Source organism: Enterobacter sp. E1 (assembly GCF_016809815.1).
Classification (GTDB): domain Bacteria; phylum Pseudomonadota; class Gammaproteobacteria; order Enterobacterales; family Enterobacteriaceae; genus Enterobacter; species Enterobacter adelaidei.
Genome location: NZ_JAFBJM010000008.1, coordinates 57,202 through 113,371 on the forward strand (window position 1 = coordinate 57,202; position 56,170 = coordinate 113,371).

The following is a 56,170-nucleotide window of genomic DNA, read 5'->3' on the forward strand; positions in this document are numbered from 1 at the left end:
CGGCCTGCTGCTTCATGCCCGTTTTCCCTACAGAAAAAATTACCGGGTTTCCAATGTAAAAAGCCCCGCAACTGGGTGCGGGGCTTTAATCCGTTACCGGACCGAGAAAACCTTACTCAGCAACGATGCTGATGTATTTACGGTTGTTCGGGCCTTTAACTTCAAATTTCACTTTACCGTCTGCTTTAGCAAACAGAGTGTGGTCACGACCGCAACCTACGTTGTTGCCAGCGTGGAATTTGGTACCACGTTGACGAACGATGATGCTACCCGCCAGAACGGATTCGCCACCGAAACGCTTAACGCCCAGGCGTTTAGCTTCTGAATCGCGACCGTTACGTGTGGAGCCGCCAGCCTTTTTATGTGCCATTTAAATCTCTCCTCAGGTCTTAGGCGCTGATGCCAGTAATTTTCACATCAGTGAACCACTGACGGTGGCCCTGCTGCTTACGGTAGTGCTTACGACGACGAAACTTAACGATTTTAACTTTCTCGCCACGACCGTGTGCAACAACTTCAGCTTTGATAACGCCGCCATCAACGAAAGGAACGCCGATTTTGACTTCTTCACCGTTTGCGATCATCAGCACTTCAGCGAATTCAACAGATTCGCCAGTTGCGATGTCCAGCTTTTCCAGGCGAACGGTCTGACCTTCGCTTACTCGGTGTTGTTTACCACCACTTTGGAAAACCGCGTACATATAAACTCCGCTTCCGCGCACGTCCTCGTATGAATCAGAGTGCGCTATAAATATTCACAATAGGGCGCGAATATTACGCAAAACGCGAGCCTTTGACAAGTGCTACCGTCAATACATGAAGAAAAAAAACACAACACGTACGGTAACGTTTATCTGAGCCGTTTTTTCAGTACAATCAGCACTACTATTGATAAACCGAAACCCTTCGTTACCCCATTGAAGATGGGATCAACAGGATAAAAAGCCCGGCTTTTGCGATGAATTTAGAAAAAATCAACGAGTTAACCGCGCAAGATATGGCGGGTGTGAATGCAGCAATCCTGGAGCAACTCAACTCTGATGTTCAACTGATCAATCAGTTGGGCTATTACATCGTCAGCGGCGGCGGTAAACGCATTCGCCCGATGATTGCTATTCTGGCTGCCAGAGCCGTTGGCTATCAGGGAAATGCCCACGTGACTATCGCAGCACTTATCGAATTTATTCACACGGCGACGCTTCTGCATGACGACGTTGTGGATGAATCGGATATGCGTCGTGGTAAAGCCACGGCAAACGCTGCTTTCGGGAACGCAGCCAGCGTTCTGGTGGGGGATTTTATCTATACCCGCGCCTTCCAGATGATGACCAGCCTGGGCTCTCTGAAAGTACTGGAAGTGATGTCTGAGGCCGTTAACGTGATCGCTGAAGGCGAAGTGCTGCAGCTGATGAACGTCAACGACCCTGACATCACCGAAGAAAACTACATGCGCGTGATTTACAGCAAAACCGCGCGCCTGTTTGAAGCAGCTGCCCAGTGCTCCGGTATTCTGGCGGACTGTACCGAAGCACAGGAAAAAGGCCTGCAGGATTACGGTCGTTATCTGGGGACCGCATTCCAGTTAATTGATGATTTGCTGGACTACAGTGCTGACGGCGAAACGCTCGGCAAAAACGTGGGTGATGACCTGAACGAAGGCAAACCAACCCTGCCACTGCTGCATGCTATGCGCAACGGTTCAGCCGAACAGGCGAAAATGATCCGTGAAGCGATTGAGCAGGGAAATGGCCGTCATCTGCTGGAACCTGTGTTGGAAACGATGGCAATCTGCGGATCGCTGGAGTGGACGCGTCAGCGTGCGGAAGAAGAAGCCGACAAAGCCATCGAAGCTCTTCAGGTCATTCCCGACAGCCCTTGGCGCGATGCACTGATTGCGCTTGCCCACATCGCCGTTCAGCGAGATCGTTAATCCTTCCAGCATCTCCCTGCGGCCATCGCGGGGAGATTCCAGCACACACCTGTAAATTCCGTGTTCATGTAAATTCATCGGTTTAAAGGCCGCATGAATAAAGCCATGCCTTATTCTGAATATCCCTTCCAGTAACGCGAACTTTTTAGAACAAGAGTTTGAAATGGGTATAGTAAGCCTGTCGTTTCAGAAGAAACGGCGTGAGTAAATCCGAACTTAAGGACAGCGTTATGGATACGAAATTTATCGACTGGCACACGGCTGATATCATTGCGGCACTGCGCAAAAAAGGCACTTCACTGGCAGCTGAATCTCGCCGCAATGGTCTGAGTTCTTCTACCCTGGCAAACGCCCTGACTCGTCCCTGGCCAAAGGGAGAATTAATTATCGCAACGGCGCTAGATACGCATCCGTGGGTGATCTGGCCCTCGCGTTACCACGATCCCATTACCCATGAATTTATCGACAGATCGCGCATGATTCGCCAGAAAAAAGCAAAGAAAAAACCGCAGGAATAATGCGATTTTTGACAGGAACAGCAACCCCCCGGTCATTGCTGGCAGGGGGCTGCCGGAACGATTACTCGCCCTTCACACGTTCGATATTGGCACCCAGCGCGCGCAGTTTATCTTCGATACGCTCATAGCCACGATCGATGTGGTAAATACGATCCACAACCGTCGTACCTTCCGCGATACACCCCGCCAGCACCAGGCTTGCGGACGCACGCAAATCGGTTGCCATCACCTGAGCACCGGACAGCTTCTCAACACCATGGCAAATCACGGTATTACTTTCGATCTCAGCACGTGCACCCATACGGATCAGCTCCGGTACGTGCATAAAGCGGTTCTCGAAAATGGTTTCAGTGATGAAGCCAGTACCTTCAGCCACCAGGTTTAGCAACGTGAACTGAGCCTGCATGTCCGTCGGGAACGCCGGATGTGGAGCAGTACGCACATTCACCGCTTTTGGACGCTGGCCGTGCATGTCGAGGCTGATCCAGTCTTCACCGATCTCAATATCAGCACCCGCATCGCGCAGCTTCGCCAGCACCGCATCCAGCGTATCCGGCTGAGCGTTACGACAAACAATCTTACCGCCAGAGATCGCCGCAGCGACCAGGAAGGTACCGGTTTCGATACGGTCCGGCAGAACGCGATAGACACCGCCACCCAGACGCTCAACGCCTTCGATGGTGATACGGTCGGTACCCTGACCGGAGATCTTCGCACCCAGCGCGACGAGGAAGTTTGCGGTATCCACAATTTCCGGTTCGCGCGCGGCATTTTCAATAATGGTGGTCCCTTCTGCCAGCGTTGCCGCAGACATAATGGTGACCGTTGCGCCTACGCTCACTTTGTCCATGACAATGTGCGCACCTTTCAGGCGACCATTAACGGACGCTTTAACGTAACCTTCTTCCAGTTTGATCTCTGCGCCCAGTTTCTCCAGACCAAAGATATGCAGGTCAACCGGACGCGCACCGATGGCGCAGCCGCCGGGCAGAGAGACCTGCCCCTGACCAAAACGCGCCACCAGCGGGCCAAGCGCCCAGATGGACGCACGCATGGTTTTCACCAGATCGTACGGCGCAGAGAAGTTGTTCACATTGCTGGCATCGATCCAGACGGAACCATTACGCTCAACTTTGGTTCCCAACTGGGTGAGCAGCTTCATGGTGGTGTCGATATCTTTCAGCTTTGGTACGTTCTGAATTTCTACCGGCTCTTCCGCGAGCAGCGCAGCAAAGAGGATTGGCAGCGCGGCGTTTTTCGCGCCAGAAATTGTGACTTCGCCCTGGAGACGCGTTGGCCCCTGTACACGAAATTTATCCATTGTGTGTTCTCTTATAAATTCAACCGTGCTGCGGGCCTGTCGCCCTCAGCTCAAAAACCGTTTAGTTTGCGATCGCGTGCCCACTCTTGCGGGGTGAACGCTTTAATCGACAGGGCGTGGATGCGGTTATCCGCAATATATTCCATCAGCGGCGCGTACACAGCCTGCTGCTTCTTCACACGGCTCATACCGTCGAACATCTCACCCACAGCAATAACCTGGAAGTGACTGCCATCGCCAGTGACGTGGGCTTCCTGAAGGGAGAGTGCATTCATCAGCACTGTCTGGATTTCATGATTTTCCATGGGCTCTTAATCATCTGATAGTGAAAACAAGCCCAACATCTTAGAGCAAAGTGACGTCGTCTTAAACAAGCAAAAAGCCCCGACGATGAAACTGTCAGGGCTTTCAGAAGTAACGCACTGAAAATACTAACGAGGCAGCACGTCGTGAGGGAGATTGTAGAGCTGCGCAAGGGTAACGACATTATCACTCGCGCCGTGAAGCTTGACGCTTTGCCCCTGCTTTTTCCCCACGGCAACCAGATGGGCGAGCAGCGCAATACCTGCTGTATCCACCCGTGTGACCTCGGTTAAGTCGATGAGCGTCACACCCTGCATCGCTTCATGACGTTTGTCCCACAATGGGTTCAGCAGATCCTGATCAAGTTCACCGGACAGCTTTAATGTCTCGCCTTCACGCGACCAGCTGAGTTGCTGAGACATTACTTCTTCTCATCCAGGGTAATTTTCTGACGAGAAATAGACTGCAGCTGCGCGGTAAGGCCATCAATACCTTTGGTACGCAGCAGGTCGCTCCACTCGTTCTGTTTGGTGGTGATCATGCTTACCCCTTCGGCAATCATGTCATACGCCTGCCAGTGCCCCGTCTGGCTGTTTTTACGCCACTGGAAATCCAGACGAACCGGCGGACGGCCGTTAGGATCGTTGATCGTCACGCGGATAGGTACGATGGTCGCATCACCCAGCGGCTGCTCAGGCGCAATCTGATAGGTCTGACCATGGTACATCGCCAGCGCCTGACCATAAGCCTGTTTCAGGTATTCACGGAACGCGGCAAAGTAAGCATCACGCTGCGCGGGGGTCGCGTCTTTGTAATAACGTCCCAGCACCAGCGCACCTGCATATTTGATCTGCACATACGGCAGCAGTTCCTGATCGACAACATCACGCAGATAATCAGGATTAGCACGAATTTTAGGTTGCTCGTTTTTAAGACGGTCGAAAGTCTTCTTGGCCGCTTCGTCCATCTGTTTGTACGGGTTACTCTGATCCGCAGCGTGGGCTGCGGTGAGAGGGGCAATGACCAGCATGGCAACCATTAACAGTCGTTTAAACATGAATGACTTCTCCTGAAATTAATTCGTCGCGCCAGATGTCGGTGCGACGTTGGTGTGATCTTCAGTCTGCGCAGGGGCAGCATCGGATTTTTTCTCATCCCCTTTACTGTTGTAAAGGAACTGACCAATCATATCCTCCAGCACCATTGCGGACTTCGTATCCTGGATAACACTGCCGTCTTTAAGGATAGTCGTTCCGAGCTCTGGGTCTTCAAAACCAACGTTAAGCGCCAGATATTGTTCACCCAGCAGGCCGGAAGTCCGGATCGAAAGAGAACTGGTGTCCGGAATATGGTTATAACGCTCTTCGATATCCATCGCGACGCGTGGGAGATAGGTTTTCTCATCAAGCGTAATGTCCGACACTCGGCCGATCACCACGCCACCAATACGTACCGGTGAACGCGCCTTCAACCCGCCGATATTATCGAAGGTGGCATAAATACGATATGTCGGCTCGGTGCGGACAGATGTGATATCCGCCGCTCGCAGGCAGATAAACAGCGCCGCCAGCAGTGCCAGTAACAGGAACACGCCGACCCAAATTTCATTTTTTCTCGTTTGCATGAACTCAATTCCCAAACATCAGTGCGGTGAGCACAAAATCCAGACCCAGTACGGCCAGCGACGAATGTACGACTGTACGCGTTGTTGCACGGCTAATGCCCGCCGACGTCGGGATGGCATCGTAACCATTGAACAATGCAATCCAGGTGACCGTAATAGCAAAGACCACGCTTTTAATCAGACAGTTGACCAGATCCATTCGCAGATCAATGGCGTCCTGCATGGCAGACCAGAAGAAACCGGCATCAATGCCTTTCCAGTGGACGCCAACCAGCGAGCCGCCCCAGATACCCACGGCGACAAACAGAATAGTCAGTAACGGTAACGAAATCACCCCAGCCCAGAAACGCGGCGAGATCACGCGACGCAGCGGATCAACCGCCATCATCTCCATGCTGGAAAGCTGCTCGGTCGCACGCATCAGGCCAATTTCAGCCGTTAATGCCGACCCCGCGCGCCCGGCGAACAACAGTGCCGCCACAACCGGCCCCAGTTCACGCAGCAGTGAGAGCGCCACCAGCATCCCGAGGCTGGTTTCTGCACTGTAGGTTGTCAGAACAAGGTAGCCCTGAAGCCCAAGCACCATACCGATAAACAGCCCGGAAACAATGATGATGAGCATCGACAGCACGCCGACATTATAGAGCTGACGCACCAGCAACGGTGCGTGCTTGCGGAATTCCGGCTTGCCGACCAGCGCGTTGAATAACATCAATCCGGCGCGCCCGAACGTCCTGATGGTTTTTATGCCACGGTGTCCGAGAGCGGCCAACGCATTTAACAGCATGAGTGGCTTAACTCCCTATTCCCAGTAAATCGTCACGATAGTCGCCCGCCGGGTAGCGGAACGGCACAGGGCCATCTGCAATACCGTCAAGGAACTGCCGCACGCGCGGATCGCAATTTTCCTGCAGCGCCTGAGCGCTACCGTGTGCGACGATCTTTTTGTCCGCCACGATATAGGCGTAATCGGCAATGCTCAATACTTCCGGTACATCGTGAGAAACCACGATACAGGTAACGCCGAGCGCGCTGTTCAGCTCAGAGATGAGCTTCACCAGCACACCCATCGTGATAGGATCCTGTCCGACAAACGGTTCGTCGAACATGATTAAATCAGGTTCTAGTGCAATGGCTCGCGCCAGTGCAGCGCGTCGCGCCATCCCACCGGACAGTTCCGAAGGCATCAGTTTTGCAGCCCCTCGCAGACCGACGGCTTCAAGCTTCATCATCACCGTGCTTTTCAGCAGCTCAGGCGGCAGGCTGGTATGCTCGCGCAGCGGATAGGCCACGTTATCAAAGACGTTCATGTCGGTGAACAGAGCCCCCGACTGAAAGAGCATGCTCATGCGTTTACGGACAGTATACAGGCGCGAGCGCGACATCTCCGGGATGTTTTCGCCATCAAAGAGGATTTCACCGCTATCCGGTGGGATCTGCCCACCAATGAGGCGCAGCAGGGTCGTTTTACCGATCCCGGACGGCCCCATGATGGCAGTGATCTTGCCACGCGGTACGGTCAACGAAATATCATCAAATATCAATCGGTTGGCGCGAGAAAAACTCACACCGCGAACATCGACTAAATTCGCCATCGTTTGGCTCATTTATTGTTCCTTTCTTACCCTGCTCACATTAAGGCATGCAGCCTGAATCAGCCCCAAACTCAGCATTTTTACAGAATAATAGCCGTTGAGGTTAGCGAAAGCTGGCATTTGTTTTACTTTTCCGGCGCATAAAGTCAAAATTAGGAATTCGTTACGCCTCAGACAGTATGCAGTCCAGCCATTCCCGCGCGATGGACCGACGAGTATACCTGAAGAAAGGACTTTTGATGCTTTTAGCAACAGCACTGTTAATAATTGGTTTACTTTTGGTGGTCTACAGTGCTGACCGTTTAGTGTTTGCTGCATCTATCCTGTGTCGTCTGACTGGCGTACCGCCTGTTGTCATCGGGATGACCGTTGTCAGTGTTGGAACGTCGCTTCCTGAAATCATCGTCTCTGTTTCAGCATCGCTGCATGGTCAGGTAGACCTGGCTATTGGCACCGCGATTGGCTCGAACATCGTCAATATATTACTGATTTTAGGCCTGGCGGCACTGCTCCACCCATTTCGCGTACATTCCGATGTTCTGCGCCGTGAATTGCCGCTAATGTTAATCGTAAGCCTGCTGGCAGGGTGCGTATTTTATGATGGCGTACTGAGCTACAGCGACGGCATTTTCTTGCTGGCGCTGGCCGTCATCTGGCTGCTGTATAGTGTTAAAATCGCCCGCCAGGCTGAAAAGCTGGGTCAGGATAGCCTGACTCGGGAGCAGGTTGCCGAACTCCCGCGGGAGGGCACGCTGCCTGTAGCACTACTTTGGCTTGGCGTCGCGCTGATCATCATGCCAATGGCAACGCGCATGGTCGTCGACAACGCGACAGTACTGGCGAACTATTTTGCCATCAGTGAACTGACCATTGGCCTGACGGTCATTGCCATCGGCACCAGCCTGCCGGAGCTGGCCACGGCCATTGCGGGAGCACGTAAAGGTGAAGATGACATTGCCATTGGCAATATCATCGGTTCCAACATTTTTAATATCGCGATTGTGATGGGCCTGCCGGCCCTGATAACGCCCGGGCCTTTTAACCCCCTGGCGTTTTCACGCGATTACGGTGTGATGTTGCTGGTCAGCGTGATATTTGCCCTGCTCTGCTGGCGGCGGCAACGCCAGATCGGCAAAGGCGCAGGCGCGCTGTTGACGGGTGGATTTATCGTATGGATGGCGATGCTGTACTGGCTCTCGCCTCTTCTCTCTGGGTAAACGGAAACGCATTATGTCGCAAATAGAATTGCAGCCGGGTTTTGACTTTCAGAAAGCAGGCAAAGACGTTCTGGAGATTGAACGTGAAGGTCTGGCGCAGTTAGATCAGTACATTAATCAGGATTTTAGTCTGGCATGTGAGAAGATATTCTACTGTGCCGGTAAAGTCGTGGTAATGGGGATGGGCAAGTCCGGTCATATTGGCCGCAAAATGGCCGCGACGTTTGCCAGCACCGGAACCTCTTCTTTCTTTGTACACCCAGGGGAAGCCGCACATGGCGACCTGGGGATGGTCACGCCGCAAGATATCGTCATCGCACTGTCAAATTCCGGTGAATCCAATGAGATCCTGGCGCTGATCCCGGTACTGAAGCGACTGCATGTCCCCCTCATTTGCATGACCAGTCGCCCGGAAAGTAGCATGGCGCGGGCGGCCGATATTCACCTGTGCGTTAAGGTTCCCAAAGAAGCCTGCCCGCTGGGCCTGGCTCCGACCTCCAGCACCACCGCTGCACTGGTCATGGGTGATGCGCTTGCCGTAGCGCTGCTGGAAGCCCGCGGTTTTACCCCTGAAGATTTCGCACTTTCTCATCCCGGCGGTGCGCTTGGGCGCAAGCTGCTTCTGCGGGTCAACGATATTATGCACACCGGGGATGAAATCCCTCACGTCAGTAAAGCGGCCTCCCTGCGCGATGCGCTGCTGGAAATCACCCGCAAGAATCTGGGTATGACAGTCGTGTGCGATGATCTGATGAAAATTCAGGGGATCTTCACCGATGGGGACCTGCGTCGCGTGTTTGATATGGGTGTAGATGTCCGCACGCTTGGCATTGCCGATGTGATGACACCTGGCGGCATCCGCGTTCGCCCGGGTACGCTGGCAGTGGATGTGCTGAACCTGATGCAGTCCCGTCATATCACCTCCGTTATGGTTGCCGATGGCGACCAGTTGCTGGGTGTGGTACATATGCATGATCTGCTACGCGCAGGCGTAGTGTAATGAAGGATAAGACAATGAGTAATGCGGGTGCATCCCTTGCAACCTGTTATGGTCCAGTCAGTACCCATATGATGGCGAAGGCAGAAAAGATTCGCCTGCTCATCCTGGATGTGGATGGGGTCCTCTCCGATGGCCTGATTTACATGGGCAATAATGGTGAAGAGCTGAAAGCGTTTAACGTTCGCGACGGTTACGGTATCCGCTGTGCCCTCACCTCGGGTATCGAGGTAGCGATAATCACCGGGCGAAAAGCTAAACTGGTAGAAGATCGCTGTGAAACGCTGGGCATTACCCATCTGTATCAGGGACAATCCGATAAGATGGCGGCGTTCAATGATTTAGTGGGTAAACTGGCAATTGCACCGGAAAACGTGGCTTATGTCGGGGATGACCTGATTGACTGGCCCGTGATGGCTGAAGTTGGGCTGAGCATCGCCGTTGCCGATGCGCATCCGCTGTTGCTCCCACGCGCTGACTACGTTACCCACATCAATGGCGGCCGCGGTGCCGTACGTGAAGTCTGCGATCTGCTTCTGCTGGCGCAAGGCAAGCTTGATGAGGCCAAAGGGCAATCAATATGAGTAAAACCAGACGTTGGGTTATCATTCTGCTTTCGCTTGTCGCACTGGTATTGATTGGCGTGAATATTGCCGATCGCGACGATACGCAAACGGAAGTGATCAACAATAACGATCCAACCTATAAAAGCGATCACAGCGACACCGTGGTCTACAGCCCGGAAGGGGCACTGAACTATCGCCTGATTGCCCAGCATGTTGAATACTTTTCAGATGACGGTATTTCGTGGTTTACCCAACCTGTCATGACGACGTTTGATAAGGACAAAGTCCCGACGTGGTCAATCAAGTCAGACCGGGCAAAACTGACAAATGACCGTATGCTTTATCTATATGGTCACGTTGAAGTCAACGCTCTGACGCCTGACTCGCAACTGCGAAAAATTACGACGGATAATGCCCAGATCAACCTGGTGACCCAGGATGTGACGTCGCAGGATCTGGTCACACTATATGGCACAACATTTAATTCCAGCGGTTTAAGAATGCGCGGGAACTTACGCAGCAAAAACGCCGAGCTGATTGAAAAGGTTAGAACCTCCTATGAAATTCAAAACAAACAAACTCAGCCTTAAAGTAATTATCGCCAGTGCGATGCTGGCGACCAGTCTCCCCGCGCTTGCTGTAACGGGCGATACCGACCAGCCGATCCATATCGAGTCAGACACGCAGTCTCTTGATATGCAGGGTAATGTCGTCACCTTTACGGGTAATGTCGTCATGACCCAGGGCACCATCAAAATCAACGCCGACAAAGTGGTCGTTACCCGTCCGGGTGGTGAGCAGGGCAAAGAGATTATTGATGGCTACGGCAACCCGGCAACCTTCTACCAGATGCAGGACAACGGCAAGCCGGTGAAGGGCCACGCCACGCACATGCACTATGAGCTGGCGAAGGATCTGGTCATCCTGACGGGTAATGCCTATCTGGAACAGCTGGACAGCAATATTACCGGCGACCAGATCACCTATCTGGTGAAAGAGCAAAAAATGCAGGCCTCCAGCGAGAAAGGCAAACGCGTAACCACCGTGCTGGTTCCGTCGCAGCTGCAGGACAAAGGTAAAGGCCAGGCCCCGGCACAGAAGAAGAGTAACTAATTCGTTATGGCAACATTAACTGCAAAAAATCTCGCGAAGGCCTATAAGGGCCGCCGTGTCGTAGAAGATGTCAGTCTGACCGTCAACTCCGGCGAAATTGTGGGCCTGCTTGGCCCTAACGGTGCGGGTAAAACCACAACCTTCTACATGGTCGTTGGCATTGTGCCACGCGATGCCGGCAACATTGTTATTGACGATGAAGACATCAGTCTTCTGCCGTTGCACGCTCGCGCGCGTCGCGGAATCGGCTATCTGCCGCAGGAAGCCTCTATTTTCCGTCGTCTTAGCGTTTACGATAACCTGATGGCGGTTCTACAAATTCGTAACGACCTGACCAGCGAACAGCGACAGGATCGTGCCAACGAGCTGATGGAAGAGTTCCACATTGAGCACCTGCGTGACAGCCTCGGTCAGGCGCTCTCCGGGGGGGAACGTCGCCGCGTTGAAATCGCGCGTGCGCTGGCCGCAAACCCGAAATTTATCCTTCTGGATGAACCGTTTGCGGGCGTTGACCCCATCTCCGTTATCGACATTAAACGTATCATTGAACACCTGCGCGACAGCGGGCTTGGTGTACTGATCACTGACCACAACGTGCGTGAAACGCTGGCCGTGTGTGAACGCGCCTATATTGTGAGCCAGGGCAATCTGATCGCCCACGGTACGCCGCAGCAGATCCTCGAAGATGATCATGTTAAGCGCGTCTATCTTGGGGAAGACTTCAGACTCTGATAGGGTAGAGGTAACGTAACGCCGAACCGGAGAAAAATGCTCTGAACATGAAGCAAGGTTTGCAATTAAGGCTCAGCCAACAACTGGCGATGACGCCGCAGCTACAGCAGGCAATTCGCCTGTTGCAACTGTCCACGTTAGAACTCCAGCAGGAGCTCCAGCAGGCGCTGGACAGCAATCCGCTGCTGGAACAAACCGATCTTCATGACGAGGTAGATACCCAGCAGTCGCAGGATACAGAAGCGCTCGATACCGCTGATGCACTCGAACAAAAAGAGATGCCGGACGAGCTTCCGCTGGATGCCAGCTGGGATGAAATCTACACCGCCGGAACCCCTTCCGGTACGCGTGCAGACTACCAGGATGATGAGCTACCGGTCTATCAGGGTGAAACCACCCAGTCGCTACAGGATTATCTGATGTGGCAGGTGGAACTGACCCCCTTCTCCGATACCGACCGCGCGATTGCCACGTCAATTGTCGATGCCGTTGACGACACGGGCTATTTGACCGTCACGCTGGACGATATTCTGGAAAGCATGGGCGACGAAGAGATTGAACTCGAAGAGATTGAAGCGGTTCTGAAGCGTATCCAGCGTTTCGATCCGGTCGGTGTGGCGGCAAAAGATCTACGCGACTGCCTGCTGATCCAGCTTTCTCAGTTCAGCAAAGAGACGCCATGGATTGATGAGGCACGCGTTATCATTAGCGATCATCTGGATCTGTTGGCTAACCACGATTTCCGCACCCTGATGCGCGTCACGCGCCTGAAAGAAGAGGTGCTGAAAGAAGCGGTGAATCTGATCCAGTCGCTCGATCCACGCCCCGGACAGTCGATCCAGACCAGCGAACCTGAGTACGTGATCCCGGATGTGCTGGTCAGAAAACACAATGGCCGCTGGGTCGTTGAACTGAACTCTGACAGCATCCCTCGCCTGCAAATCAACCAGCAGTATGCCTCCATGTGCACCAGCGCACGAAACGACTCTGACAACCAATATATTCGTAGCAATCTGCAGGAAGCGCGATGGTTGATCAAAAGTCTGGAGAGCCGAAATGATACGCTGCTCCGCGTCAGCCGCTGTATTGTCGAACAGCAGCAGGCTTTCTTTGAGCAGGGCGAAGAGTATATGAAACCGATGGTACTGGCAGATATTGCCCAGGCCGTCGAGATGCATGAATCAACCATTTCCCGCGTCACCACGCAGAAGTATCTGCACAGTCCACGCGGTATTTTTGAGCTTAAGTATTTCTTCTCCAGTCATGTGAATACCGAGGGCGGCGGTGAAGCGTCGTCAACGGCAATTCGCGCACTGGTGAAGAAGTTGATCGCCGCGGAGAACCCCGCGAAGCCACTGAGTGACAGTAAGTTAACCACCATGCTGTCCGACCAGGGTATTATGGTGGCACGTCGTACTGTTGCGAAGTATCGAGAGTCTTTATCCATTCCGCCGTCCAACCAGCGTAAGCAGCTGGTTTGACACAACCGATAAGGAAGACACTATGCAGCTCAACATCACTGGACAAAACGTCGAAATTACTGAGGCTTTACGCGACTTCGTGAACGCGAAGTTTGCAAAACTCGAGCAGTATTTCGAAAGGATCAATCAGGTCTATATTGTGTTGAAAGTGGAGAAAGTGACTCATATCTCGGATGCAACCCTGCACGTCAACGGGGGTGAACTCCATGCCAGTGCGGAAGGGCAAGACATGTATGCGGCTATCGACGGCTTGATTGATAAGCTTGCGCGACAGCTTAATAAACATAAAGATAAACTGAAACAACACTAATTGTCCGGGCAGTTAACGGGTGCAGGACGGCCTGTTGTGAAACACAACGGGCCATTTGTACAGTTAGCGCTTAGGTGAAATTATGATGAACAACGATTCCGCTCTTCAACTGAGCAATGTCCTTAACCAGGAATGTACCCGCAGTGCAGTTCACTGCCAGAGCAAAAAGCGTGCGCTGGAGATCATCAGTGAACTGGCCGCAAAACAGCTGGGCCTGCCGCCGCAGGTAGTGTTCGAAGCTATCCTGACCCGTGAAAAGATGGGCAGTACCGGCATCGGCAATGGCATCGCGATCCCGCATGGCAAACTGGAAGAAGACACCTTGCGTGCCGTCGGTGTGTTTGTGCAACTGGAAACCCCTATCGCCTTCGATGCCATTGATAACCAGCCCGTCGATCTCCTCTTCGCGCTGCTGGTGCCTGCTGACCAGACGAAAACCCACCTGCATACGCTTTCTCTGGTCGCAAAACGCCTGGCTGATAAAACCATTTGCCGTCGACTGCGCTCAGCCCAAAGTGATGAAGAGCTCTATCAAATTATCACTGAAGCAGAAGGCAATCAGGATGATGCATAACCAGGAGATGGCTTTCACATCTGTTGTCCTGAGGAGAAACGGAACATGGTACTGATGATTGTCAGTGGCCGTTCAGGGTCGGGGAAATCCGTTGCTCTGCGCGCGCTGGAAGACATGGGTTTTTACTGCGTAGATAACCTGCCGGTCGTGTTGTTACCCGATCTGGCTCGGACGCTTGCGGAAAGACAAACCTCTGCCGCCGTCAGTATCGACGTTCGTAATATGCCTGAATCGCCAGAAATTTTTGAGCAGGCGATGAGTAACTTGCCTGAGGAATTCTCACCTCAGTTGCTGTTCCTGGATGCAGATCGTAATACCCTGATCCGCCGCTACAGCGATACCCGCCGTCTGCATCCGCTTTCCAGTAAGAATCTCTCTCTGGAGAGCGCTATCGACGAAGAGAGCGATCTGCTGGAGCCGCTCCGTTCTCGTGCTGACCTGATTGTCGACACCTCTGAGATGTCCGTTCATGAGCTGGCGGAAATGCTGCGTACCCGTTTGTTGGGCAAGCGCGAGCGTGAACTGACGATGGTGTTCGAGTCCTTCGGCTTTAAGCACGGTATCCCCATTGATGCGGATTATGTTTTCGACGTGCGTTTCCTGCCGAACCCGCACTGGGATCCAAAACTGCGTCCAATGACAGGTCTGGATAAACCCGTCGCGGCCTTCCTCGACCGACACACAGAAGTTCACAATTTTATCTACCAGACGCGAAGCTACCTTGAGCTATGGTTACCTATGCTGGAAACAAACAATCGTAGCTACCTGACAGTGGCGATTGGCTGTACCGGCGGTAAACATCGTTCGGTCTACATCGCCGAACAGCTGGCCGATTATTTCCGTTCACGCGGAAAGAACGTTCAGTCCCGTCATCGCACGCTGGAAAAACGTAAAACATGACCGTAAAACAAACTGTTGAGATCACCAATAAGCTGGGCATGCATGCACGCCCGGCGATGAAGCTGTTTGAGCTGATGCAGGGGTTCGATGCAGAAGTTCTGCTGCGTAATGATGAAGGCACAGAAGCGGAAGCGAACAGCGTGATCGCACTGCTGATGCTGGACTCAGCCAAAGGACGCCAGATTGAAGTAGAAGCCACCGGCCCCCAGGAAGAGGAAGCGCTGGCGGCGGTGATTGCCCTGTTTAACGCCGGTTTTGACGAAGACTAACGTTCGTCCCTTCGGCGGGTGGCGCTGTGCTTACCCGCCCTACATGAGATTATTACGCTGCATAAACCCCTCCCCGCCCAGTTGATTCATCTGGCGCATAATCCACGCCTGTCGGCTTCGCACGTAGCCTGATGGGGCACTGGCTTTAAAACGGATGGGATTAGGTAAAACAGCGGCCAATAGCGCAGCTTCTGACATACTTAGACGGCTTGCAGGCTTATTGAAATAACGCTGCGCAGCGGCTTCCACACCAAATACGCCGTCGCCAAACTCAGCGATATTGAGATAGACGGTCAGAATGCGTCTTTTACTCCAGACCGTTTCCATCCCCAGGGTCAACCCCGCTTCCAGCCCTTTTCGCACCCAGCTTCGACCATCCCATAAAAACAGATTTTTGGCCGTCTGCTGCGACAACGTCGACGCGCCGCGCACGCGATTTTCGTGGCGTTCGTTATGAGCAAGCGCCTTCTCAATGGCCGCCACGTCGAACCCCCAGTGCTCCGGGAATTTCTGATCCTCTGCCGCGATGACTGCCAGCCCCATGAACGGTGAGATCTCGTCCATGCTCACCCAGTCGGAATGTGCAACATAGCGGAAATCCCCAGAGAGCCATGCGCCAATCTGGCGCTCAACCATCACAGCAGAGAAAGGGACCGGTACAATGCTGAATAAAGCAATCCCGCCGCCCCAGAAGACCGCCAGTACGAGCAGAGCTCTCAGCAGGATACGCTTTAACCTTGCACCGGGACTGAACTTACGACTCATTCAGCAAGCACCAGCACTCTGTCCACCAGCTTTTCAATGCCCGTGGCTGCTTCAGCAATATTCTGCGCCAGCATGTATGCAGGCGTGGTAATAATTTTATTGTCTTCGTCCACCACGATGTCATCGACAGGACACGGCACATGTTCGCCGCCCATATCCTCAACAACTTCAGCAGTGTCGATGTCGGTCCCAATGGTCAGGCGCAGTGGGAAATCAAAAATTTTCGGCAGCATCGCCGGGGCAATACAGATAAAACCCAGCGGTTTACCCGCAGCGTGCATCGCACGTGACAGCGCTTTTAAATCCGGATCAACATGGCACTCTGCCCCCTGGGAAGCAAAGCTGCTCAGGTTTTTCGCTGCGCCAAACCCGCCTGGCACAATTAACCCATCAAGCTCTGAAGCATTAGCCTGATTAAGAGGGTGAATATCGCCGCGAACAATGCGTGCCGCTTCAATCAACACGTTACGAGTTTCCGCCATCGGCTCGCCGGTCAAATGATTAATTACATCAGTCTGGCTTTTATCCGGCGCGAAGCAGACAACATCAGCTCCGTTTCGGGAAAGCGCCAACAATGTGATGACGGCTTCATGTATCTCTGAACCGTCGTAAACACCACATCCGCTCAGCACGACACCAATCTTTTTCATCATCAGGTTCCTTCTCTGCAACTCGCTGAAGCACATTAATAATTTTGATTAAAACGCTATGCTTCACACATTTCACTGATTCATGTAACAAACCATTTAAGATTTGCTATCTTATCTGCGTGCGGCCTAAATTTTTCAGGCGGCGCCCATTCGAAAATAACTTGAAAAAACAGGCGCAGCCAAGATTTCCCTGGTGTTGGCGCAGTATTCGCGCACCCCGGTTAAGCCGGGGTCATTTTTTTCTGGCGTCGACCCAGGCTTTAAGTACCGCAACATCGTTTTGCCACTCTTGTTTCATCTCTTCGACCCAATCACCCACGTTATCTTCCCATGCAGGTAAATCAGGCGACTGAATCTGTTGTCCCAGCTGTTGCAGGTGACGCAGGCCAACCGAGCCGGCCGCACCTTTGATTTTATGCCCTTCTTCCACAATACCTTTCTGGTCTCGTGCCGTCAGGTTTGATTCCAGCACACTCAGATAGCCAGGCATCATCTTTTCGAACACAGCCAGACCGTCGGTAATCAGTTTTGGACCAACCAGATCGATATACTGCTCCAGCATCGCGGTATCGAGTATCGTTTGGGCTTTTGCGCTATCAACAGACGTCATGGTGCTCTCCTCTTCATCACGGGTATCCCAGAACTTCTTGATCATGGCGGTCAGGGCAGGCACCGCCAGCGGTTTGCTAAGCACATCATCCATACCGGCATCGAGGTACTCTTTTTTGTCTTTCAGCACGTTCGCCGTCAGCGCGACCAGCGGCGGCAGATCGTCAGCGGCATACTTGCTCGTCAGTTCACGTGAGATATCCAGCCCGGTCATATCCGGCAGTTGAATATCCAGCAGGACGAGGTCATATTCACCCGGTTTAAACATCTCCAGCGCGGCTTTACCGGTCATTGCCACGTCCACACTGTTACCCAATTTTTCCAGCACCGAGCGTGCCACAATCACGTTCAGCTCGATGTCTTCCACCAACAGGACGTGTAGCGCGGGCAGCGGCATATCGTCGTTTTCAAAGGTATCCTCAACCTCTTCAGCCACCGCTGGCGCATGTACCGTCAGCGTGAAGGTCGAGCCTTTGCCCGCCTGGCTGGTTACCGTAATGTCCCCGCCCATACTCTTCGCAAGCCGTTTAGATACCGCCAGGCCAATGCCTGTACCGGTGGCAGGTTTCCCGCCGTTGCTGTCTTTCACCTGGTAGTACATCGCGAATATTTTGTCCTGCTCCTCCTGCGGAATACCAATCCCGGAGTCTTCCACCTCAAAGTGCAGCATGTCACCTTCGTCATAGCGGATGCGCACCGCAACCTGCCCCTTCTGGGTAAATTTCACAGCATTACTGATAAGGTTCCACAGGATCTGGCGCAGGCGGGTACCGTCCGTGACCACTTTATGCGGCAGTGGCAGGGAGGGTTCCATCACAAAACTCAGCCCCTTCTGCTGTGCCTGCAGACCGGACAAGTTTTCCAGATCGGCCATAAAGCTGGTGAAATCAACCGGCTGGTTATCCAGCTGGACTTTACGGCGCTCCATCTTATCCATGTCGATAATATCATTGAAGATATTCCCCAGCGTGACCGCCGAGACATGGATAGTTTTGAGGTATTTTTCCTGTTCCGCAGTCAGATCGGTGTCCAGCAAAATACGGCTCAGACCGACAATGCCATTAAGCGGCGTACGCAGTTCGTGGCTGATGGTGGAAATAAAGGTGGTCTTATCGCGGCTGGCACGTTCCAGGGCATCCTGATAGCGCTTACGCTCGGTAATATCGCGACCAAAGCCCATCAGGCCATGACGTTTCCCGACGCGGTCGTAGTACGGCACTTTACGGATCTCAAAGCAGGCTTTGCGCCCGTCCGGGTAATCCAGCCACTGTTCATAGGTCAGCGAGACGTTGTGGCGGAAGACTTTTTCATCTGTCTCCATGACCTTGGCCGCCGCCTCCTCAGAATAGACATCCTGAGGTTTCAGGTGAATCAGCTGCTTTTCACTTTTCCCGGTCAGCAGCTCCATCGCCCGGTTACAGCCGGAGAACTCTTTGTCTTCGTTACGGTAGAAAACCAGATCCGGTGAAGCATCGAGGAACGAACGCAGGAAAGAGGATTGCTGCTCAAGCTGGATCTGCGTTACCTCACGCTCTTTCATTTCGATTTTAAGCTGCTCCAGTGTGGCCTGACGTTCGGCTTCCGCCTTCTCACGATCTGAAATCTCCTGGTTCAGCTGTGCAATGTTGTCTTTGAGCTGAACATTGAGCTTCAGGTCGCGCTCGCGCATCTCTTCCAGTTTATCGACCAGTTTTGACAAACGCTGACGGGATTCTTCCAGCTGTTCAACCACCACGGAGAGGAAGTAGACCGCCCAGGGGGTAATGAGCAAGCCAAAGAAGATGGAGCGGATAACGTCGATACTCTCAACCTGACCATGCAAAACCATGGTGACGGCCATCTGCACAACGATGGCCAGAACGACCAGTGCCAGCGCAAGCAGCATGGAGAAACGCACCAGCCCGAGCTTCATCATCAGGTCGACGTAGTACTGGGCAAGCATTCGAATTTGCTTCATAGAGGATCCCTTCACGACTTTATCGCTCAATAATACTCAAATTCGCGGCGGGGCGTTGAAGGTTGTGAGAAAAAGTGCGGCGTGAAACAGGAGATTAGCCCCGCTCCCGGTTAACCGGAAGCGAGGAGAGGTCAATCAGGAGCGTTTCAGAAGCAGCCAGAGGCTGATCAGGAGGAAACTGGCGCTTGGCAGCAACGCACCAATAATCGGTGGGATGCCGTAAACCAGCGTCAGCGGGCCGAAGATCTGGTCGAGCACGTAGAATACAAAGCCAAAGCTGATACCGGTTACCACACGTACACCCATCGGCACACTACGCAGGGGGCCGAAGATAAACGACAGCGCCATCAGCATCATCACCGCCACGGACATTGGCTGGAAGATCTTGCTCCACATGTTGAGCTGATAACGTCCGGCATCCTGGCCGCTCGACTTCAGGTATTTCACATAGTTGTGTAAACCGCTGATAGAGAGCGCATCTGGATCCAGTGCCACAACACCGAGCTTATCCGGCGTGAGGTTCGTCTTCCACGTGCCGGAAACCGTCTGAGAACCGGTGATCTGTTTCGGGTCTGTCAGGTCAGACTCATCTACCTGTGACAAACGCCACTGCTTATGTTCGGGATCAAACTTCGCCGATGAGGCGTGTTTGACAGACAGCAAGCGACGCTGGTCGTTGAAGGAGTAGATACTCACGCCGCCTAACTCATCGTTGCCTTTTACACGTTCAATGTAGACGAAGCTTTTTCCGTCTTTCGCCCACAGACCTTGCTGAGTGGAAAGCAGAGAGCCGCCGTACATTGCCTGAGCACGGTAGTTACGCGCCGTTTGTTCACCTTGCGGTGCCACCCACTCGCCAATCGCCATGGTCAACAGCACCAGAGGAATCGCGGTTTTCATTACCGACAGCGCAACCTGCATACGGGTGAAGCCCGATGCCTGCATGACGACCAGCTCGCTGCGCTGGGCCAGCATCCCCAGCCCCAACAGCGCACCTAACAGGGCTGCCATCGGGAAGAAGATTTGCACATCTTTCGGCACGCTGAGCAGGGTGTACATCCCCGCGCCCATCGCGTCATAGCTCCCCTGCCCGGCTTTTTTCAGCTGATCGACAAATTTGATAATGCCGGAGAGCGACACCAGCATGAACAACGTCATCATGATGGTAGTAAAAATGGTTTTACCGATATAGCGATCAAGAACGCCAAACGCCTGCATTAGATGGCTCCTTTACGCGAGAATCGGGCACGTATGCGGCGCACTGGCACCGTATCCCACAGGTTTAATCCCAGCGCCAGTAAGATGTACAAGCTGTTGACGACCCATGTCCAGACCATGGGATCCAGCTTACCCTTAGCACCGTTTGAGCGAATCGAGGTTTGCAGCAGGAAGTAGATCAGGTACAGCAACATCGCCGGCAGCATGGAGAGCACACGTCCCTGGCGAGGGTTGACCACGCTCAGCGGAACCACAATCAATGCCATCATAAACACCGTAAAGACGAGAGTAATTCGCCAGTGGAACTCAGCGCGCGCTCTGTCGGTATCGGTATTCCACAGCGTACGCATGTCCATTTGCTCGGTATCCGATGGGTCGAGCGCCACAGCCTGATGACCAATAATGGCCTGGTAGTTCTGGAAGTCCGTGATACGGAAGTCACGCAGCATCGCGGTACCTTCAAAACGGGTACCTGTATTCAGCGTCACAATCTGCGAACCATCTTTGCGCTGAGCAAGCTGGCCAGAGTCGGCGACGACCACCGACGGACGTGCGTTACCTTTCGTACGCAGCTGCGCCAGAAATACGTCGTTGAATTTACTGCCGTCTACGCTCTCAATAAACAGCACAGAGTTACCGTCAGTCGCCTGCTGGAACTGCCCCTGGGCTAATGCCGCCATGCCGGGGTTCGCTTTCGCTTCGGCCAGCACTTCGTCCTGATGACGGGAGGACATGGGACCTGCCCACATTACATTCACCGCAGCAACGATACCGGTGAACAGCGCCAGTATCATCGCGGCCTTCACCAGCACGGCTTTGCTCAGACCACAGGCATGCATCACCGTGATTTCACTCTCGGTGTAGAGCTTACCAAGCGTCATGAGCAGACCAAGGAAAAGACTTAGCGGCAGGATAAGCTGCGCCATTTCCGGGATCCCTAAACCAAGCAGGGAAAGCACCAGATTCGTTGGAATTTCGCCGTCAACGGCCGCACCGAGGATCTTAACCAACTTCTGACAGAAAAAAATCAGCAGCAGGATGAAGAGGATCGCCAGTTGGCTTTTGAGCGTCTCCCGCACCAGATATCTTATGATTATCACTTTAAATACGCCCGTAAAAACCCGTCTCTTTGCTGGAAAATCGCTTGTTTCATGGCTTAAACGTCATTTATTCTCTTGAGTCGTCGAAATCATCGCTAAGATTAAAACACCCGGCGGATTCACGCTTCAGGACTTTTTTCTGACGTGTCGAAACCGTAATAACGTAAGATTAACACGAAGTCACCACAACAGCGGACATGAGTTACGAAAGCTTTCAATTCTATCTGTAGCTGCCGCCGTTGTCTTTAAGATTCAGGAGCGTAGTGCATGGAGTTCAGTGTAAAAAGCGGTAGCCCGGAGAAACAGCGGAGTGCCTGCATCGTTGTGGGCGTCTTTGAACCACGCCGACTCTCCCCGATCGCCGAACAACTCGATAAAATCAGTGACGGCTACATTAGCGCCCTGCTGCGCCGTGGCGAACTGGAAGGCAAACCTGGGCAGACGCTGTTACTGCACCATGTTCCGAACGTACTGTCCGAGCGCATTCTGCTGATTGGCTGCGGTAAAGAGCGCGAGCTGGATGAACGCCAGTATAAGCAGGTGATTCAGAAAACGATCAATACGCTAAATGATACCGGTTCAATGGAAGCCGTCTGCTTCCTGACAGAACTGCACGTCAAAGGCCGTAACACCTACTGGAAAGTGCGCCAGGCTGTCGAAACAGCAAAAGAGAGCCTGTACAGTTTCGATCAGCTGAAGACCAATAAAAGCGAGCCGCGTCGCCCGCTGCGTAAAATGGTCTTCAACGTGCCAACCCGTCGTGAGCTGACCAGCGGCGAGCGCGCTATTCAGCACGGTCTGGCGATTGCGGCTGGCATTAAGGCGGCGAAAGATCTCGGTAACATGCCGCCTAACATCTGTAACGCCGCGTATCTGGCTTCCCAGGCGCGCCAGTTGGCTGATACCTACAGCAAGAATGTCATCACCCGCGTTATCGGCGAACAGCAGATGAAAGAGCTGGGGATGCACTCGTATCTGGCCGTCGGTAACGGCTCTCAGAACGAATCCCTGATGTCAGTCATCGAATACAAGGGCAACCCGTCCGAAGATGCACGTCCAATCGTGCTCGTCGGCAAGGGCCTGACCTTCGACTCCGGCGGTATCTCGATCAAACCTGCCGAAGGCATGGACGAGATGAAATACGACATGTGCGGCGCAGCGGCCGTATACGGCGTGATGCGTATGGTCGCAGAACTTCAGTTGCCGATTAACGTCACTGGCGTACTGGCAGGCTGCGAAAACATGCCTGGCGGTCGCGCTTATCGTCCGGGTGACGTCCTGACCACCATGTCTGGCCAGACGGTTGAAGTCTTGAACACTGACGCCGAAGGCCGTCTGGTGCTGTGTGACGTGCTGACCTACGTTGAGCGTTTCGAACCTGAAGCGGTCATCGACGTGGCTACTCTGACCGGTGCCTGCGTGATCGCGCTGGGCCATCACATTACCGGCCTGATGTCGAATCACAATCCGCTGGCACACGAACTGATTGGTGCCTCGGAACAAGCCGGTGACCGCGCATGGCGTCTGCCGCTGGGTGATGAGTATCAGGAGCAGCTGGAGTCTAACTTTGCGGATATGGCGAACATCGGCGGCCGTCCTGGCGGTGCTATCACCGCAGGTTGCTTCCTGGCACGCTTCACCCGCAAGTACAACTGGGCACACCTGGATATCGCGGGCACCGCATGGCGTTCCGGTAAAGCCAAAGGCGCAACCGGTCGTCCGGTCGCGTTACTCTCGCAGTTCCTGCTGAATCGCGCTGGGTTTAACGGCGACGAGTGATGTAAAACGCCGGGTGGCACTACGCTTACCCGGCTTTGCATTTAAATCCATGACAAGAAGCCCCATATATGAAGAATGCAACGTTCTACCTTCTGGACAACGACACCCATCAGGATGGCCTCAGCGCCGTCGAACAGCTGGTGTGTGAAATTGCCGCAGAACGTTGGCGAGCAGGCAAGCGCGTTTTGATTGCCTGCGAAGATGAACAGCAGGCTATACGGCTTGATGAAGCGTTGTGGGCACGTCCGCCTGAGAGTTTCGTGCCGCATAACCTGTCTGGCGAAGGTCCGCGCGGCGGTGCGCCGGTCGAAATTGCCTGGCCGCAAAAGCGCAACAGCAGCGCGCGCGATATTCTGATTAGCCTGCGGATAGATTTTGCAGATTTTGCCACCGCTTTCACAGAAGTGGTAGACTTTGTCCCTTACGAAGAATCTTTGAAACAACTGGCGCGCGAACGCTATAAAGCGTACCGCCTGGCTGGTTTTAACCTGAATACGGCAACCTGGAAATAATGGAAAAGACATATAACCCACGCGATATCGAACAGCCGCTTTACGAGCACTGGGAACAGCAGGGCTATTTCAAGCCTAACGGCGACGAAAGCAAAGAGTCCTTCTGCATCATGATCCCGCCGCCGAACGTCACCGGCAGTTTGCATATGGGTCATGCTTTCCAGCAGACCATCATGGACACCATGATCCGCTACCAGCGCATGCAGGGTAAAAATACCCTGTGGCAAGCGGGTACTGACCACGCGGGTATCGCGACCCAGATGGTGGTTGAACGTAAAATTGCCGCGGAAGAAGGTAAAACTCGCCACGACTACGGTCGCGACGCGTTCATCGACAAAATCTGGCAGTGGAAAGCGGAATCTGGCGGCACCATTACCCGTCAGATGCGTCGTCTTGGCAACTCCGTGGACTGGGAGCGTGAGCGCTTCACCATGGATGAAGGCCTGTCCAACGCCGTTAAAGAAGTCTTCGTCCGTCTGTATAAAGAAGACCTGATTTACCGTGGCAAACGCCTGGTAAACTGGGATCCGAAACTGCGCACCGCAATTTCTGACCTGGAAGTGGAAAACCGCGAGTCTAAAGGCTCCATGTGGCATATCCGCTATCCGCTGGCTGACGGTGCAAAAACCGCCGATGGTAAAGATTACCTGGTGGTCGCGACGACTCGTCCGGAAACCCTGCTGGGCGATACCGGCGTGGCTGTTAACCCGGAAGATCCACGTTATAAAGATCTGATCGGCAAATTCGTGGTGCTGCCGCTGGTTAACCGCCGTATTCCGATCGTGGGCGACGAACACGCCGACATGGAAAAAGGTACCGGCTGCGTGAAAATCACCCCGGCGCACGACTTTAACGACTACGAAGTCGGTCGTCGTCACGCCCTGCCAATGATCAACATTCTGACCTTCGACGGTGATATCCGTGAAAGCGCAGAAGTGTACGATACCAAAGGCGAAGAAACTGACGTTTACTCAAACGCTATCCCGGCAGAATTCCAGAAAATGGAACGTTTTGCCGCGCGTAAAGCGATTGTGGCTGCCGTTGACGCACTCGGCCTGCTGGAAGAGATCAAACCTCACGATCTGACCGTGCCGTACGGCGACCGTGGCGGTGTGGTTATCGAGCCAATGCTGACTGACCAGTGGTACGTGCGTGCTGACGTACTGGCGAAACCGGCTGTTGAAGCGGTTGAAAACGGCAGCATCCAGTTCGTGCCGAAGCAGTACGAAAACATGTACTTCTCCTGGATGCGTGATATTCAGGACTGGTGTATCTCCCGTCAGCTGTGGTGGGGTCACCGCATCCCGGCATGGTACGACAACGAAGGCAATGTCTACGTTGGCCGCACGGAAGAAGAAGTTCGTCAGGAAAATAACCTGAGCGCTGACGTTGCGCTGCGCCAGGACGAAGACGTGCTGGATACCTGGTTCTCTTCCGCGCTGTGGACCTTCTCCACCCTCGGCTGGCCAGAAAACACCGACGCGCTGCGTCAGTTCCACCCAACCAGCGTGATGGTTTCCGGCTTCGACATCATCTTCTTCTGGATTGCCCGCATGATCATGATGACCATGCACTTCATCAAAGATGAAGACGGTAAACCGCAGGTTCCGTTCCATACCGTCTACATGACCGGTCTGATCCGTGACGACGAAGGCCAGAAGATGTCTAAATCCAAGGGTAACGTTATTGACCCACTGGATATGGTTGACGGTATCTCCCTGGAAGAGCTGCTGGAAAAACGCACCGGTAATATGATGCAGCCGCAGCTGGCTGAGAAAATCCGCAAGCGTACCGAGAAACAGTTCCCGAACGGGATCGAGCCTCACGGTACTGACGCCCTGCGTTTCACCCTGGCGGCACTGGCTTCTACTGGCCGTGACATCAACTGGGACATGAAGCGTCTGGAAGGTTACCGTAACTTCTGTAACAAGCTGTGGAACGCCAGCCGCTTCGTGCTGATGAACACCGAAGATCAGGATTGCGGCTTCAACGGCGGCGAGATGACTCTGTCTCTGGCAGACCGTTGGATCCTCGCGGAATTCAACCAGACGGTGAAAGCGTTCCGCGAGGCGCTGGACAGCTACCGCTTCGATATCGCGGCAGGCATCCTGTACGAATTCACCTGGAACCAGTTCTGTGACTGGTACCTGGAGCTGGCGAAGCCAGTGATGAACGGCGGTTCTGAGGCGGAGCTGCGCGGCACGCGCAACACGCTGATTACCGTGCTGGAAGGTCTGCTGCGTCTTGCGCATCCAGTCATTCCATTCATCACCGAAACCATCTGGCAGCGTGTGAAAGTGATTGCTGGCATCAACGCAGACACCATCATGCTGCAACCATTCCCGGAATTCGATGCGGCGAAGGTTGATGACGCTGCGTCAGCAGATACCGAATGGCTGAAACAGGCGATCGTTGCAGTACGTAACATTCGTGCAGAAATGAACATCGCCCCGGGTAAACCGCTGGAATTGCTGCTGCGTGGTTGCAGTGAAGCTGCTGTTCGTCGTGTCACCGAGAACAACACCTTCCTGAAAACCATGGCGCGTCTGGAAAGCATCACTGTGCTGCCTGCAGATGATAAAGGTCCGGTATCCGTGACTAAAATCATCGACGGCGCAGAGCTGCTTATCCCGATGGCGGGCCTGATCGACAAAGACGCCGAGCTGGCTCGTCTGGCGAAAGAAGTGGCGAAAGTCGACGTGGAAATCGGCAAAATCGAAAGCAAGCTGGCGAACGAAGGCTTTGTGGCCCGCGCGCCGGAAGCGGTCATCGCCAAAGAGCGTGAGCGTCTGGTTGCTTTCGCCGATGCGAAGACCAAACTGATTGAGCAGCAGGCAGTGATTGCCGCCCTGTAATGCTTTTACCCCTTACGCTTCAGGGCGTAAGGGGTAACCTTCCTGAAAACTCCTCGCTTGCACTCCCCTTTCTGCGGTGCTATTAACAGCAGTTATGTGTCAATTTTTGTAATGAGTAATGCTATGAGCGTGATTACCCCCGTCGCGACGACGATGCGTCGGATCACTGAGCAGGATAACCCGGCTATTGCCGCCGTTATCCGCACCGTTTCTGCCGAATATGGCCTGACGGCTGACAAAGGCTACACGGTTGCAGACCCAAATCTGGATGAGCTTTTTCAGCTCTACAGCCAGCCAGGGCATGCCTATTGGGTAATCGAGCAGAATGGTCTGGTTGTGGGCGGCGGCGGCGTGGCGCCACTCAGTTGTAGCGAGCCGGATATCTGCGAACTACAGAAAATGTATTTCCTCCCAACTGCACGCGGGCAAGGACTGGCGAAAAAGCTGGCACTGATCGCCCTGGAACACGCACGTAAGCAGGGTTTTACGCGCTGTTACCTCGAAACAACCGCCTTCCTCAAAGAGGCCATTGGCCTGTATGAACATCTGGGCTTTGAGCATATTGATGCACCGCTCGGTTGTACCGGCCACGTCGATTGCGAAGTCAGGATGCTGAAAAATCTGTAAATAATATTGCCGCCCTCTTCTGTTAAGCGGTGCTGAACTGAATGCTCTACACTCTCAGTTCACACCACAACGGGGGAAACACGATGTCGAAGATAAAAAGCTACGCCGCACCGCAGGCAGGTGCAGAACTTGAGCTTTACGAGTACGATGCGGGCGAACTAAAAGCAGAAGACGTCGAAGTACAGGTTGATTACTGCGGGATCTGCCACTCGGATCTCTCGATGATCGACAACGAATGGGGCTTCTCCAGCTACCCGCTGGTTGCCGGACACGAAGTGATTGGCCGCGTCGTGGCGCTCGGTAGCGCCGCGCAGGACAAAGGACTGAAAGTGGGTCAACGCGTGGGCATTGGCTGGACAGCACGCAGCTGTGGCCACTGCGATGCCTGTATCAGCGGTAATCAGATCAACTGCCTCGAAGGCGCCGTTCCTACCATACTTAACAAAGGTGGTTTTGCCGATAAGCTGCGCGCCGACTGGCAATGGGTCATTCCACTGCCGGACAGCATTGATATCGAATCCGCCGGTCCATTGCTGTGTGGTGGTATTACCGTCTTCAAACCTCTGCTGATGCACCATATCACTGCCACCAGCCGCGTGGGCGTCATCGGTATTGGCGGACTGGGGCATATCGCCATCAAACTGCTGCACGCGATGGGCTGTGAAGTCACAGCGTTCAGTTCAAACCCGGCGAAAGAGAAAGAAGTGCTGGCGATGGGTGCAGACAAGGTTGTGAACAGCCGAGATCCGCATGCGCTGAACGCGCTGGCAGGCCAGTTTGATCTCATCATCAACACCGTCAACGTCGATCTCGACTGGCAGCCGTATTTTGAAGCGCTGGCCTACGGCGGAAACTTCCACACCGTAGGTGCCGTGATGAAGCCGCTGCCCGTTCCGGCGTTTACCTTGATTGGCGGGGATCGCAGCGTGTCCGGCTCTGCCACCGGTACGCCATTCGAATTGCGCAAACTGATGAAGTTTGCCGGACGCACCAAAGTGGCTCCGACTACTGAGCTGTATCCGATGTCAAAAATCAACGAAGCGATCCAGCACGTGCGTGACGGCAAAGCCCGTTATCGCGTGGTGTTGAAAGCGGATTTTTGATTTTCACGCGGACATCATGTTTGCAGGCCGGGTAAGGCGTAGCCGCCACCCGGCATTTCTACACTACCGAGCCAGCGCAGCAAACACCTCTGCCACCGCGACCGCCCCCGGATCCATTACTCCATCCAGATTCTCTTTATTCACATACGACGAACGCCCCGCTCCGGCTTTCTGCATTTTCGCGGTCGCTTCGGCACCCTGCCGCGCAGCCTGCGCCGCCGCGTGAAGATCGCCTTTCAGCAACGCCTCCAGCGCGGGCTGCAGCGCGTCGATCAGCGTACGATCGCCAAGATCAGCCCCACCGTACTGCTTCATCTGCGCCAGCCCACTCAGCAGGGCCTCCGGCAACGGCTTCCCGTCATGCAGCTTTTGTCCGGCCGCCGTAAAGAAGATCGACATCAGCACGCCACTCGATCCGCCCATCACCGTGGCCAACCGCTCGCCTACCAGCAACAGCAGCGTTGGGATATCATCCAGAGGCAGTTTGTGCTCCTCAAGGCGCTGCGCAATGTCTCGCGCTCCTTGCGCAAAGGTAGAGCCGGTATCGCCATCCCCCACTTTGGCATCCAGTGCATTGAGCCGATTTTCAAGCTTAATCAGCGTGGTTGTTACCTGGGAGACATACTCGCCCACCTCTGCGTTAGCAGATGGGGTATATTCCACGCGGTCATGCAGCGCGCTATGTTCCTGTACACGCAAGGGGGCAAACGCCACTGGTTTTTGCCAGCCCAGCGTCTCAACCTCTTCATGGAGCGCTTTTTCAAAGAGGTCGTTAAGCTTCAATAACGTCAGGGAAAAGCCCTTCATATCCAGGGCACTCACCAGCGGCGCGGGGCCAATCAGGTACGCGATATGCTCTTTCAGAGCCGAGTGCGCCAGCTCTTTGGTGAGCAGCGCCATCTCCAGCGCCGACACGCCGCCAAGATTGTTAATCAGCACTGCAAAGCGCCCCTCTCCCGCCTGCTCGCGTAACGGTGTTACCAGCGTGTCGATAATGGCTTTGCTGTTTTGCGTATCAACCACCGAAGCTCCCGGCTCCCCGTGAATACCGAGCCCCAGTTCCACATGACCTTGCTTAATTCGCCCTTCTCCATCATCACTGCCTGGCAGGTTACAGGTTTGCATCGCAACGCCCAGGCTCCAGAGATTATCGCAGGCCTGTTGCGCAATATCCCGCACTTCACTCAGTGATTTCCCGTGCTCCGCCGCATAACCTGCAATCTTATGTACCAGCGCCGTACCGGCAATGCCGCGCGGCTGCTTGTTATCCGGCAGCGCGATGTCATCGGCAACAATCACCATCTCCACCTTCAGGCCATAGCGTTTGGCCTTTTCCGCTGCCAGACCGAAGTTCAAGCGGTCGCCGGTATAGTTTTTGACGATCAGCAGACAACCGCGATCGCCCGTTACCGCCACAATGGCGTTCAGTACCGCATCCACGCTCGGCGAAGCAAACAGATCGCCGCACACCGCCGCCGTCAGCATGCCTTTGCCGACAAACCCGGCGTGTGCAGGCTCATGACCAGAGCCACCGCCGGAGATCACCGCCACGCGGCTTTTGTCCCAGTCGCCGCGCGCGACGATCCTGATGGCCGGATCGATATCAAGTTTGACGAGATTTGCATGTGGCGCAGAAAGCAGTATGCCTTCAATGGCATCGTTGACCAGCTGTTTGCGATCGTTAAAGAAGAATCTGGACATAGTTTCCCACTATTTTGTGAACCGTATGCAAAAGCATAGTCCGCGCTGGATAATGCGCCGCAAAGTCAGGAATTTACTCAACCAAATTGCGACCAGGTTGCCTATACTCCACCCAGGACTAAGAGAGGAAGCGCATTATGAGTACACCATTGTTAATTGCCAGGACGCTGGAAAAAGAGCTGTATTTACTGCCCGCGATGGCGAACCGCCACGGTTTGATCACCGGCGCGACCGGGACGGGGAAAACCGTGACCCTGCAAAAGCTGGCGGAGTCGCTTTCGGAGATTGGCGTGCCGGTCTTTATGGCTGACGTGAAAGGCGATTTAACCGGTGTCGCTCAGGAAGGGACGGCCTCTGAAAAACTGCTCGAACGGCTGAAGAATATTGGCATCACGGACTGGACGCCGCATAACAATCCGGTGGTGGTGTGGGATATCTTCGGTGAGAAAGGCCACCCGGTGCGCGCGACCGTCTCCGATCTCGGCCCGCTGCTGCTGGCCCGTCTGCTTAACCTCAACGACGTGCAGTCCGGCGTATTGAATATTATCTTCCGTATTGCCGATGACCAGGGGCTACTGCTCCTCGATTTCAAAGATCTGCGCGCCATTACCCAATACATCGGCGATAACGCTAAATCCTTCCAGAACCAGTACGGCAATATCAGCAGCGCCTCGGTGGGCGCCATTCAGCGTGGGTTGCTGACCCTGGAGCAACAGGGGGCCGAACACTTCTTCGGCGAGCCGATGCTGGATATCAAAGACTGGATGCGCACCGACAGCAACGGCAAAGGCATCATCAACATTCTGAGTTCTGAGAAGCTCTATCAGATGCCGAAGCTTTACGCCGCCAGCCTGCTGTGGATGCTCTCTGAGCTCTACGAACAGCTACCCGAAGCCGGTGACCTGGAAAAGCCCAAACTGGTGTTCTTCTTTGACGAAGCACACTTGCTGTTTAACGATGCCCCACAGGTACTACTGGACAAGATTGAACAGGTTATCCGCCTGATCCGTTCCAAAGGTGTTGGCGTCTGGTTTGTTTCGCAAAATCCGTCAGATATTCCGGACAACGTGCTCGGGCAACTTGGTAACCGCGTGCAGCACGCCCTACGCGCCTTTACGCCGAAAGATCAGAAAGCCGTTAAGGCCGCCGCGCAAACCATGCGCGCCAATCCGGCCTTTGATACCGAAGCGGCGATTCAGGCGTTAGGCACCGGTGAAGCGCTGATCTCGTTCCTGGATGCGAAGGGCAGCCCGTCCGTGGTGGAACGCGCCATGGTGATCGCGCCCTGCTCGCGCATGGGGCCGGTGACCGACGATGAGCGTAACGGTCTGATTAACCACTCTCCGGTTTACGGGAAGTACGAAGACGAGGTGGATCGCGAGTCCGCATTCGAGATGCTACAAAAAGGGGTCCAGGCGACAACGGAATCGCAGGATGCGCCTGCCGCTAAAGGGCAGTCTGTCGCCGTGGATGACGGTATTCTCGGGGGGCTCAAAGACATCCTGTTCGGCAGCACCGGTCCGCGCGGCGGCAAGCGTGATGGCGTTGTACAAACCATGGCGAAAAGCGCCGCGCGACAGGTCACTAATCAGATAGTGCGCGGCATGCTGGGAAGCCTGCTAGGCGGCCGTCGCCGGTAGACGGGGAACCCACGGGCGGCCAAGCGCCGAACCCTGTACACCGTTCTCCTGTAGATAGCGGTCGATTTCCACCATCCCCGTCCAGCGGTTCTCACACCATAGCGGTGCCAGAAGCGTTGGACGGCGAGCGCTGGCCGAAATACGGTGGTAGACAATTTCCGGCGGTGTGTGGCGAATCATCTCCCCCGCCGTCACCGTATAGTCCTCAAGCTCAATACCGCTTAACCGCCCGGCCTCCCAGGCTTTCGCCATAATGCTGCCCTTCACGATATGCAGCGGGTGCAGCTTGATACCGTCCACGCCGGTCTCAACCACCTTTTCCAGCGTCTCCAGACCGTGCTGTCGCCCTTCCCCCGGTAAACCGACAATCAGGTGCGAACAGACCTTCAGCCCACGCTCACGGGCCAGCCGCGTGGTGCGCTGGTAGCAGGCGAAATCATGGCCGCGATTGATTCGGTGCAGCGTTTTGTCATGTGCGGTCTGCAAGCCCAGCTCCAGCCAGATCTCGTAACCTTGTTCTTTGTACTCGCTGAGCAGCTCCAGCACCGCCTCCGGTACGCAGTCCGGGCGCGTGCCCACGCACAGCCCAACGATGTTAGCCTGACTGACGGCCTGCTGATACATAGAGCGCAGTACCTGCACCTCAGCCCAAGTGCTGGTGTAGGCCTGGAAATAGGCCAAATATTGCTTTGCGCGGTTCACCAGGCTCGCCTGATGGGCAAGCTGTTCAGCGATAGATTTATGCTGCTGGGCTTCGTCAGCAAACGACGCAACGTTACAGAACGTGCAGCCACCACGCCCGATGGTGCCATCGCGATTCGGGCAGCTAAAGCCGCCATGCAGCGTCAGCTTATGAACCTTTTGCCCATAGCGTTGCAAAAGATCCCCACCAAACATATTGACTAATTTCTGTAACTGCATAATCTGATAGACCGTCCCGGAGAAAGGGGACAAGCCTGCCATTTTTAGCCTCTGTCGGCGATGACCTGGATCAATCGCCCTGGACGGCCTTTATCTATATGAATAAATACTCAGGATTACTGCAATTTCATTCACAACCCTCGTGATTACTTTTCCTTATGTTCTGATTGTTTTTTTCATTTATAGCGCCACCACTGAAAAACAGTGGCTTTATGCGGGTTTGCATTCAATGCCAGATTATTATTCTGCTATAAAACTGCTATTCAGCACGCTACATTGATAATACCGCTTTCATATAGTGAGTCAGATCACACTCCGCTGCGTCCTGCCAGGGCATGCAATCAATGTAAAAATAGTTAAATACCCTTTAATTACAATCAGATAAACTCTCTTTAGCACATTTTTGTATAAATAAGATTGCCATTTGACCTGTGTACCAATTCCCGATAAGTTGGAAATCCGCTGGAAGCTTTCTGGATGAGCGGCCTGCTCATCATATTTATGCAGTAATTGAGATTCCCTCTGAAGCAAGTCCTCAAACTTGTTTACCTGCGCGAAAGGATGAAAAGAGGGCGAATGCGAGGTCCGCGTATGAAACGCAAACCCCGTCGCCATGCTCTTTCTGTGCCTGTGCGCCACGGTAAAGTTCAGTGGGAAGCCCGACGAGCCTGGGGAGGTTCACTGATATGTTGTACGATAAATCCCTTGAGAAGGATAACTGTGGTTTCGGCCTGATCGCCCACATAGAAGGCGAACCTAGCCACAAGGTAGTGCGTACTGCCATTCACGCACTGGCCCGTATGCAGCACCGTGGTGCCATCCTTGCTGATGGTAAAACCGGCGACGGTTGCGGTCTGCTGCTGCAAAAACCCGATCGTTTCTTCCGTATCGTTGCGGAAGAACGCGGCTGGCGTTTAGCCAAAAACTACGCTGTCGGTATGCTGTTCCTGAACCAGGATCCTGAAAAAGCTGCCGCCTCACGCCGCATCGTCGAAGAAGAACTTCAACGTGAAACCCTGTCTATTGTCGGCTGGCGCAATGTGCCAACCAACGAAGGGGTGCTCGGTGAAATCGCCCTCTCCTCGCTGCCTCGTATTGAACAGATTTTTGTTAACGCGCCTGCGGGCTGGCGTCCACGCGATATGGAACGCCGTCTGTTCATTGCCCGTCGCCGCATTGAAAAGCGTCTCCAGGACGATAAAGAGTTCTACGTCTGTAGCCTCTCGAACCTGGTGAACATCTATAAAGGTCTGTGTATGCCGGCTGACCTGCCGCGCTTCTACCTGGACCTGGCGGATCTGCGTCTGGAATCGGCCATTTGCCTGTTCCACCAGCGCTTCTCCACCAACACTGTTCCACGCTGGCCGCTGGCTCAGCCGTTCCGCTACCTGGCGCACAACGGCGAGATCAACACCATCACCGGTAACCGCCAGTGGGCCCGCGCCCGTACCTATAAGTTCCAGACGCCACTGATCCCTGACCTGCACGATGCCGCACCGTTCGTAAACGAAACCGGCTCGGACTCCAGCTCCATGGATAACATGCTGGAGCTGCTGCTGGCAGGCGGTATGGACATCGTTCGCGCCATGCGTCTGCTCGTGCCACCTGCCTGGCAGAACAACCCGGATATGGATCCGGAGCTGCGCGCGTTCTTCGACTTTAACTCCATGCACATGGAGCCGTGGGACGGCCCGGCGGGCATCGTGATGTCCGACGGCCGCTTTGCTGCCTGTAACCTGGACCGTAACGGTCTGCGTCCGGCGCGCTACGTCATCACTAAAGACAAACTCATCACCTGTGCTTCTGAAGTCGGTATCTGGGATTACCAGCCTGACGAAGTGGTTGAGAAAGGCCGCGTCGGCCCGGGTGAACTGATGGTTATCGACACCCGCGGCGGACGTATTCTGCACTCCGCTGAGACCGATCACGATCTGAAAAGCCGCCATCCGTACAAAGAGTGGATGGAGAAAAACGTGCGTCGTCTGGTGCCGTTCGAAGATTTATCGGATGAAGAAGTGGGTCGTCGCGAACTGGACGACGATGCGCTTGCGAGCTTCCAGAAACAGTTTAACTACAGCGCGGAAGAGCTGGATTCCGTCATCCGCGTACTCGGTGAAAACGGCCAGGAAGCCGTGGGCTCCATGGGGGACGATACCCCGTTTGCCGTGCTCTCCAGCCAGCCGCGCATCATTTATGACTACTTCCGCCAGCAGTTCGCGCAGGTCACCAACCCGCCAATCGACCCGCTGCGTGAAGCCCACGTGATGTCGCTGGCGACCAGCATCGGCCGCGAGATGAACGTCTTCTGCGAAGCCGAAGGCCAGGCGCACCGCCTGACCTTTAAATCGCCGATCCTGCTGTACTCCGATTTCAAACAGCTCACCACCATGAAAGAGGAGCACTACCGCGCTGACACGCTCGATATCACCTTCGACGTGGCCGAAGCGAGCCTTGAAGAGACCGTGAATGCCCTGTGTGACAAAGCCGAACAGATGGTGCGTAACGGTACCGTTCTGCTGGTGCTGTCTGACCGAAATATCGCGAAGAATCGCCTTCCGGTGCCTGCACCAATGGCAGTCGGTGCTATCCAGACCCGTCTGGTAGAGAAGAGCCTGCGCTGCGACGCCAACATCATTGTTGAAACCGCAAGTGCACGTGACCCGCACCACTTTGCCGTGCTGTTAGGCTTTGGTGCGACGGCGATTTATCCATACCTGGCCTACGAAACACTGGCTCGTCTGGTCGATACCCGCGCGATCGACAAAGACTACCGTGCAGTGATGCTGAACTACCGTAACGGCATCAACAAAGGTCTGTACAAGATCATGTCCAAAATGGGCATCTCGACCATTGCCTCCTACCGCTGCTCGAAGCTGTTTGAAGCGGTCGGCCTGCATGACGAGGTCGCCAACCTCTGCTTCCAGGGCGTGGTCAGCCGCATCGGCGGTGCCGGGTTTGCTGACTTCCAGCAGGATCTGGTCAACCTGTCGAAACGCGCCTGGCTGGCACGTAAGCCATTGGATCAAGGCGGTCTGCTGAAATACGTTCACGGTGGCGAATACCACGCCTATAACCCGGACGTGGTGCGCACGCTGCAGCAGGCGGTTCAGAGCGGCGAATACAGTGATTATCAGCAATATGCTGAGCTGGTAAACAGCCGTCCGGCAGCGACGCTGCGCGATCTGCTGGCACTGAATCCTGGTGATGATGCGGTCAGTATTGATGACGTTGAGCCAGCCACTGAGCTGTTCAAACGCTTTGATACTGCAGCAATGTCTATCGGTGCTCTCAGTCCGGAAGCCCATGAAGCGCTGGCGGAAGCCATGAACAGCATCGGCGGAAACTCGAACTCCGGCGAAGGCGGCGAAGATCCTGCCCGTTACGGCACCAACAAAGTGTCCCGTATCAAGCAGGTGGCATCCGGTCGCTTTGGCGTCACGCCTGCGTACCTGGTCAACGCCGACGTTATCCAGATTAAAGTCGCTCAGGGTGCAAAACCGGGCGAAGGCGGTCAGTTACCTGGTGATAAAGTCACCCCGTACATCGCCAAACTGCGCTACTCCGTACCGGGCGTGACGTTGATCTCTCCGCCACCACACCACGATATCTACTCTATCGAGGATTTGGCGCAGCTGATTTTCGACCTGAAACAGGTCAACCCGAAAGCGATGATCTCCGTGAAGCTGGTTTCCGAGCCGGGCGTCGGTACCATCGCAACGGGCGTAGCAAAAGCCTATGCGGATCTCATCACTATCGCCGGTTATGACGGCGGTACCGGTGCAAGCCCACTCTCCTCCGTGAAATATGCGGGTTGTCCGTGGGAGCTGGGGCTGGTGGAAACTCAGCAAGCGCTGGTTGCGAACGGTCTGCGTCACAAGATCCGTCTGCAGGTAGATGGCGGTCTGAAAACCGGCCTCGACATCATCAAGGCGGCGATTCTGGGTGCGGAAAGCTTCGGCTTTGGCACCGGTCCAATGGTTGCACTCGGCTGTAAATACCTGCGTATTTGCCACCTGAACAACTGCGCAACCGGCGTTGCAACCCAGGACGAGAAACTGCGTAAGAACCACTATCACGGTCTGCCGTTCAAAGTGACCAACTACTTTGAGTTCATCGCCCGCGAAACCCGCGAGCTGATGGCACTGCTGGGCGTGAAGCGTCTGGTAGACCTGATTGGCCGTACCGACCTGCTGAAAGAGCTGGAAGGCTTCACTGCCAAGCAGCAGAAGCTGGAGTTGAGCAAGCTGCTGGAAACCGCGCAGCCGCATCCTGGCAAAGCGGTCTACTGCACCGAGAACAACCCGCCGTTTGATAACGGCGTGCTGAACGCGCAGCTGCTGCAGCAGGCGAAACCGTATGTTGACGACAAGCAGAGCAAAACGTTCTGGTTTGATATTCGCAACACCGACCGTTCTGTGGGGGCCTCCCTCTCCGGTTACATCGCGCAGACGCACGGTGACCAGGGGCTGGCTGCTGATCCGATTACCGCGCACTTCAGCGGTACTGCGGGCCAGAGCTTCGGCGTGTGGAACGCAGGCGGCGTTGAGCTGTATCTGACCGGCGATGCCAACGACTACGTCGGTAAAGGCATGGCGGGTGGTCTGCTGGCGGTGCGTCCGCCTGTCGGTTCAGCTTTCCGCAGCCACGAAGCCAGCATCATCGGAAACACCTGTCTGTACGGCGCGACCGGCGGTCGTCTGTTTGCAGCGGGCCGTGCGGGCGAGCGTTTTGCGGTGCGTAACTCCGGTGCAATCACCGTGGTGGAAGGCATTGGCGATAACGGCTGTGAATACATGACGGGCGGGATTGTTTGCGTTCTGGGTAAAACCGGCGTGAACTTCGGCGCAGGCATGACAGGTGGTTTTGCGTACGTCCTGGATGAAGACGGTGAGTTCCGCAAACGCGTGAACCCGGAGCTGGTGGAAGTGCTGGACGTTGACACGCTGGCTATCCACGAAGAACACCTGCGCGGTCTGATTACCGAACACGTGCAGCATACCGGTTCTTCGCGCGGCGAAGAGATCCTGGCGAACTGGCCGGCGTTCTCTGCGAAATTCGCGCTGGTTAAACCGAAGTCCAGCGATGTTAAAGCACTGTTGGGTCACCGTAGTCGTAGCTCAGCAGAGCTGCGTGTGCAGGCGCAGTAAGGAATTCAGATGAGTCAGAACGTATACCAGTTTATCGACCTGCAGCGTGTTGATCCGCCAAAGAAACCGCTGAAAATCCGTAAAATTGAATTTGTTGAAATCTATGAGCCGTTTTCAGAAGGCCAGGCCAAAGCACAGGCAGACCGCTGCCTGTCCTGCGGTAACCCTTACTGCGAATGGAAATGTCCGGTGCATAACTACATCCCGAACTGGCTGAAGCTAGCCAACGAGGGGCGTATCTTTGAAGCCGCCGAGCTGTCTCACCAGACTAACACCCTGCCGGAAGTGTGCGGCCGCGTGTGTCCTCAGGACCGTCTGTGTGAAGGCTCCTGTACGCTGAACGACGAGTTTGGCGCAGTGACCATCGGTAACATTGAGCGTTATATCAACGATAAAGCGTTTGAGATGGGCTGGCGTCCGGATATGACCGGCGTGAAGCAAACCGACAAGCGCGTGGCAATCATCGGCGCGGGCCCGGCGGGCCTAGCCTGTGCGGACGTGCTGACCCGCAACGGCGTGAAGGCGGTAGTCTTTGACCGTCATCCGGAGATCGGCGGTCTGCTGACCTTCGGTATCCCGGCCTTCAAGCTGGAAAAAGAGGTCATGACCCGTCGCCGTGAAATCTTTACCGGCATGGGTATCGAGTTCAAACTGAATGTGGAAGTAGGCCGCGATGTACAGCTCGACGATCTGCTGAAAGATTACGACGCCGTATTCCTGGGCGTGGGCACCTATCAGTCCATGCGCGGTGGGCTGGAGAACGAAGACGCGCCGGGCGTTTACGACGCTCTGCCGTTCCTGATTGCTAACACCAAGCAGATCATGGGCTACGGCGAAACCGCCGATGAGCCGTTCGTCAGCATGGAAGGCAAACGCGTTGTCGTACTGGGCGGTGGTGATACGGCGATGGACTGCGTGCGTACCTCCATTCGTCAAAATGCGGCACACGTGATCTGCGCCTACCGTCGTGACGAAGAGAACATGCCGGGCTCTAAACGCGAAGTGAAAAACGCGCGTGAAGAGGGCGTGGAGTTCCAGTTCAACATCCAGCCTCTGGGTATCGAAGTGAATGCCAACGGTAAAGTGAGCGGCGTGAAGATGGCGCGTACTGAGATGGGTGCGCCGGATGCGAAAGGCCGTCGTCGCGCCGAGATCGTAGCCGGTTCTGAGCATGTGATCCCGGCCGATGCCGTCGTGATGGCGTTCGGTTTCCGCCCTCACAGCATGGAGTGGCTGGCGAAGCACAGCGTGGAGCTGGACTCTCAGGGCCGCGTCATTGCACCTGAAGGCAGCGACAATGCTTTCCAGACCAGCAACCCGAAAATCTTCGCCGGTGGCGATATCGTTCGCGGTTCTGACCTGGTGGTCACCGCGATTGCCGAGGGTCGTAAGGCGGCAGACGGTATACTGAACTACCTGGAAGTGTAAAAAAAACAGGCCCGATTGGGCCTGTTTTTTTATTTGACGACGCGAAGAGCCGGACGACCACCGCGCGGAGGCGGATCGTCATCAGGATCATTGTCGTCATGATGATCGGGTTTATCGCCATCAATAAGCGACATCACCGTGTCGCTTTCGCGCTCATCGGATGCGTTGTCATCATTCAGGCTGGCAACATCCTCGTCGTATGCTGCTTCCGGCTCAAACATCGTGCCTGCGCCGTTTTCACGCGCGTAGATCGCCAGTACCGCAGCCAGAGGAACGGACACCTGACGCGGCACACCGCCAAAGCGCGCATTAAAGCGCACTTCGTCGTTGGCCAGTTCCAGGTTGCCCACCGCGCGCGGCGCGATGTTCAGCACGATCTGTCCGTCACGCGCATATTCCATAGGAACCAGCACGCCCGGCAACGTCACATCCACAACCAGGTGCGGCGTGAGCTGGTTATCCAGCAGCCATTCATAGAAGGCGCGCAGCAGATACGGACGGCGTGGGGTAAGTTGTGACATTTCCACAGTCATTAGCCTCGGCCAAGACGCATTTCACGTTCAGGTTCAGTTAACGATGCCAGGAATGAATCACGTTCAAATACGCGAGTCATGTAGCCCTTCAGCTCTTTCGCACCCGGACCGCTGAACTCTACGCCCAGAGTCGGCAGACGCCACAGCAGCGGTGCCAGGTAGCAATCCACCAGGCTGAACTCATCGCTCAGGAAGAATGGCTTCTGACCAAACACAGGGGCAATTGCCAGCAGCTCTTCACGCAGTTGCTTACGTGCTGCGTCGGCTTCAGAAGAGGAACCGCTAACGATAACGTTCATCAGCGAGTACCAGTCTTTCTCGATACGCTGCATGTACAGGCGGCTTTCACCACGCGCGACAGGGTAAACCGGCATCAACGGCGGATGTGGGAAACGCTCATCCAGATATTCCATAATGATACGGGATTCCCACAGGGTCAGCTCGCGATCCACCAGCGTCGGTACGCTTTGGCTCGGGTTGAGATCGATCAGATCCTGAGGTGGGTTATCCTTTTCCACATGCTCGATCTCAAAACTGACACCCTTCTCGGCCAGCACGATACGAACCTGATGGCTATAAATGTCAGTAGGACCAGAAAACAGCGTCATTACCGAACGTTTGTTGGCAGCGACAGCCATGAAAACCTCCAGGTATATTCAGAATTTTTACTGCTACCGGCCCAACAGGGGCCAGCCAGATGTTGTATCGCCCATCCCAGAGAAAACACATTGTTCAAGAATCGAACAAAAATCGAGTATTCACCGATATTTGGGCAGAAAATTGGATGATAGTTTACCAGATTTTGATGGCTTTGTGGTGAGGGGATTCTGGAAATGTGGAAAAAGAGGAGATATATGAATTTATATTGTGGATAACCTGCACATTATCCATAAAAAAACCCGCCGAAGCGGGTTTTTCGCCAATCGTTCTGCGTAAGCAGAAAATGATTAACGTTTGGAGAACTGTGGACGACGACGTGCTTTACGCAGACCCACTTTCTTACGTTCAACCTGACGAGCGTCACGAGTAACGAAGCCAGCTTTACGCAGTTCAGAACGCAGGGATTCGTCGTACTCCATCAGAGCGCGGGTGATACCGTGACGGATCGCACCTGCCTGACCGGAGATACCACCACCTTTAACGGTGATGTACAGATCCAGTTTTTCTACCATGTCAACCAGTTCCAGCGGCTGGCGAACTACCATGCGGGCAGTTTCGCGACCGAAGTATTGTTCCAGAGAACGCTGGTTGATTACGATTTTACCACTGCCCGGTTTGATGAAAACGCGAGCTGCGGAACTTTTGCGGCGACCAGTGCCGTAGTATTGATTTTCAGCCATTGCCTATAATCCCGATTAGATGTCAAGAACTTGCGGTTGCTGTGCCGCGTGGTTGTGCTCGTTACCTGCGTAAACTTTCAGTTTACGGAACATAGCACGACCCAGCGGGCCTTTTGGCAGCATGCCTTTAACCGCGATTTCAATCACACGCTCAGGACGGCGAGCAATCATCTCTTCAAAGGTCGCTTCTTTGATACCACCGATGTGGCCGGTGTGGTGGTAGTACATTTTGTCAGTACGCTTGTTGCCGGTTACAGCAACTTTATCAGCGTTCAGAACGATGATGTAATCACCGGTATCAACGTGCGGAGTGTATTCCGCTTTATGCTTACCGCGCAGGCGACGAGCCAGTTCAGTAGCCAGACGGCCCAGAGTTTTACCGGTCGCGTCAACAACATACCAGTCGCGCTGTACGGTTTCTGGTTTAGCTGTAAAAGTTTTCATTAAAAGCTTACCCAAATAATAAGTTACACGTTGGTGAACACCCAAACGTTTAGTCAGTTGAGGTTCACACGACAAAGTCCGGCAAACCTACCCCTTCGAATAGCACATGCCGACACATAGAAAGTTTCGGGAAAAAAACCTTCTCGTAACGTGGGGTCGCAAGATTATAGAGAAGTTGAGGTCAAAGATCGACCCTTAAATGTGATTTGGAATGGGTTTTTCGGGGGGAGGTATTGCGCGGTCTGGTGCCCTCCCCCAGTTCCTCTCCCACAGGGAGAGGCTGGCATTTATGGCATATGCTCAAGCTTGAGGTATTCCTCGCTCTGCATCTCCTGCAGACGCGAGAGGCAACGCTGGAACTCGAACTTCAGCCGCTCTCCCTGGTAGATCTCATATAAAGGTACCTCAGCGCTAATCACCAGCTTGACGTGCCGCTCATAAAATTCATCCACCAGCGCAATGAAGCGTCGTGCTTCGCTCTCCATCAGCCGCGTCATGACCGGAACGTCCAGCACCATCACGGTATGGAACAGGCGTGAAAGCGCAATATAGTCGTGCTGGCTGCGGGCATCCACACAAAGTGTTGTGAAGGAGACGGCCAGCGTTTGATTCTCTACGCCAAGCGTGGGCAACGGGCGGTGGTTAATCTCAAGCTCCGGAGCGTTTTCACGTTTTGCCCCCGCCAGCGCCAGCCAGAGTTTATCCATTTGATGGGTTGTCTCGGCGTTCAGCGGTGAGAGCCACAGGTGCGCCTGGGTCAACGTACGCAGCCGGTAATCCACCCCGGCATCCACATTCATAATGTCACAATACTGCTTGATGGCGTCGATGGCAGGCAGGAAACGTGCGCGCTGCAGACCGTTGCGGTACAGCTCGTCCGGCGGGATGTTCGATGTGGCAACCAGCGTAATCCCGCGTGCAAACAGCGCTTTCATCAGGCCGCCCAGCAGCATGGCATCGGTGATGTCAGAAACAAAAAATTCGTCAAAGCAAAGCACGTCCGTTTCCGCCTTAAACCTGTCGGCCACAATCTCAAGCGGATCGCTTTTGCCCTGCAGTGCAGTTAGCTCTTCATGCACCCGCAGCATAAAACGATGGAAATGCAGACGCTGCTTACGTTCGCCCGGCAGACTCAGATAAAACAGATCCATCAGCCAGGTTTTTCCGCGCCCTACGCCGCCCCACATATATAAGCCGCGTACAGGAGCATGAGCCTGTGGTGCTTTTTTACCGAGCAACCGCCCAAATGCCGCCTTTAGCCCACCATTCTGTTCGACTTCAGCAGGTTTTGCCGTGAGTTCCTGATAAATCATCTCCAGACGGCTTACCGCCTCACGTTGAACGTCATCCGCTTGATGAGTGCCGTCGTTAAGGGCCAGTTGATAACGCGATGCAGGGGACAGGTTTTGCATAATCTTATTGTTATTCCTTCAATTAAACCTCACCAGCAGCCGTGACTGATGAAAAAAAGGCCGTTCTACACTACGCGATGATACGTCAGGATTCCACTTCTACAGAAATAGCGGTTATAGTGGCATTATCAGGCACAGGCAGGAGCCGAGCCAACACCCTACGGAACAACAAGACAACGGGAGAAGTTCATGACCTGGGAATATGCGCTAATCGGTTTAGTCGTCGGCATCGTCATCGGTGCTGTGGCCATGCGTTTCGGTAATCGCAAATTGCGTCAGCAGCAGTCACTGCAGTACGAACTGGAAAAGAACAAAGCGGAACTGGAAGAGTATCGTGAAGAGCTGGTCAGCCACTTTGCCCGTAGCGCCGAGCTGCTGGACAACATGGCGACCGACTATCGTCAGCTGTATCAACATATGGCAAAAAGCTCCAGCAGCCTGCTGCCGGAAATGACCGCGGAAACTAATCCGTTCCGCAACCGTCTGGCAGACTCTGAAGCCGGTAACGATCAGGCACCCGTTCAGATGCCTCGTGACTATTCAGATGGCGCTTCCGGCCTGCTGCGTGGCGGTGTAAAACGCGATTAATCGCACAACCTGAATTTATTTTACGGGCGCAGCGATTGCGCCCGTCCTTTCTTCATGACCCCAGCTATCATTTAGTTAAGCACCTCATTGTTCAGCGGTTTAAAATTCAATAACATCAACGTGTTTTTGGGGCCGTTTTTCCTTTATTCCAGGTTACGAGAGTCAACATCGATGAAGAAAAAAAACCAGCTGTTGAGCGCTATCGCGTTAAGTGTCGGGTTATCTCTCTCGGCGTCCTTCCCTGCCCTTGCCGCCATCCCCTCTCAGGTGCCCGGTCAGGCGGCCATTCCAAGCCTCGCGCCGATGCTGGAAAAAGTGTTGCCTGCGGTCGTCAGCGTACAGGTTGAGGGTACGGCTGTACAAAGCCAACGCGTACCGGAAGAACTGAAAAAATATTTTGGCGATGAAGCTCCCGACCAGCAGGCTCAGCCTTTTGAAGGTCTGGGTTCAGGCGTCATTATTGATGCGGCCAAAGGCTATATTCTGACCAACAACCATGTCATCAGCCAGGCCGATAAAATCAGCGTACAGCTTAATGATGGACGTGAATTTGATGCCAAACTGATTGGCGGCGATGACCAGAGCGATATCGCGCTGTTGCAGGTGCAGAACCCGAGCAACCTGACTCAGATTACCATTGCGGACTCCGACAAACTGCGTGTCGGTGATTTTGCCGTTGCCGTGGGCAACCCCTTTGGTTTAGGGCAGACCGCCACCTCCGGGATCGTCTCGGCGCTGGGACGTAGCGGCCTGAATCTGGAGGGGCTGGAAAACTTTATTCAGACGGATGCCTCCATCAACCGTGGGAACTCCGGCGGGGCATTGCTCAACCTTAATGGCGAGCTGATTGGGATTAACACGGCTATTCTGGCCCCTGGCGGCGGCAGCATTGGAATTGGTTTTGCCATCCCCAGTAACATGGCCAAAACGCTTGCCCAGCAGCTGATCGAGTTCGGTGAAATCAAGCGCGGGCTGTTGGGGATCAAGGGAATGGAGATGAGCGCGGATATCGCCAAAGCGTTCAACATCAACGTGCAGCGGGGCGCATTTGTGAGTGAAGTCCTGCCAAACTCCGGTTCGGCAAAAGCCGGCGTGAAATCGGGCGATGTGATCGTCAGCCTGAATGACAAGCCGTTGAGCAGCTTCGCAGAGCTACGTTCACGCATTGCCACGACAGAACCTGGCGCCAAAGTGAAGCTGGGCCTGATTCGTGACGGCAAGCCGCTGGACGTTGAAGTCACGCTGGATAAGAGTACCTCGTCATCTGCCAGTGCGGAGCTTATCGCCCCAGCGCTGCAAGGGGCAACGTTAAGCGATGGGCAGTTGAAAGACGGAACGAAGGGCATTAGCATCGACACCGTTGAGAAGAGCAGCCCTGCCGCGCAAGCAGGATTACATCAGGATGATGTCATCATTGGCGTAAACCGTAATCGCGTGCAATCCATTGCCGAACTGCGCAAGGTGCTGGAAAGTAAACCGGCGGTTATTGCCCTGCAGGTTATGCGTGGCAATGAATCTATCTATATTCTGTTGCGCTAAGCATTTGCGATGCCGGACATCACCGCTGCGTGTGATGTCCGGATAACTCATGTTATGCTGCAAATCGTCCCTTTTTTAACGACACGCGCATCATGCTTTTAAAGCTCTTACGTTCAATTGTCATCGGTTTGATTGTCGCTGGCCTGCTGCTGGCGGCAATGCCGTCTTTACGTCAGTTTAATAAACTGACGGCTCCCCAGTTCGACAGTACGGATGAAACGCCGGCCACCTACAACCAGGCCGTTCGCCGTGCCGCACCTGCCGTGGTGAATGTCTATAACCGCGGCCTTAATAGCTCAACCCATAACCAACTGGAGATCCGCACCCTCGGCTCTGGGGTGATTATGGACGAGCGCGGCTACATTATTACCAACAAGCACGTGATTAACGATGCCGACCAGATTATCGTTGCCCTGCAGGATGGCCGCGTGTTTGAGGCGTTACTCGTGGGGTCTGACAGCCTGACCGACCTGGCCGTCCTGAAAATCAACGCCACGGGAGGTTTGCCTATCATTCCCATCAATCGCAAACGTACCCCTCACATTGGCGACGTCGTCCTGGCTATCGGTAACCCTTATAACCTGGGTCAGACGATTACCCAGGGAATTATCAGTGCGACGGGTCGTATTGGCCTCAACCCCTCCGGGCGGCAGAACTTCCTGCAAACCGATGCGTCGATCAACCGCGGTAACTCCGGCGGTGCGCTGGTTAACTCACTGGGTGAGCTGATGGGTATCAATACCCTCTCGTTCGACAAGAGCAACGACGGCGAGACACCGGAAGGGATCGGCTTTGCCATTCCGTTCCAGCTGGCGACCAAAATTATGGATAAACTGATCCGTGATGGACGGGTGATCCGTGGTTATATCGGAATAGGTGGCCGTGAAATTGCACCAATGCATAACCAGGGCGGCGGTATTGATCAGATTCAGGGCATCGTGGTCAACGAGGTATCACCTGGCGGCCCGGCAGACAACGCGGGAATTCAGGTTAACGATGTCATTGTGTCAGTTAATGGTACGCCAGCGGTCTCGGCACTGGAGACCATGGACCAGGTCGCAGAGATCCGACCGGGCTCTATTATCCCTGTTGAAGTCATGCGCAATGATAAGAAACTCACGCTGCAGGTGACGGTTCAGGAATACCCGGCAACAAACTGACAGCCATAAAAAAACCGAAGCCAGTGAGTGCTTCGGTTTTTTTTGCCGGGTGGCGCTAACGCTTACCCGGCCTACGAGAGACGGTTCGTTTTACTTGTTAACGAACTCTTCGCCCAGGGTGATATCTTTCTTCAGGGTATCCAGCATGCCTTCCATCGCGTGTTGTTCAAACGCGCTCAGTTTGCCGATAGGCTGACGTTCTTCGATACCATTTTTACCCAGCAGCAGCGGTTGAGAGAAGAAGCGAGCGTGTTCGCCGTCGCCTTCAACGTAAGCGCATTCAACAACGCCTTTCTCACCCTGCAGAGCGCGAACCAGTGACAGACCGAAACGTGCAGCCGCCTGGCCCATAGACAGAGTTGCAGAACCGCCACCCGCCTTCGCTTCCACCACTTCGGTGCCCGCGTTCTGGATACGTTTGGTCAGGTCAGCCACTTCCTGCTCGGTGAAGCTAACGCCAGGGATCTGCGACAGCAGAGGCAGAATGGTGACGCCAGAGTGTCCACCAATGACCGGAACTTCCACTTCGGTTGGCTGTTTGCCTTTCAGCTCAGCAACAAAGGTGTTGGAACGGATAATATCCAGCGTGGTCACGCCGAACAGTTTGTTTTTGTCGTAAACACCCGCTTTCTTCAGCACTTCTGCCGCGATAGCAACAGTGGTGTTCACCGGGTTAGTGATGATACCGATGCACGCTTTCGGGCAGATTTCAGCGATCTGCTGCACCAGGTTTTTCACGATGCCAGCGTTGACATTGAACAGGTCTGAACGATCCATACCGGGCTTACGCGCCACGCCTGCAGAAATCAGCACCACGTCGGCACCCTGCAGAGCAGGACGCGCGTCTTCACCGGAGAAGCCTTTGATTTTCACAGCTGTCGGGATGTGGCTCAGGTCAACCGCCACACCTGGGGTTACCGGAGCAATATCGTACAGAGAGAGTTCTGAGCCTGAAGGCAGTTGAGTTTTCAGTAGTAGGGCAAGCGCCTGGCCGATACCACCAGCAGCGCCGAGGACTGCGACTTTCATCCTAAACTCCTTATTATGGTTAACTTAAGTATCTGTAACTCCGTTGCGGCGACCATAATTCAGCGAGTAAATAATTACAATTTTCGTAGCTAAAGAATTTGAGGTCACGCGGCTTTATCTCTCACCAGAAGACTATCTGACGACAGACGGCAACGAATTAAGAGGTGGTTACAATACACCCTGCCCCGCCACCAAAACAACATCATTTTGATAACATTTAATTTACTTTTAAGCTTATTTGCGCGGCGTGACCCAGGCATGTTTTCTGATAACGAAATCTGATAAAATCACTCCCTTTCATAACATTATTTCAGACTACCTCCCGGTAGATAATTTGCATAAAAATTCATCCACATGCATAATAATGTTGTTTCTATCGTCATATTCCGGGTGACTTATGCGAAGCTCGTCTAAGCAAGAAGAATTAGTAAAGGCGTTTAAAGCGCTACTCAAAGAAGAGAAATTCAGTTCTCAGGGAGAAATTGTTCAGGCGTTACAGGAACAAGGTTTCGATAACATCAATCAGTCGAAAGTCTCCCGCATGTTAACCAAATTTGGCGCGGTGCGTACCCGTAACGCCAAAATGGAGATGGTCTATTGCCTGCCAGCTGAACTTGGCGTGCCGACGACCTCCAGCCCGCTGAAGAATTTGGTTCTGGATATCGACTATAACGACGCCGTCGTAGTGATCCACACCAGCCCTGGCGCTGCGCAGTTGATTGCTCGCCTGCTGGATTCCTTAGGTAAAGCGGAAGGTATTCTCGGTACAATCGCTGGGGACGACACCATCTTTACCACCCCGGCAAATGGTTTCTCCGTCAAAGACCTCTACGAGGCAATTCTGGTTCTGTTCGAACAGGAACTCTAATCCCCCCTCCCCGCAGCACCGCTGCGGGGATCGTTCTGCTCCCGCTGCGTTTCCCACTCGATTCCACTGCCCTGACTTTGACAAATAATGCTTTTTACCACCCATTAACATTCACCCAGTGAATGCTAAATCAAAAAATCGCACAAAAAATCAAAAGCTGATATCAATATGATTTTATTAGATATAACTGCACGAAGTGGACGATAAATAGCCAATATTATGCAATTTGGTTATAAAAAACGAACGGGTTAACACGTAATAACAATAGTAACAATTAGTCTGGTATTAATTTTTTTGGTTATTAGTGTATACTTGATTTTGTGATGAGGGTCACGAAACAAGACCCCACGAAAAAATTCGACGAGGTAAAAATCATGAACATTAAAACTACTGTAGCGGCGCTGAGCGTCCTGTCTGTCCTGTCATTCGGTGCTTTCGCTGCTGATTCAATCAATGCTGACCAGGCGCAATCCCGCCAGGCAATCGGTACGGTTTCTGTCGGTGCAATCGGTACGTCCCCGATGGACATGCATGAGATGCTGAACAAGAAAGCGGAAGAACAGGGTGCATCATCCTACCGCATCATTGAAGCTCGTTCAGGTGACCACTGGCACGCTACTGCTGAGCTGTACAAATAAGTTTTAGCAATAACTGAAGACATAAATCTCCACTCAACGGCACCAGGCATAAAAATAGCTGTTTAACCCTTCTCGCCGTTGAGCAACAACCCTATTCAGGAGTAAAGACTATGAAAACCAAATTGATCATCGCAACCCTCGGTCTGGCCTCAGTTCTCTCTTTCGGCGCAAGTGCAGCCGTACAGCAAGTGAATGCCGACCAGGCACAAAATCTGCAGCCTATGGGCAGTGTATCCGTAACGTCTGTCACTGGTTCACCAATGGATATTCGTCACGAACTGGCCGCAAAAGCTGAAAAAGCAGGTGCCAGCAGCTATCGTGTCACCGAACTGAATCAGGGTGACCACTGGCATGCTACGGCAGAACTGTATAAATAAACCCTCGTCGTATTTCATCATACGACTTGCCCCTGACCTGCTGGTCAGGGGCTTTTTTTATGTCATTCAATGGCGCGCGTTAAAACGCAGTTGCCCTTCCAGCTCTTCTTCCGCTTCATCGAACAGTAATATCAGTGCGCCAAAACGTCTGCGCAGCTTATCGGGTAAATGAATGAACTCAATCTCCAGCGGGAGTGGCAACAGACTGCCGGTCACCACGTCCCACAGGGTATCCAGATTCGTCACGCTTTCCCGTTCAAGATCAAACACGCGGATAAATTCACGATAGAAGTCTTCCTGACTGTCGATCTCGTCAAAATCAAACGTATAGGTTTTCATTGCCAGCCACCCAGTCCAGGCGAGCGGCAGTTGCCGCCCGGTCTATTATAATCCCCCGATATGCAGGGTTTTGACTTCCAGATATTCTTCCAGCCCCAGCACGGAGCCCTCGCGTCCAAGGCCTGACTCTTTTACCCCGCCAAAAGGCCCCAGTTCCGTAGAGACGGCGCACTCGTTAATGCCAATCATCCCGCTCTCGATGGCCTGAGAAACACGGAAAACGCGTGAAAGGTTTTGGGTGTAGAAGTAAGCCGCCAGGCCATAAGGCGTGTTGTTGGCACGCTGGATGACCTCATCTTCTGAAGTGAAACGGAAGCACGCCGCAACCGGTCCAAACGTCTCTTCTTCTGCCAGCTTCATGCCTTCATGGCAGTCACCCAGTACGGTTGGCATCCAGAAATTCCCGCCAAGCGAATGGGGTTTCCCCCCTGCCAGCACAGTTGCCCCGCGGGCAACGGCATCGTCGACATGCTCACGCACCTTGTTGACCGCAGCAGGTTCAATCAGCGGTCCGACGACAACCCCCTCTTCAAGACCATTCCCCACCTTCAGCGCCTTTACCGCATCGGCAAGTTTATTCACAAACTTGTCGTAGACGGTTTCCTGAATATAGAAACGGTTAACGCTCACGCAGACCTGCCCGGCATTGCGGAATTTGTTGGCGATAGCACCCTTAACCGCTGCGTCGATATCCGCATCCTCAAAAACGATATATGGGGCATTTCCCCCCAGCTCCATTGAGACTTTTTTCATAGTGTCTGCGGCATTACGCACCAGCGTTTTGCCGACGGAGGTAGAACCGGTAAAGGAGATTTTACGCACGTCACGGCTGGCCATGATCGCATCGCTGATTTCATGGGTATTCCCGGCCACGGCGTTGAGAACACCGTCGGGCACACCGGCCTGTTTAGCCAGGGTAAGCAGCGCAAAAGCACTGAGCGGCGTGTTATTGGCCGGTTTGATCACCCCGGTACAGCCCGCAGCAAGCGCCGGGCCTAATTTTCGGGTGAGCATCGCCATCGGGAAGTTCCACGGTGTAATCGCCGCGACAACACCAATGGGTTCGCGGGTCGCCAGAATGCGGGAACCGGGTTTGATCGGCGGAATAATTTCCCCGTTAGCGCGCTTGGCCTCTTCGGCAAACCACTGGATAAAGCTGGCCGCGTACTCCACCTCTCCTTCCGCTTCTTTCAGAGGCTTGCCCTGCTCGGTGGTCATTAACCGCCCGAGCCAGCTTTTATTTTCAATAATCAGTTCGTACCAGCGGTAAAGGATGGCCGAGCGTTCTTTCGCGGTTTTGGCTCGCCATGCCGGGAAAGCGTTGGTGGCTGCGGCAATCGCAGCTTCGGTTTCCGCTTTACCCGCTTTCGCGACTTTAGCGATGACCTCGCCGGTCGCCGGGTTAAGTACATCAAACGTCGTGTCCAGCGTTTTCCAGATACCATTAACCAGATACCCGGTCTGAAAAAGGATGTGGTCCTGAAGCGTCTCAGTCGTCATGTGTCCTCCCTTTCTGAATGTAAGAACGTGCTGGAATTAAGTATAGCCACAAAAAAACCGACGCTTTGGCGTCGGCTTTTTTACTTCAGTCAGTTATCTGTGAGGGCATTCTGGTAGCGGTGCAGCATAAACACCAGCCGTCCTACTGGCTCGGTTACCTGAGGCGGAGCTTCCCAGACTTTAAGCTTCTCCTGGTAGATATCGAGCTCTTCAAGCAGTTGCGTAAAGTAACGACGGCGTTTGTCATCGCTGGTCGCGGAAAGTACATGGTCGGCAGTGCGGCGTAGCTGACGGTGGAAAGCCGACAGATCGTCGTTGATCGGCACAGGTGCGTTACGCAGACGCTGGTGCGCGATGATCATGGTTAATGCCAGCCGGAACTTAGCGATGTCACCCGGGAACTTATTCAGCAGTAAAAACAGCTGCTGATAGAGCGCCGGTAAGTGGTTTTCTTTGCGACGTGCGGTATTGGTGGTCATCGACGACACGGCAGCGGAAACAAACTGGTTCAACAATACACGGCCCGTTCTTGCCTGTGAGTTATCGCGCACCAGCAGAATAACCATCATTGCCAGGAAACACCCCACCAGCTGACCCAATGCGCTGTCGAGGAACTGGCTGAAATGGAAGGTCATCGGGTTATCCAGCACAATGATGTTAATCGTACTGGCCAGCGCCCCCAACGATCCCAGACGGCGCTTTTGCACTTCTATACCGATAAAGAACGCCATCACCGCCAGGCTTATGCAAAGCAGCAACATGCTCTGTTGCGTGGACGGGATGATCACCAGGAAATAGAGCGCGCCTATCGGCAAGGCGGCAATGGTGCCATACAGGAAATCAATGGCGACCATACGCGGGTTGGGCAGACGCATCGCCAGTGCAGTCACAACGGCAATCATCACCATTGCACCGCTGCCGGACGTCCAGCCTGTCCACAACCAGAACAGCGTACCGAGCATGCAGGCGAGCGTCGTGCGCCAGAAGTTGACCATCGCGTGATGACGCTCGGCAGATTCCGCCTTAATCACCACTTCTCCCTGCAGCACCTCTTCTTCCGTAGCGCTGATTTTGGTATTGCTAACCACGCCGCGTTTCAGCAGCAGGTAGCGCGTCGCGGACCCGACCCAGGTGTAGATGGTCACTGGTGTGTCGCGTTCCCCTGTCCAGGCAATGACCCGCCGCATGCGCTTAAGCTGCTTATGCACGTCCTGCACGGTTTCCACCGGCTCGGCAAACAGCTCGCGGAACGTATCGGTCACCACTTCCGGACGGGTGTTCTGGATCAGATAGGTTTCGCACGCCTGGGTAATCAGCGTTAAGGAGACCGTATTGAGGGCTTTAAGGCGACGGTTAGCCCGGGCCCAGCGCGAAGACTCTATATTAAGGTTACTGCGCATCCCTTCCAGCGCCTGCGTGCGACGTACCAGCCCGCTCCAGGCCTTATCCACCTCTTCACTGTCACCATGCTTGATGCAGAGCTGCATCAGCTGGTACTGGGCAACAATCAACGCATCCAGCTCGCGATCCACCTCTTGCTTGATAGAGCGAGGGGAGAAAAGCAGGTCAGCAACAATCGCGCAAACAATACCAATCACAATCTCACTGCAACGCTCCACGGCGAACTGTGGCGCAAGCAGCGGCTCGCTTTGGATAGTAATGACGATAATCAGCGCGGTGTAACCCGCCAGTCCCCAGGCGTAGGAGTTTTCCACTTTCACCAGAGACGAGACCCAGGTGCAGAAGCCCGCCCAGATACAGCACACCATCAGCATCAGCAGTGGGGTGCGGATCATCAAAATAATAATGGTCAGCGCCGCGAAACAGCCGATAAACGTCCCAATGATACGCAGCATCCCGCGATAGCGGATCGCACCAGAGTAAGGTTCACCACCGGCGGCAAATGCCGGACCAGCCGCGACAATTGCCGCCGTCAGCACCGCCCAGCGCGGGGTTTCAAGCTGGAAGTGGAAGCCAACAAACAGTGCCAGCACGATGGCACACGCCAGCTTCACGGCGAAGCGAATGTGTTGGTTGGCGATGGAGAAGATACCCATAGCGATTAGCCAAACTCGCGCAGACGGTGGGCAATTTTACGGAAGATCGACTCCTGGCTGGCATCCCGGTCTTTAGCGCCGGTAATCACCACCGTCGCCGTGGTACCCGCAGGCCACACATTCCCCTGCTGTTCGTCCAGATGGATACGCACCGGCACACGCTGAGCCAGACGCACCCATTCCAGGTTGGAGTCCACTGTCGCCATCCCTTTTGCATCCTTAGAACTGCTGGCGTTGGTCACCCCTGCCGCGACGCTGTCGACGGTACCTTTAAAGACGCGGTTACTGCCAAGCGGTGTAATTTCGGCACGATAACCCGGACGTACGCCTTCCAGTTTGGTCTCTTCCATATAAGCGAGCACGTAGAAGGAGTTCTGTTTAACCAGCGCCACGGCCGTTGAGCCACGGGTGATAAATTCACCGGCATAGACATTAAGGTTAGTGACCCAGCCATCGGCTGGCGCGCGGATCACGGTGCGCTCCAGATCGAGCTTTGCCAGATCGCGCGTCGCTTGCGCTTTGGCCATCTGGTGCAGCACGGTTTGCAGCACGTTATTGGACTGGTCGATCTCTTCGCGGGACATAGCCTGAATACCTAACTGGTTACGGCGGCCTGCCTCACGGCGTTTCTCTGCCGCCAGCGCCTGATAATAGGCCACGTCAGCTTCCGCTTCTTCCAGTGCTTTCTGGTAGCGAGGCTGGTCGATGGTGAACAGAACCTGATTTTTTTTCACCAGCTGGTTATCGTGAACGTTGACCGCCGTGATAAGACCGGCCACGTCGGGGGCTATGGCCACGACATCGGCGCTGAAACGCGCATCGCGTGTCCACGGTGACTCCGTGTAATAGACCCAGGCCCGAAAAATAGCGATGAAGGCGAGGATAACCAGCGCCATGGTGATGACGGTTCGGGAGATTTTTCTTGTTAGTGTTTTCACATCAACCTCAGACAAACATGCGCGATATCAGGTAAAACAGGCAGCAATACAGCGCGGTATTGAACAATGCAGGGTGCCAGACGAAATCGTAGATCCCGGTAGGAACCAGCACCTTGCGCACCAGCCAGAAGATCGCCAGTGATAAAAGAAGCTCGAAAAAAATCGGTGGGAACGACAGACCGAACACCACGATAACGGGAAACAGACTCATGTTGACCTTGATAAGAGAGAGTGCAGGCTACAGAATTTTTTAGCGCACGCCATCGCAGAAGAGCAAGAAATGCCGGGCGAGAATGGCGCAGCCGTTAAGTAATTAATAATATATTAACGTAACTGTTATGCTGTTATCTATAATATGTGATCTAAATCACTTTTAAGCCAGAGTGAACAATGGAACGTTTAAAACGCATGTCAGTCTTCGCCAAAGTGGTTGAACTGGGCTCTTTTACCGCTGCTGCACGCCAGCTTCAGATGAGTGTCTCTTCAATCAGCCAGACGGTGTCCAAACTGGAAGATGAGCTTCAGGTCAAGCTGCTCAATCGCAGTACCCGCAGCATCGGGCTGACAGAAGCGGGTAAAATTTACTATCAGGGTTGTCGCCGCATGCTGCTTGAAGTGCAGGATGTCCACGAACAACTCTATGCTTTCAACAACACACCTATCGGCACACTGCGCATCGGTTGTTCTTCAACTATGGCACAAAATGTCCTCGCTGCCATGACAGCGGACATGCTGAAAGAGTATCCAGGATTAACCGTGAATCTGGTGACGGGTATCCCTGCGCCGGACCTGATTGCTGACGGGCTGGACGTGGTGATCCGCGTTGGGGCATTGCAGGATTCCAGCCTTTTCTCGCGCAGGCTGGGCAGTATGCCGATGGTCGTTTGCGCCTCGAAAAGCTATCTGGCGCAGTACGGTGTCCCTGAGAAACCCGCCGATCTCACCAACCACTCATGGCTGGAATACAGCGTTCGACCCGACAATGAATTTGAACTGATTGCTCCGGAAGGGCTCTCCACCAGACTGCTGCCAGAAGGCCGGTTTATCACCAACGATCCAATGACCATTTCGCGTTGGTTAGTGGCAGGAGCCGGGATCGCCTACGTGCCGTTGATGTGGGTGATCAACGAGATCAACAGCGGTGTACTGGAGATCCTGTTCCCTCGCTACCAGTCCGATCCGCGCCCGGTATACGCCCTGTACACAGAAAAAGACAAGCTACCACTCAAGGTGCAGGTGTGTATTAACTATCTGACAGACTATTTTGTGGACGTGGCGGAACTGTTTCAGGGGATGCGAGGAAGAAGTAAGGAATAATTGATTATCGCGGATAAGCATATATTATATGAATATGTCCTGGATGAGATGCACATTCATTCAGGAATATTCCCTCACCACTATCAGTAATAGCTAATTGACACTTCCGTTACCCTCCCCTTACCTTATTAGAAGTCTGGCACTCAGACTGTTATTAATTTGTTACTGATATGAATAATAAAATGTATTCCGCAGGATGACATTGAACAAGGAAAAGAAATGAATATATTTGAACAAACACCACCTTCGCGCAGGCGCTATGGACTCGCCGCGTTCATTGGTTTGATCGCAGGGATTGTCTCTGCATTCGTGAAATGGGGAGCGGAGGTGCCACTTCCACCACGTAGCCCTGGTGATTTATTCACTGCCGCATGCGGACCAGAGCAATTAATAAGAGCCGCAACTCAGATTGACTGCTCGCGTAATTTTCTCAATCCGCCTTATGTATTTTTACGCGACTGGCTGGGCGTCGTCGATCCTAACGCGGCGGTTTATACATTCGCCGGACATATATTTAACTGGGTCGGCGTAACACATATTATTTTCTCAATCGTCTTCGCCGTAGGGTATTGTGTAGTTGCGGAAGTCTTCCCGAAAATTAAACTCTGGCAAGGTTTGCTGGCGGGTGC

At 54.0% G+C, this 56,170-nt stretch carries 57 protein-coding genes (2 of these 57 running past the window's edge); 29 read left to right on the top strand and 28 right to left on the bottom strand.

The window, feature by feature from the left end:
• From JGF26_RS17945 to rplU, 3 genes are all read right to left on the bottom strand, one after another.
• Positions 1-16, bottom strand: the beginning of a protein-coding gene (locus JGF26_RS17945; RefSeq protein ID WP_028017036.1) for a DMT family transporter. The gene continues 950 nt to the left of window position 1, outside the view; only the first 16 of its 966 coding nucleotides appear in the window; it begins with the start codon at positions 14-16; its stop codon lies off the left edge, out of view.
• 96 nt (positions 17-112) lie between these two features.
• Complete coding sequence (gene rpmA, locus JGF26_RS17950) at positions 113-370, bottom strand: 50S ribosomal protein L27 (RefSeq protein WP_004385076.1); 258 nt, start codon at positions 368-370, stop codon at positions 113-115.
• A gap of 19 nt (positions 371-389) precedes the next feature.
• A complete protein-coding gene (gene rplU / locus JGF26_RS17955) occupies positions 390-701 on the bottom strand; it encodes a 50S ribosomal protein L21 (protein ID WP_003025032.1) in 312 nt (103 codons plus the stop codon).
• A 257-nt stretch (positions 702-958) separates the two neighbouring features.
• On the opposite strand from rplU, the gene ispB reads away from it, so the two are divergent.
• Together ispB and sfsB are read left to right on the top strand one after the other, a co-directional pair.
• Complete coding sequence (gene ispB / locus JGF26_RS17960) at positions 959-1,930, top strand: octaprenyl diphosphate synthase (protein WP_028017035.1); 972 nt, start codon at positions 959-961, stop codon at positions 1,928-1,930.
• Positions 1,931-2,160: 230 nt separating this feature from the next.
• Positions 2,161-2,448, top strand: coding sequence for a DNA-binding transcriptional regulator SfsB (gene sfsB, locus JGF26_RS17965; RefSeq protein WP_028017034.1), 288 nt, complete (start codon positions 2,161-2,163; stop codon positions 2,446-2,448).
• Between the two features lie 61 nt (positions 2,449-2,509).
• Here sfsB and murA read toward each other — a convergent pair whose 3' ends face one another.
• From murA to mlaF, 7 genes are all read right to left on the bottom strand, one after another.
• Positions 2,510-3,769 (bottom strand): UDP-N-acetylglucosamine 1-carboxyvinyltransferase, encoded by a 1,260-nt coding sequence (gene murA / locus JGF26_RS17970; RefSeq protein WP_028017033.1) that lies wholly within the window; start codon positions 3,767-3,769, stop codon positions 2,510-2,512.
• A 50-nt stretch (positions 3,770-3,819) separates the two neighbouring features.
• Positions 3,820-4,074 (bottom strand): BolA family iron metabolism protein IbaG, encoded by a 255-nt coding sequence (gene ibaG / locus JGF26_RS17975; RefSeq protein WP_008501458.1) that lies wholly within the window; start codon positions 4,072-4,074, stop codon positions 3,820-3,822.
• A 126-nt stretch (positions 4,075-4,200) separates the two neighbouring features.
• Entirely contained in the window at positions 4,201-4,494 is a 294-nt protein-coding gene (gene mlaB, locus JGF26_RS17980) for a lipid asymmetry maintenance protein MlaB (protein ID WP_049007565.1), read from the bottom strand.
• Complete coding sequence (gene mlaC, locus JGF26_RS17985; RefSeq protein ID WP_028017031.1) at positions 4,494-5,129, bottom strand: phospholipid-binding protein MlaC; 636 nt, start codon at positions 5,127-5,129, stop codon at positions 4,494-4,496. The genes mlaB and mlaC overlap by 1 nt, the downstream gene beginning before the upstream one ends.
• 18 nt (positions 5,130-5,147) lie before the next feature.
• A complete protein-coding gene (gene mlaD / locus JGF26_RS17990; RefSeq protein WP_134708503.1) occupies positions 5,148-5,696 on the bottom strand; it encodes an outer membrane lipid asymmetry maintenance protein MlaD in 549 nt (182 codons plus the stop codon).
• A 4-nt stretch (positions 5,697-5,700) separates the two neighbouring features.
• On the bottom strand, positions 5,701-6,483 hold the full coding sequence (gene mlaE / locus JGF26_RS17995) for a lipid asymmetry maintenance ABC transporter permease subunit MlaE (protein WP_010436044.1): 783 nt from the start codon (positions 6,481-6,483) through the stop codon (positions 5,701-5,703).
• A 7-nt stretch (positions 6,484-6,490) separates the two neighbouring features.
• Positions 6,491-7,303, bottom strand: a complete 813-nt coding sequence (gene mlaF, locus JGF26_RS18000; protein ID WP_024906354.1) for a phospholipid ABC transporter ATP-binding protein MlaF — start codon at positions 7,301-7,303, stop codon at positions 6,491-6,493.
• A 227-nt stretch (positions 7,304-7,530) separates the two neighbouring features.
• Here mlaF and JGF26_RS18005 point away from each other — a divergent pair, with 227 nt between their 5' ends.
• From JGF26_RS18005 to npr, 11 genes are all read left to right on the top strand, one after another.
• Positions 7,531-8,508, top strand: a complete 978-nt coding sequence (locus JGF26_RS18005; RefSeq protein ID WP_028017029.1) for a calcium/sodium antiporter — start codon at positions 7,531-7,533, stop codon at positions 8,506-8,508.
• Between the two features lie 13 nt (positions 8,509-8,521).
• Complete coding sequence (gene kdsD, locus JGF26_RS18010; protein ID WP_049007564.1) at positions 8,522-9,508, top strand: arabinose-5-phosphate isomerase KdsD; 987 nt, start codon at positions 8,522-8,524, stop codon at positions 9,506-9,508.
• A 14-nt stretch (positions 9,509-9,522) separates the two neighbouring features.
• On the top strand, positions 9,523-10,089 hold the full coding sequence (gene kdsC, locus JGF26_RS18015; RefSeq protein ID WP_028017028.1) for a 3-deoxy-manno-octulosonate-8-phosphatase KdsC: 567 nt from the start codon (positions 9,523-9,525) through the stop codon (positions 10,087-10,089).
• Entirely contained in the window at positions 10,086-10,661 is a 576-nt protein-coding gene (gene lptC / locus JGF26_RS18020) for an LPS export ABC transporter periplasmic protein LptC (RefSeq protein WP_028017027.1), read from the top strand. The genes kdsC and lptC overlap by 4 nt, the downstream gene beginning before the upstream one ends.
• Positions 10,630-11,184 carry a lipopolysaccharide ABC transporter substrate-binding protein LptA gene (gene lptA / locus JGF26_RS18025; RefSeq protein ID WP_024906352.1) on the top strand — a complete coding sequence of 185 codons (555 nt, stop codon included), beginning with the start codon at positions 10,630-10,632 and terminating at the stop codon, positions 11,182-11,184. Before lptC ends, lptA begins: the two co-directional genes overlap by 32 nt.
• Positions 11,185-11,190: 6 nt before the next feature.
• The gene (lptB, locus tag JGF26_RS18030) at positions 11,191-11,916 is read left to right on the top strand and encodes an LPS export ABC transporter ATP-binding protein (RefSeq protein ID WP_025756692.1); all 726 of its coding nucleotides are present in this window, start codon (positions 11,191-11,193) and stop codon (positions 11,914-11,916) included.
• A 47-nt stretch (positions 11,917-11,963) separates the two neighbouring features.
• On the top strand, positions 11,964-13,397 hold the full coding sequence (gene rpoN, locus JGF26_RS18035) for an RNA polymerase factor sigma-54 (protein ID WP_028017026.1): 1,434 nt from the start codon (positions 11,964-11,966) through the stop codon (positions 13,395-13,397).
• Between the two features lie 22 nt (positions 13,398-13,419).
• The gene (gene hpf, locus JGF26_RS18040; protein ID WP_008501444.1) at positions 13,420-13,707 is read left to right on the top strand and encodes a ribosome hibernation promoting factor; all 288 of its coding nucleotides are present in this window, start codon (positions 13,420-13,422) and stop codon (positions 13,705-13,707) included.
• 82 nt (positions 13,708-13,789) lie between these two features.
• Complete coding sequence (ptsN, locus tag JGF26_RS18045) at positions 13,790-14,281, top strand: PTS IIA-like nitrogen regulatory protein PtsN (RefSeq protein WP_008501443.1); 492 nt, start codon at positions 13,790-13,792, stop codon at positions 14,279-14,281.
• A 45-nt stretch (positions 14,282-14,326) separates the two neighbouring features.
• Positions 14,327-15,181, top strand: coding sequence for an RNase adapter RapZ (gene rapZ, locus JGF26_RS18050; protein ID WP_028017025.1), 855 nt, complete (start codon positions 14,327-14,329; stop codon positions 15,179-15,181).
• Positions 15,178-15,450 carry a PTS phosphocarrier protein NPr gene (gene npr / locus JGF26_RS18055; protein ID WP_003861872.1) on the top strand — a complete coding sequence of 91 codons (273 nt, stop codon included), beginning with the start codon at positions 15,178-15,180 and terminating at the stop codon, positions 15,448-15,450. Before rapZ ends, npr begins: the two co-directional genes overlap by 4 nt.
• A gap of 39 nt (positions 15,451-15,489) precedes the next feature.
• Here the strand turns inward: npr and mtgA are convergent, their stop codons facing one another.
• From mtgA to lptF, 5 genes are all read right to left on the bottom strand, one after another.
• Positions 15,490-16,215, bottom strand: a complete 726-nt coding sequence (gene mtgA, locus JGF26_RS18060; protein ID WP_028017024.1) for a monofunctional biosynthetic peptidoglycan transglycosylase — start codon at positions 16,213-16,215, stop codon at positions 15,490-15,492.
• Positions 16,212-16,865 carry an isoprenoid biosynthesis glyoxalase ElbB gene (gene elbB, locus JGF26_RS18065; protein WP_028017023.1) on the bottom strand — a complete coding sequence of 218 codons (654 nt, stop codon included), beginning with the start codon at positions 16,863-16,865 and terminating at the stop codon, positions 16,212-16,214. The genes mtgA and elbB overlap by 4 nt, the downstream gene beginning before the upstream one ends.
• 232 nt (positions 16,866-17,097) lie before the next feature.
• Positions 17,098-19,431, bottom strand: coding sequence for an aerobic respiration two-component sensor histidine kinase ArcB (arcB, locus tag JGF26_RS18070; protein WP_028017022.1), 2,334 nt, complete (start codon positions 19,429-19,431; stop codon positions 17,098-17,100).
• A gap of 135 nt (positions 19,432-19,566) precedes the next feature.
• The gene (lptG, locus tag JGF26_RS18075; RefSeq protein WP_028017021.1) at positions 19,567-20,649 is read right to left on the bottom strand and encodes an LPS export ABC transporter permease LptG; all 1,083 of its coding nucleotides are present in this window, start codon (positions 20,647-20,649) and stop codon (positions 19,567-19,569) included.
• On the bottom strand, positions 20,649-21,749 hold the full coding sequence (gene lptF / locus JGF26_RS18080; RefSeq protein WP_028017020.1) for an LPS export ABC transporter permease LptF: 1,101 nt from the start codon (positions 21,747-21,749) through the stop codon (positions 20,649-20,651). Before lptF ends, lptG begins: the two co-directional genes overlap by 1 nt.
• A gap of 267 nt (positions 21,750-22,016) precedes the next feature.
• On the opposite strand from lptF, the gene pepA reads away from it, so the two are divergent.
• From pepA to JGF26_RS18105, 5 genes are all read left to right on the top strand, one after another.
• Positions 22,017-23,528: a leucyl aminopeptidase gene (gene pepA, locus JGF26_RS18085; protein WP_028017019.1), complete on the top strand. Its 1,512-nt coding sequence runs from the start codon at positions 22,017-22,019 to the stop codon at positions 23,526-23,528.
• 68 nt (positions 23,529-23,596) lie between these two features.
• Positions 23,597-24,040, top strand: a complete 444-nt coding sequence (gene holC, locus JGF26_RS18090) for a DNA polymerase III subunit chi (protein ID WP_008502815.1) — start codon at positions 23,597-23,599, stop codon at positions 24,038-24,040.
• Complete coding sequence (locus JGF26_RS18095) at positions 24,040-26,895, top strand: valine--tRNA ligase (protein ID WP_108091088.1); 2,856 nt, start codon at positions 24,040-24,042, stop codon at positions 26,893-26,895. The genes holC and JGF26_RS18095 overlap by 1 nt, the downstream gene beginning before the upstream one ends.
• 123 nt (positions 26,896-27,018) lie before the next feature.
• A complete protein-coding gene (locus JGF26_RS18100) occupies positions 27,019-27,522 on the top strand; it encodes a GNAT family N-acetyltransferase (RefSeq protein ID WP_028017017.1) in 504 nt (167 codons plus the stop codon).
• A gap of 83 nt (positions 27,523-27,605) precedes the next feature.
• On the top strand, positions 27,606-28,625 hold the full coding sequence (locus JGF26_RS18105; protein ID WP_028017016.1) for an NAD(P)-dependent alcohol dehydrogenase: 1,020 nt from the start codon (positions 27,606-27,608) through the stop codon (positions 28,623-28,625).
• 63 nt (positions 28,626-28,688) lie between these two features.
• On the opposite strand, the gene JGF26_RS18110 is transcribed toward JGF26_RS18105, so the two are convergent.
• Positions 28,689-30,326, bottom strand: a complete 1,638-nt coding sequence (locus tag JGF26_RS18110) for a dihydroxyacetone kinase subunit DhaK (protein ID WP_129324195.1) — start codon at positions 30,324-30,326, stop codon at positions 28,689-28,691.
• Between the two features lie 137 nt (positions 30,327-30,463).
• Between JGF26_RS18110 and JGF26_RS18115 the strand changes: the two genes are divergently transcribed.
• Complete coding sequence (locus JGF26_RS18115) at positions 30,464-31,966, top strand: helicase HerA-like C-terminal domain-containing protein (protein ID WP_128348198.1); 1,503 nt, start codon at positions 30,464-30,466, stop codon at positions 31,964-31,966.
• Here JGF26_RS18115 and JGF26_RS18120 read toward each other — a convergent pair.
• Positions 31,946-32,887, bottom strand: coding sequence for a TIGR01212 family radical SAM protein (locus tag JGF26_RS18120; protein WP_134708514.1), 942 nt, complete (start codon positions 32,885-32,887; stop codon positions 31,946-31,948). The two genes, JGF26_RS18115 and JGF26_RS18120, sit on opposite strands and share 21 nt — an antisense overlap.
• 686 nt (positions 32,888-33,573) lie before the next feature.
• Between JGF26_RS18120 and gltB the strand changes: the two genes are divergently transcribed.
• Entirely contained in the window at positions 33,574-38,034 is a 4,461-nt protein-coding gene (gene gltB / locus JGF26_RS18125; RefSeq protein ID WP_134708502.1) for a glutamate synthase large subunit, read from the top strand.
• Between the two features lie 9 nt (positions 38,035-38,043).
• Positions 38,044-39,462 carry a glutamate synthase subunit GltD gene (gltD, locus tag JGF26_RS18130; protein WP_023309377.1) on the top strand — a complete coding sequence of 473 codons (1,419 nt, stop codon included), beginning with the start codon at positions 38,044-38,046 and terminating at the stop codon, positions 39,460-39,462.
• 29 nt (positions 39,463-39,491) lie between these two features.
• Here the strand turns inward: gltD and sspB are convergent, their stop codons facing one another.
• The 5 genes from sspB to zapE form a co-directional block, all read right to left on the bottom strand.
• Positions 39,492-39,989, bottom strand: coding sequence for a ClpXP protease specificity-enhancing factor (gene sspB, locus JGF26_RS18135; RefSeq protein WP_024906337.1), 498 nt, complete (start codon positions 39,987-39,989; stop codon positions 39,492-39,494).
• Between the two features lie 5 nt (positions 39,990-39,994).
• On the bottom strand, positions 39,995-40,633 hold the full coding sequence (gene sspA, locus JGF26_RS18140) for a stringent starvation protein SspA (protein WP_028017010.1): 639 nt from the start codon (positions 40,631-40,633) through the stop codon (positions 39,995-39,997).
• A gap of 309 nt (positions 40,634-40,942) precedes the next feature.
• Complete coding sequence (rpsI, locus tag JGF26_RS18145; RefSeq protein ID WP_003860436.1) at positions 40,943-41,335, bottom strand: 30S ribosomal protein S9; 393 nt, start codon at positions 41,333-41,335, stop codon at positions 40,943-40,945.
• Positions 41,336-41,350: 15 nt separating this feature from the next.
• Positions 41,351-41,779 carry a 50S ribosomal protein L13 gene (rplM, locus tag JGF26_RS18150; protein WP_003860434.1) on the bottom strand — a complete coding sequence of 143 codons (429 nt, stop codon included), beginning with the start codon at positions 41,777-41,779 and terminating at the stop codon, positions 41,351-41,353.
• 287 nt (positions 41,780-42,066) lie between these two features.
• A complete protein-coding gene (gene zapE, locus JGF26_RS18155) occupies positions 42,067-43,191 on the bottom strand; it encodes a cell division protein ZapE (RefSeq protein WP_049007554.1) in 1,125 nt (374 codons plus the stop codon).
• Between the two features lie 189 nt (positions 43,192-43,380).
• Between zapE and zapG the strand changes: the two genes are divergently transcribed.
• The 3 genes from zapG (at position 43,381) to degS (ending at position 46,478) form a co-directional block, all read left to right on the top strand.
• A complete protein-coding gene (zapG, locus tag JGF26_RS18160; RefSeq protein ID WP_008502832.1) occupies positions 43,381-43,779 on the top strand; it encodes a Z-ring associated protein ZapG in 399 nt (132 codons plus the stop codon).
• A gap of 171 nt (positions 43,780-43,950) precedes the next feature.
• The gene (degQ, locus tag JGF26_RS18165; RefSeq protein ID WP_134708501.1) at positions 43,951-45,318 is read left to right on the top strand and encodes a serine endoprotease DegQ; all 1,368 of its coding nucleotides are present in this window, start codon (positions 43,951-43,953) and stop codon (positions 45,316-45,318) included.
• A gap of 92 nt (positions 45,319-45,410) precedes the next feature.
• The gene (gene degS, locus JGF26_RS18170) at positions 45,411-46,478 is read left to right on the top strand and encodes an outer membrane-stress sensor serine endopeptidase DegS (RefSeq protein WP_028017007.1); all 1,068 of its coding nucleotides are present in this window, start codon (positions 45,411-45,413) and stop codon (positions 46,476-46,478) included.
• 90 nt (positions 46,479-46,568) lie between these two features.
• Here degS and mdh read toward each other — a convergent pair whose 3' ends face one another.
• On the bottom strand, positions 46,569-47,507 hold the full coding sequence (mdh, locus tag JGF26_RS18175) for a malate dehydrogenase (RefSeq protein ID WP_028017006.1): 939 nt from the start codon (positions 47,505-47,507) through the stop codon (positions 46,569-46,571).
• A gap of 397 nt (positions 47,508-47,904) precedes the next feature.
• On the opposite strand from mdh, the gene argR reads away from it, so the two are divergent.
• The 3 genes from argR (at position 47,905) to yhcN (JGF26_RS18190) (ending at position 49,390) form a co-directional block, all read left to right on the top strand.
• Positions 47,905-48,375 carry a transcriptional regulator ArgR gene (gene argR, locus JGF26_RS18180; RefSeq protein ID WP_003860428.1) on the top strand — a complete coding sequence of 157 codons (471 nt, stop codon included), beginning with the start codon at positions 47,905-47,907 and terminating at the stop codon, positions 48,373-48,375.
• A 374-nt stretch (positions 48,376-48,749) separates the two neighbouring features.
• The gene (yhcN, locus tag JGF26_RS18185) at positions 48,750-49,013 is read left to right on the top strand and encodes a peroxide/acid stress response protein YhcN (RefSeq protein ID WP_032666799.1); all 264 of its coding nucleotides are present in this window, start codon (positions 48,750-48,752) and stop codon (positions 49,011-49,013) included.
• 110 nt (positions 49,014-49,123) lie between these two features.
• Positions 49,124-49,390, top strand: a complete 267-nt coding sequence (gene yhcN / locus JGF26_RS18190) for a peroxide/acid stress response protein YhcN (RefSeq protein WP_024906332.1) — start codon at positions 49,124-49,126, stop codon at positions 49,388-49,390.
• Positions 49,391-49,456: 66 nt separating this feature from the next.
• On the opposite strand, the gene JGF26_RS18195 is transcribed toward yhcN (JGF26_RS18190), so the two are convergent.
• The 5 genes from JGF26_RS18195 to aaeX form a co-directional block, all read right to left on the bottom strand.
• The gene (locus JGF26_RS18195; RefSeq protein ID WP_008502839.1) at positions 49,457-49,729 is read right to left on the bottom strand and encodes a barstar family protein; all 273 of its coding nucleotides are present in this window, start codon (positions 49,727-49,729) and stop codon (positions 49,457-49,459) included.
• Between the two features lie 45 nt (positions 49,730-49,774).
• The gene (locus JGF26_RS18200; protein WP_028017003.1) at positions 49,775-51,229 is read right to left on the bottom strand and encodes an NAD-dependent succinate-semialdehyde dehydrogenase; all 1,455 of its coding nucleotides are present in this window, start codon (positions 51,227-51,229) and stop codon (positions 49,775-49,777) included.
• Between the two features lie 89 nt (positions 51,230-51,318).
• On the bottom strand, positions 51,319-53,286 hold the full coding sequence (gene aaeB, locus JGF26_RS18205) for a p-hydroxybenzoic acid efflux pump subunit AaeB (protein ID WP_108091095.1): 1,968 nt from the start codon (positions 53,284-53,286) through the stop codon (positions 51,319-51,321).
• A gap of 5 nt (positions 53,287-53,291) precedes the next feature.
• On the bottom strand, positions 53,292-54,224 hold the full coding sequence (aaeA, locus tag JGF26_RS18210) for a p-hydroxybenzoic acid efflux pump subunit AaeA (protein WP_134708500.1): 933 nt from the start codon (positions 54,222-54,224) through the stop codon (positions 53,292-53,294).
• A gap of 7 nt (positions 54,225-54,231) precedes the next feature.
• Positions 54,232-54,435: a p-hydroxybenzoic acid efflux pump operon protein AaeX gene (aaeX, locus tag JGF26_RS18215; protein ID WP_003860416.1), complete on the bottom strand. Its 204-nt coding sequence runs from the start codon at positions 54,433-54,435 to the stop codon at positions 54,232-54,234.
• A 179-nt stretch (positions 54,436-54,614) separates the two neighbouring features.
• On the opposite strand from aaeX, the gene aaeR reads away from it, so the two are divergent.
• On the top strand, positions 54,615-55,541 hold the full coding sequence (gene aaeR, locus JGF26_RS18220) for an HTH-type transcriptional activator AaeR (RefSeq protein ID WP_028017000.1): 927 nt from the start codon (positions 54,615-54,617) through the stop codon (positions 55,539-55,541).
• A gap of 219 nt (positions 55,542-55,760) precedes the next feature.
• Positions 55,761-56,170, top strand: the 5' portion of a protein-coding gene (locus JGF26_RS18225) for a YagU family protein (protein ID WP_028016999.1). It continues 205 nt past the right edge of the window; the window shows 410 of its 615 coding nt (coding positions 1-410); it begins with the start codon at positions 55,761-55,763; its stop codon lies off the right edge, out of view.

What these genes read in the sequence shown, in the direction of transcription:
- yhcN (WP_024906332.1), top strand. Translation starts at nt 49,124, where the DNA reads ATGAAAACCAAATTGATCATCGCAACCCTCGGTCTGGCCTCAGTTCTC.
- hpf (WP_008501444.1), top strand. Translation starts at nt 13,420, where the DNA reads ATGCAGCTCAACATCACTGGACAAAACGTCGAAATTACTGAGGCTTTA.
- rplU (WP_003025032.1), bottom strand. Translation starts at nt 701, where the DNA reads ATGTACGCGGTTTTCCAAAGTGGTGGTAAACAACACCGAGTAAGCGAA.
- JGF26_RS18110 (WP_129324195.1), bottom strand. Translation starts at nt 30,326, where the DNA reads ATGTCCAGATTCTTCTTTAACGATCGCAAACAGCTGGTCAACGATGCC.
- JGF26_RS18105 (WP_028017016.1), top strand. Translation starts at nt 27,606, where the DNA reads ATGTCGAAGATAAAAAGCTACGCCGCACCGCAGGCAGGTGCAGAACTT.
- JGF26_RS18115 (WP_128348198.1), top strand. Translation starts at nt 30,464, where the DNA reads ATGAGTACACCATTGTTAATTGCCAGGACGCTGGAAAAAGAGCTGTAT.
- kdsD (WP_049007564.1), top strand. Translation starts at nt 8,522, where the DNA reads ATGTCGCAAATAGAATTGCAGCCGGGTTTTGACTTTCAGAAAGCAGGC.
- mlaF (WP_024906354.1), bottom strand. Translation starts at nt 7,303, where the DNA reads ATGAGCCAAACGATGGCGAATTTAGTCGATGTTCGCGGTGTGAGTTTT.
- ispB (WP_028017035.1), top strand. Translation starts at nt 959, where the DNA reads ATGAATTTAGAAAAAATCAACGAGTTAACCGCGCAAGATATGGCGGGT.
- zapG (WP_008502832.1), top strand. Translation starts at nt 43,381, where the DNA reads ATGACCTGGGAATATGCGCTAATCGGTTTAGTCGTCGGCATCGTCATC.
- JGF26_RS18120 (WP_134708514.1), bottom strand. Translation starts at nt 32,887, where the DNA reads ATGCAGTTACAGAAATTAGTCAATATGTTTGGTGGGGATCTTTTGCAA.
- murA (WP_028017033.1), bottom strand. Translation starts at nt 3,769, where the DNA reads ATGGATAAATTTCGTGTACAGGGGCCAACGCGTCTCCAGGGCGAAGTC.
- JGF26_RS18100 (WP_028017017.1), top strand. Translation starts at nt 27,019, where the DNA reads ATGAGCGTGATTACCCCCGTCGCGACGACGATGCGTCGGATCACTGAG.
- yhcN (WP_032666799.1), top strand. Translation starts at nt 48,750, where the DNA reads ATGAACATTAAAACTACTGTAGCGGCGCTGAGCGTCCTGTCTGTCCTG.
- argR (WP_003860428.1), top strand. Translation starts at nt 47,905, where the DNA reads ATGCGAAGCTCGTCTAAGCAAGAAGAATTAGTAAAGGCGTTTAAAGCG.
- gltD (WP_023309377.1), top strand. Translation starts at nt 38,044, where the DNA reads ATGAGTCAGAACGTATACCAGTTTATCGACCTGCAGCGTGTTGATCCG.
- rpsI (WP_003860436.1), bottom strand. Translation starts at nt 41,335, where the DNA reads ATGGCTGAAAATCAATACTACGGCACTGGTCGCCGCAAAAGTTCCGCA.
- elbB (WP_028017023.1), bottom strand. Translation starts at nt 16,865, where the DNA reads ATGAAAAAGATTGGTGTCGTGCTGAGCGGATGTGGTGTTTACGACGGT.
- mlaC (WP_028017031.1), bottom strand. Translation starts at nt 5,129, where the DNA reads ATGTTTAAACGACTGTTAATGGTTGCCATGCTGGTCATTGCCCCTCTC.
- lptA (WP_024906352.1), top strand. Translation starts at nt 10,630, where the DNA reads ATGAAATTCAAAACAAACAAACTCAGCCTTAAAGTAATTATCGCCAGT.
- mlaE (WP_010436044.1), bottom strand. Translation starts at nt 6,483, where the DNA reads ATGCTGTTAAATGCGTTGGCCGCTCTCGGACACCGTGGCATAAAAACC.
- ptsN (WP_008501443.1), top strand. Translation starts at nt 13,790, where the DNA reads ATGATGAACAACGATTCCGCTCTTCAACTGAGCAATGTCCTTAACCAG.
- mdh (WP_028017006.1), bottom strand. Translation starts at nt 47,507, where the DNA reads ATGAAAGTCGCAGTCCTCGGCGCTGCTGGTGGTATCGGCCAGGCGCTT.
- ibaG (WP_008501458.1), bottom strand. Translation starts at nt 4,074, where the DNA reads ATGGAAAATCATGAAATCCAGACAGTGCTGATGAATGCACTCTCCCTT.
- JGF26_RS18095 (WP_108091088.1), top strand. Translation starts at nt 24,040, where the DNA reads ATGGAAAAGACATATAACCCACGCGATATCGAACAGCCGCTTTACGAG.
- gltB (WP_134708502.1), top strand. Translation starts at nt 33,574, where the DNA reads ATGTTGTACGATAAATCCCTTGAGAAGGATAACTGTGGTTTCGGCCTG.
- mlaB (WP_049007565.1), bottom strand. Translation starts at nt 4,494, where the DNA reads ATGTCTCAGCAACTCAGCTGGTCGCGTGAAGGCGAGACATTAAAGCTG.
- aaeB (WP_108091095.1), bottom strand. Translation starts at nt 53,286, where the DNA reads ATGGGTATCTTCTCCATCGCCAACCAACACATTCGCTTCGCCGTGAAG.
- arcB (WP_028017022.1), bottom strand. Translation starts at nt 19,431, where the DNA reads ATGAAGCAAATTCGAATGCTTGCCCAGTACTACGTCGACCTGATGATG.
- JGF26_RS18005 (WP_028017029.1), top strand. Translation starts at nt 7,531, where the DNA reads ATGCTTTTAGCAACAGCACTGTTAATAATTGGTTTACTTTTGGTGGTC.
- rplM (WP_003860434.1), bottom strand. Translation starts at nt 41,779, where the DNA reads ATGAAAACTTTTACAGCTAAACCAGAAACCGTACAGCGCGACTGGTAT.
- degQ (WP_134708501.1), top strand. Translation starts at nt 43,951, where the DNA reads ATGAAGAAAAAAAACCAGCTGTTGAGCGCTATCGCGTTAAGTGTCGGG.
- lptC (WP_028017027.1), top strand. Translation starts at nt 10,086, where the DNA reads ATGAGTAAAACCAGACGTTGGGTTATCATTCTGCTTTCGCTTGTCGCA.
- aaeX (WP_003860416.1), bottom strand. Translation starts at nt 54,435, where the DNA reads ATGAGTCTGTTTCCCGTTATCGTGGTGTTCGGTCTGTCGTTCCCACCG.
- aaeR (WP_028017000.1), top strand. Translation starts at nt 54,615, where the DNA reads ATGGAACGTTTAAAACGCATGTCAGTCTTCGCCAAAGTGGTTGAACTG.
- JGF26_RS18200 (WP_028017003.1), bottom strand. Translation starts at nt 51,229, where the DNA reads ATGACGACTGAGACGCTTCAGGACCACATCCTTTTTCAGACCGGGTAT.
- lptG (WP_028017021.1), bottom strand. Translation starts at nt 20,649, where the DNA reads ATGCAGGCGTTTGGCGTTCTTGATCGCTATATCGGTAAAACCATTTTT.
- degS (WP_028017007.1), top strand. Translation starts at nt 45,411, where the DNA reads ATGCTTTTAAAGCTCTTACGTTCAATTGTCATCGGTTTGATTGTCGCT.
- lptB (WP_025756692.1), top strand. Translation starts at nt 11,191, where the DNA reads ATGGCAACATTAACTGCAAAAAATCTCGCGAAGGCCTATAAGGGCCGC.
- zapE (WP_049007554.1), bottom strand. Translation starts at nt 43,191, where the DNA reads ATGCAAAACCTGTCCCCTGCATCGCGTTATCAACTGGCCCTTAACGAC.
- kdsC (WP_028017028.1), top strand. Translation starts at nt 9,523, where the DNA reads ATGAGTAATGCGGGTGCATCCCTTGCAACCTGTTATGGTCCAGTCAGT.
- pepA (WP_028017019.1), top strand. Translation starts at nt 22,017, where the DNA reads ATGGAGTTCAGTGTAAAAAGCGGTAGCCCGGAGAAACAGCGGAGTGCC.
- sfsB (WP_028017034.1), top strand. Translation starts at nt 2,161, where the DNA reads ATGGATACGAAATTTATCGACTGGCACACGGCTGATATCATTGCGGCA.
- holC (WP_008502815.1), top strand. Translation starts at nt 23,597, where the DNA reads ATGAAGAATGCAACGTTCTACCTTCTGGACAACGACACCCATCAGGAT.
- JGF26_RS18195 (WP_008502839.1), bottom strand. Translation starts at nt 49,729, where the DNA reads ATGAAAACCTATACGTTTGATTTTGACGAGATCGACAGTCAGGAAGAC.
- mtgA (WP_028017024.1), bottom strand. Translation starts at nt 16,215, where the DNA reads ATGAGTCGTAAGTTCAGTCCCGGTGCAAGGTTAAAGCGTATCCTGCTG.
- npr (WP_003861872.1), top strand. Translation starts at nt 15,178, where the DNA reads ATGACCGTAAAACAAACTGTTGAGATCACCAATAAGCTGGGCATGCAT.
- sspA (WP_028017010.1), bottom strand. Translation starts at nt 40,633, where the DNA reads ATGGCTGTCGCTGCCAACAAACGTTCGGTAATGACGCTGTTTTCTGGT.
- rpoN (WP_028017026.1), top strand. Translation starts at nt 11,964, where the DNA reads ATGAAGCAAGGTTTGCAATTAAGGCTCAGCCAACAACTGGCGATGACG.
- rapZ (WP_028017025.1), top strand. Translation starts at nt 14,327, where the DNA reads ATGGTACTGATGATTGTCAGTGGCCGTTCAGGGTCGGGGAAATCCGTT.
- mlaD (WP_134708503.1), bottom strand. Translation starts at nt 5,696, where the DNA reads ATGCAAACGAGAAAAAATGAAATTTGGGTCGGCGTGTTCCTGTTACTG.
- rpmA (WP_004385076.1), bottom strand. Translation starts at nt 370, where the DNA reads ATGGCACATAAAAAGGCTGGCGGCTCCACACGTAACGGTCGCGATTCA.